The organism is Phyllobacterium calauticae, from assembly GCF_019991125.1.
Classification (GTDB): Bacteria; Pseudomonadota; Alphaproteobacteria; order Rhizobiales; family Rhizobiaceae; genus Phyllobacterium; species Phyllobacterium calauticae.
This window is the reverse complement of the sequence record NZ_JAGENB010000003.1, coordinates 1-56430: the sequence shown is the minus strand read 5'-3', so window position 1 is coordinate 56430 and position 56430 is coordinate 1. Positions and strand designations below refer to the sequence as shown.

54 protein-coding genes and 1 tRNA gene (1 of these 55 only partly in view) are annotated in these 56430 nt (G+C 60.0%); 30 read left to right on the top strand and 25 right to left on the bottom strand.

Annotation, left to right across the window (positions count from 1 at the left end):
• Positions 1–206, top strand: partial view of a hypoxanthine phosphoribosyltransferase gene (gene hpt, locus J1W56_RS12060; protein WP_223613550.1) — the final stretch only. 331 nt of this gene lie to the left of the window's left edge; 206 of the gene's 537 nt are visible here — the last part of the coding sequence; its start codon lies beyond the left edge, outside the window; the stop codon is at positions 204–206.
• A gap of 82 nt (positions 207–288) precedes the next feature.
• Here the strand turns inward: hpt and J1W56_RS12055 are convergent, their stop codons facing one another.
• The 4 genes from J1W56_RS12055 to argH form a co-directional block, all read right to left on the bottom strand.
• Positions 289–2838, bottom strand: a complete 2550-nt coding sequence (locus J1W56_RS12055) for a TIGR02302 family protein (protein WP_223613549.1) — start codon at positions 2836–2838, stop codon at positions 289–291.
• Between the two features lie 129 nt (positions 2839–2967).
• Positions 2968–4233, bottom strand: coding sequence for a diaminopimelate decarboxylase (gene lysA, locus J1W56_RS12050; protein ID WP_223613548.1), 1266 nt, complete (start codon positions 4231–4233; stop codon positions 2968–2970).
• Between the two features lie 11 nt (positions 4234–4244).
• Positions 4245–4433 (bottom strand): LPS translocon maturation chaperone LptM, encoded by a 189-nt coding sequence (gene lptM, locus J1W56_RS12045; protein ID WP_223613547.1) that lies wholly within the window; start codon positions 4431–4433, stop codon positions 4245–4247.
• 79 nt (positions 4434–4512) lie between these two features.
• A complete protein-coding gene (gene argH / locus J1W56_RS12040; RefSeq protein WP_223613546.1) occupies positions 4513–5913 on the bottom strand; it encodes an argininosuccinate lyase in 1401 nt (466 codons plus the stop codon).
• 46 nt (positions 5914–5959) lie between these two features.
• On the opposite strand from argH, the gene tlpA reads away from it, so the two are divergent.
• Positions 5960–6640, top strand: a complete 681-nt coding sequence (tlpA, locus tag J1W56_RS12035; RefSeq protein WP_223613545.1) for a thiol:disulfide interchange protein TlpA — start codon at positions 5960–5962, stop codon at positions 6638–6640.
• Positions 6641–6874: 234 nt separating this feature from the next.
• Here the strand turns inward: tlpA and J1W56_RS12030 are convergent, their stop codons facing one another.
• From J1W56_RS12030 to J1W56_RS11980, 11 genes are all read right to left on the bottom strand, one after another.
• Entirely contained in the window at positions 6875–8824 is a 1950-nt protein-coding gene (locus J1W56_RS12030) for a DEAD/DEAH box helicase (protein WP_223613544.1), read from the bottom strand.
• A gap of 311 nt (positions 8825–9135) precedes the next feature.
• Positions 9136–9612 (bottom strand): YaiI/YqxD family protein, encoded by a 477-nt coding sequence (locus J1W56_RS12025; protein ID WP_223613543.1) that lies wholly within the window; start codon positions 9610–9612, stop codon positions 9136–9138.
• 2 nt (positions 9613–9614) lie between these two features.
• The gene (locus tag J1W56_RS12020; protein ID WP_223613542.1) at positions 9615–10253 is read right to left on the bottom strand and encodes an exopolysaccharide biosynthesis protein; all 639 of its coding nucleotides are present in this window, start codon (positions 10251–10253) and stop codon (positions 9615–9617) included.
• A 21-nt stretch (positions 10254–10274) separates the two neighbouring features.
• On the bottom strand, positions 10275–11315 hold the full coding sequence (locus tag J1W56_RS12015; protein WP_223613541.1) for a TerC family protein: 1041 nt from the start codon (positions 11313–11315) through the stop codon (positions 10275–10277).
• Between the two features lie 185 nt (positions 11316–11500).
• Complete coding sequence (locus J1W56_RS12010) at positions 11501–12382, bottom strand: 3-hydroxybutyryl-CoA dehydrogenase (protein ID WP_223613540.1); 882 nt, start codon at positions 12380–12382, stop codon at positions 11501–11503.
• Positions 12383–12482: 100 nt separating this feature from the next.
• Positions 12483–13412: an electron transfer flavoprotein subunit alpha/FixB family protein gene (locus J1W56_RS12005; RefSeq protein WP_223613539.1), complete on the bottom strand. Its 930-nt coding sequence runs from the start codon at positions 13410–13412 to the stop codon at positions 12483–12485.
• A 21-nt stretch (positions 13413–13433) separates the two neighbouring features.
• Positions 13434–14183: an electron transfer flavoprotein subunit beta/FixA family protein gene (locus J1W56_RS12000; RefSeq protein WP_223613538.1), complete on the bottom strand. Its 750-nt coding sequence runs from the start codon at positions 14181–14183 to the stop codon at positions 13434–13436.
• Positions 14184–14545: 362 nt separating this feature from the next.
• Positions 14546–15307 carry a rhomboid family intramembrane serine protease gene (locus J1W56_RS11995; protein WP_223613537.1) on the bottom strand — a complete coding sequence of 254 codons (762 nt, stop codon included), beginning with the start codon at positions 15305–15307 and terminating at the stop codon, positions 14546–14548.
• Positions 15308–15324: 17 nt separating this feature from the next.
• A complete protein-coding gene (locus tag J1W56_RS11990) occupies positions 15325–15906 on the bottom strand; it encodes a cob(I)yrinic acid a,c-diamide adenosyltransferase (RefSeq protein WP_223613536.1) in 582 nt (193 codons plus the stop codon).
• A 14-nt stretch (positions 15907–15920) separates the two neighbouring features.
• On the bottom strand, positions 15921–16118 hold the full coding sequence (locus J1W56_RS11985) for a twin transmembrane helix small protein (protein ID WP_105734544.1): 198 nt from the start codon (positions 16116–16118) through the stop codon (positions 15921–15923).
• A 28-nt stretch (positions 16119–16146) separates the two neighbouring features.
• Entirely contained in the window at positions 16147–16980 is an 834-nt protein-coding gene (locus tag J1W56_RS11980) for an SDR family oxidoreductase (RefSeq protein ID WP_223613535.1), read from the bottom strand.
• A 116-nt stretch (positions 16981–17096) separates the two neighbouring features.
• Between J1W56_RS11980 and J1W56_RS11975 the strand changes: the two genes are divergently transcribed.
• Positions 17097–17951, top strand: coding sequence for a YihY/virulence factor BrkB family protein (locus J1W56_RS11975; RefSeq protein ID WP_223613534.1), 855 nt, complete (start codon positions 17097–17099; stop codon positions 17949–17951).
• Here J1W56_RS11975 and J1W56_RS11970 read toward each other — a convergent pair.
• Both J1W56_RS11970 and gluQRS read right to left on the bottom strand, forming a co-directional pair.
• Entirely contained in the window at positions 17918–18802 is an 885-nt protein-coding gene (locus J1W56_RS11970) for a DMT family transporter (RefSeq protein WP_223613533.1), read from the bottom strand. The genes J1W56_RS11975 and J1W56_RS11970 overlap by 34 nt on opposite strands.
• Positions 18803–18889: 87 nt before the next feature.
• Positions 18890–19765 carry a tRNA glutamyl-Q(34) synthetase GluQRS gene (gene gluQRS, locus J1W56_RS11965; RefSeq protein WP_223613532.1) on the bottom strand — a complete coding sequence of 292 codons (876 nt, stop codon included), beginning with the start codon at positions 19763–19765 and terminating at the stop codon, positions 18890–18892.
• Positions 19766–19838: 73 nt separating this feature from the next.
• Between gluQRS and J1W56_RS11960 the strand changes: the two genes are divergently transcribed.
• Both J1W56_RS11960 and J1W56_RS11955 read left to right on the top strand, forming a co-directional pair.
• Positions 19839–20483: a DNA-3-methyladenine glycosylase family protein gene (locus J1W56_RS11960; RefSeq protein ID WP_223613531.1), complete on the top strand. Its 645-nt coding sequence runs from the start codon at positions 19839–19841 to the stop codon at positions 20481–20483.
• A gap of 109 nt (positions 20484–20592) precedes the next feature.
• A complete protein-coding gene (locus tag J1W56_RS11955) occupies positions 20593–21150 on the top strand; it encodes an HNH endonuclease (RefSeq protein WP_223613530.1) in 558 nt (185 codons plus the stop codon).
• A gap of 34 nt (positions 21151–21184) precedes the next feature.
• Here the strand turns inward: J1W56_RS11955 and J1W56_RS11950 are convergent, their stop codons facing one another.
• Complete coding sequence (locus tag J1W56_RS11950; protein WP_223613529.1) at positions 21185–21691, bottom strand: disulfide bond formation protein B; 507 nt, start codon at positions 21689–21691, stop codon at positions 21185–21187.
• 34 nt (positions 21692–21725) lie between these two features.
• Positions 21726–22316: a YqaA family protein gene (locus J1W56_RS11945; RefSeq protein WP_105734551.1), complete on the bottom strand. Its 591-nt coding sequence runs from the start codon at positions 22314–22316 to the stop codon at positions 21726–21728.
• A gap of 281 nt (positions 22317–22597) precedes the next feature.
• On the opposite strand from J1W56_RS11945, the gene J1W56_RS11940 reads away from it, so the two are divergent.
• The 6 genes from J1W56_RS11940 to J1W56_RS11915 all read left to right on the top strand — a co-directional run bounded on the left by J1W56_RS11940 (position 22598) and on the right by J1W56_RS11915 (position 27234).
• Positions 22598–22682, top strand: a tRNA-Leu gene (locus J1W56_RS11940).
• Positions 22683–23777: 1095 nt separating this feature from the next.
• On the top strand, positions 23778–23975 hold the full coding sequence (locus J1W56_RS11935) for a hypothetical protein (protein ID WP_223613528.1): 198 nt from the start codon (positions 23778–23780) through the stop codon (positions 23973–23975).
• 446 nt (positions 23976–24421) lie between these two features.
• The gene (locus J1W56_RS11930) at positions 24422–25111 is read left to right on the top strand and encodes an alpha/beta hydrolase (RefSeq protein ID WP_223613527.1); all 690 of its coding nucleotides are present in this window, start codon (positions 24422–24424) and stop codon (positions 25109–25111) included.
• Positions 25112–25307: 196 nt separating this feature from the next.
• Positions 25308–26561, top strand: coding sequence for an adenylate/guanylate cyclase domain-containing protein (locus J1W56_RS11925; protein WP_223613526.1), 1254 nt, complete (start codon positions 25308–25310; stop codon positions 26559–26561).
• A gap of 31 nt (positions 26562–26592) precedes the next feature.
• Positions 26593–26829 (top strand): BrnA antitoxin family protein, encoded by a 237-nt coding sequence (locus J1W56_RS11920; protein ID WP_223613525.1) that lies wholly within the window; start codon positions 26593–26595, stop codon positions 26827–26829.
• A gap of 51 nt (positions 26830–26880) precedes the next feature.
• The gene (locus tag J1W56_RS11915) at positions 26881–27234 is read left to right on the top strand and encodes a CAP-Gly domain protein (RefSeq protein WP_105734556.1); all 354 of its coding nucleotides are present in this window, start codon (positions 26881–26883) and stop codon (positions 27232–27234) included.
• 18 nt (positions 27235–27252) lie between these two features.
• On the opposite strand, the gene bspF is transcribed toward J1W56_RS11915, so the two are convergent.
• From bspF to secA, 3 genes are all read right to left on the bottom strand, one after another.
• The gene (gene bspF, locus J1W56_RS11910) at positions 27253–28536 is read right to left on the bottom strand and encodes a type IV secretion system effector crotonyl transferase BspF (RefSeq protein ID WP_223613524.1); all 1284 of its coding nucleotides are present in this window, start codon (positions 28534–28536) and stop codon (positions 27253–27255) included.
• Positions 28536–29948, bottom strand: coding sequence for a lipopolysaccharide biosynthesis protein (locus J1W56_RS11905; protein WP_223613523.1), 1413 nt, complete (start codon positions 29946–29948; stop codon positions 28536–28538). Before J1W56_RS11905 ends, bspF begins: the two co-directional genes overlap by 1 nt.
• 136 nt (positions 29949–30084) lie before the next feature.
• Complete coding sequence (secA, locus tag J1W56_RS11900) at positions 30085–32802, bottom strand: preprotein translocase subunit SecA (protein WP_223613522.1); 2718 nt, start codon at positions 32800–32802, stop codon at positions 30085–30087.
• A gap of 267 nt (positions 32803–33069) precedes the next feature.
• Between secA and J1W56_RS11895 the strand changes: the two genes are divergently transcribed.
• The 5 genes from J1W56_RS11895 (at position 33070) to J1W56_RS11875 (ending at position 36943) form a co-directional block, all read left to right on the top strand.
• Positions 33070–33990 carry a peptidylprolyl isomerase gene (locus J1W56_RS11895; protein WP_374042751.1) on the top strand — a complete coding sequence of 307 codons (921 nt, stop codon included), beginning with the start codon at positions 33070–33072 and terminating at the stop codon, positions 33988–33990.
• A 90-nt stretch (positions 33991–34080) separates the two neighbouring features.
• Positions 34081–35322, top strand: a complete 1242-nt coding sequence (gene argJ / locus J1W56_RS11890; protein WP_223613521.1) for a bifunctional glutamate N-acetyltransferase/amino-acid acetyltransferase ArgJ — start codon at positions 34081–34083, stop codon at positions 35320–35322.
• A gap of 20 nt (positions 35323–35342) precedes the next feature.
• Positions 35343–36095 carry a GNAT family N-acetyltransferase gene (locus J1W56_RS11885; protein WP_223613520.1) on the top strand — a complete coding sequence of 251 codons (753 nt, stop codon included), beginning with the start codon at positions 35343–35345 and terminating at the stop codon, positions 36093–36095.
• Complete coding sequence (locus tag J1W56_RS11880) at positions 36092–36508, top strand: (deoxy)nucleoside triphosphate pyrophosphohydrolase (protein WP_223613519.1); 417 nt, start codon at positions 36092–36094, stop codon at positions 36506–36508. Before J1W56_RS11885 ends, J1W56_RS11880 begins: the two co-directional genes overlap by 4 nt.
• Positions 36509–36622: 114 nt before the next feature.
• Complete coding sequence (locus tag J1W56_RS11875) at positions 36623–36943, top strand: hypothetical protein (protein WP_223613518.1); 321 nt, start codon at positions 36623–36625, stop codon at positions 36941–36943.
• A 9-nt stretch (positions 36944–36952) separates the two neighbouring features.
• Here J1W56_RS11875 and J1W56_RS11870 read toward each other — a convergent pair whose 3' ends face one another.
• Positions 36953–37843, bottom strand: coding sequence for a methyltransferase domain-containing protein (locus J1W56_RS11870; RefSeq protein WP_223613517.1), 891 nt, complete (start codon positions 37841–37843; stop codon positions 36953–36955).
• Positions 37844–37907: 64 nt separating this feature from the next.
• Here J1W56_RS11870 and J1W56_RS11865 point away from each other — a divergent pair, with 64 nt between their 5' ends.
• The 5 genes from J1W56_RS11865 (at position 37908) to J1W56_RS11845 (ending at position 41263) form a co-directional block, all read left to right on the top strand.
• Entirely contained in the window at positions 37908–38663 is a 756-nt protein-coding gene (locus J1W56_RS11865; protein ID WP_223613516.1) for a ComF family protein, read from the top strand.
• A gap of 77 nt (positions 38664–38740) precedes the next feature.
• Entirely contained in the window at positions 38741–39010 is a 270-nt protein-coding gene (grxC, locus tag J1W56_RS11860; RefSeq protein WP_223613515.1) for a glutaredoxin 3, read from the top strand.
• Between the two features lie 10 nt (positions 39011–39020).
• A complete protein-coding gene (locus J1W56_RS11855) occupies positions 39021–39890 on the top strand; it encodes a carbon-nitrogen hydrolase family protein (protein ID WP_223613514.1) in 870 nt (289 codons plus the stop codon).
• Positions 39887–40300, top strand: coding sequence for a DUF1178 family protein (locus J1W56_RS11850; RefSeq protein ID WP_223613513.1), 414 nt, complete (start codon positions 39887–39889; stop codon positions 40298–40300). Before J1W56_RS11855 ends, J1W56_RS11850 begins: the two co-directional genes overlap by 4 nt.
• A 63-nt stretch (positions 40301–40363) precedes the next feature.
• Positions 40364–41263: a DMT family transporter gene (locus J1W56_RS11845; RefSeq protein WP_223613512.1), complete on the top strand. Its 900-nt coding sequence runs from the start codon at positions 40364–40366 to the stop codon at positions 41261–41263.
• On the opposite strand, the gene ubiG is transcribed toward J1W56_RS11845, so the two are convergent.
• Positions 41253–41996: a bifunctional 2-polyprenyl-6-hydroxyphenol methylase/3-demethylubiquinol 3-O-methyltransferase UbiG gene (ubiG, locus tag J1W56_RS11840; RefSeq protein WP_223613511.1), complete on the bottom strand. Its 744-nt coding sequence runs from the start codon at positions 41994–41996 to the stop codon at positions 41253–41255. The genes J1W56_RS11845 and ubiG overlap by 11 nt on opposite strands.
• 156 nt (positions 41997–42152) lie before the next feature.
• Here ubiG and J1W56_RS11835 point away from each other — a divergent pair, with 156 nt between their 5' ends.
• The 9 genes from J1W56_RS11835 (at position 42153) to J1W56_RS11795 (ending at position 53994) form a co-directional block, all read left to right on the top strand.
• Entirely contained in the window at positions 42153–42413 is a 261-nt protein-coding gene (locus J1W56_RS11835) for a type II toxin-antitoxin system ParD family antitoxin (RefSeq protein ID WP_223613510.1), read from the top strand.
• A 3-nt stretch (positions 42414–42416) separates the two neighbouring features.
• Positions 42417–42728 (top strand): type II toxin-antitoxin system RelE/ParE family toxin, encoded by a 312-nt coding sequence (locus J1W56_RS11830; protein WP_223613509.1) that lies wholly within the window; start codon positions 42417–42419, stop codon positions 42726–42728.
• 189 nt (positions 42729–42917) lie between these two features.
• Complete coding sequence (locus J1W56_RS11825; RefSeq protein WP_182552176.1) at positions 42918–44171, top strand: aspartate kinase; 1254 nt, start codon at positions 42918–42920, stop codon at positions 44169–44171.
• Positions 44172–44324: 153 nt separating this feature from the next.
• Entirely contained in the window at positions 44325–46565 is a 2241-nt protein-coding gene (ptsP, locus tag J1W56_RS11820; protein WP_223613508.1) for a phosphoenolpyruvate--protein phosphotransferase, read from the top strand.
• A 24-nt stretch (positions 46566–46589) separates the two neighbouring features.
• Positions 46590–47669 carry a peptide chain release factor 1 gene (prfA, locus tag J1W56_RS11815; RefSeq protein WP_223613507.1) on the top strand — a complete coding sequence of 360 codons (1080 nt, stop codon included), beginning with the start codon at positions 46590–46592 and terminating at the stop codon, positions 47667–47669.
• 5 nt (positions 47670–47674) lie between these two features.
• Positions 47675–48544 (top strand): peptide chain release factor N(5)-glutamine methyltransferase, encoded by an 870-nt coding sequence (gene prmC / locus J1W56_RS11810; RefSeq protein WP_223613506.1) that lies wholly within the window; start codon positions 47675–47677, stop codon positions 48542–48544.
• A gap of 295 nt (positions 48545–48839) precedes the next feature.
• Entirely contained in the window at positions 48840–49574 is a 735-nt protein-coding gene (locus tag J1W56_RS11805) for a DUF4167 domain-containing protein (RefSeq protein WP_223613505.1), read from the top strand.
• Between the two features lie 208 nt (positions 49575–49782).
• Positions 49783–52395: an ATP-dependent chaperone ClpB gene (clpB, locus tag J1W56_RS11800; protein WP_223613504.1), complete on the top strand. Its 2613-nt coding sequence runs from the start codon at positions 49783–49785 to the stop codon at positions 52393–52395.
• A 171-nt stretch (positions 52396–52566) separates the two neighbouring features.
• Positions 52567–53994 carry a L,D-transpeptidase family protein gene (locus J1W56_RS11795; protein WP_223613503.1) on the top strand — a complete coding sequence of 476 codons (1428 nt, stop codon included), beginning with the start codon at positions 52567–52569 and terminating at the stop codon, positions 53992–53994.
• 15 nt (positions 53995–54009) lie between these two features.
• Here J1W56_RS11795 and J1W56_RS11790 read toward each other — a convergent pair whose 3' ends face one another.
• Complete coding sequence (locus tag J1W56_RS11790; protein ID WP_223613502.1) at positions 54010–55962, bottom strand: M23 family metallopeptidase; 1953 nt, start codon at positions 55960–55962, stop codon at positions 54010–54012.
• Positions 55963–56430: the final 468 nt, after the last annotated feature.

Sequence of the window (56430 nt, the reverse complement as noted above, 5' to 3'; positions counted from 1 at the left end):
TGAAATTCACCCGCGAACTGATGCTGGAGCGCGGCGCGCGCAGCGTCTCCATCGCCGTATTGCTGGACAAGAGCGTGAAGCGGAAAACCGATATCGAAGCGGATTTCAAAGGCTTCGAATGCCCCGATTATTTCGTCGTCGGCTATGGCATGGATGTCGGGCATTCCTTCCGGCAGCTGCCCTATGTCGGTGTCGTCCGGGACTGAGGCTCTAGTGGAACGAATTTGACATTCGCATCCCATTTCACATCACGCGCAGCATGCAAATGTCAGAATCGGACCACTAGTCTCAGTTGAATTTCAGCAGGCGTTCCAGATAATCCTTTTCCATCTGCGGGCTCAGCGCATTGCCGAGCCGCTCGCGGATGGCATCGAGGATTTGCCGGGCGCGCTGGATATCGGCCTGCCCGGGCAGCATGTTCCGGTCCGGCCCGAAATCGGTGCCGTTGTTGGATTTGGACGGCCGTCCCAAGGGGTCGCGGTCACTCTGCTGCGGACCGCCCGGCTTGCCTGCCCGGCCCATGGCCTGCATCTGCTTCATCATGTCCTGTCCGCCCTTGCGCAGGGAATCCAGCGCATTGCTCTGCTGGTCGAGCGCTTGTCCGCCATCAGCCTCCCCGAGGGATTTCCGGGCATCTCCCATGGATTTTCCGGCGTCGCCGAAATCCTTGTTGGGCGTAACGCCCTGGCCGTTCAGATCGTCCATCAGCTGCTGCAGGTCGGATTGCAGCTTGCCCTGGCCGTCCTGCAGGCCCTTCAGCGCCTTGGCGATATCTTCCTCTGACATCTGGCCCTGCTGGCCGTCCTGTCCCATCTGGCCGCCGAATTGGCCATTGTCCTGCATCATGCCATTCTGGCGCTGCTGTTCCAGCCTGTGGGTCTCGTTCATCATTTTCTGCTGGCGCCGCATCAGGTCGCCGAGCTTGTCCATCTGCTGTTTCATCTGGTCGCCCTGGCCGTTCTTGCCCTGGGCCTGGCGCATCTGCAGATTGTTCAGCATGTCGTTGAGCTGCGAGAGCAACTGCTGGGCCTGCTCCTTCGAGCCCTGCTTGGCCAGTTCCTCGATCTGCTTGAGGATGCGGTCGATATCCTCCTGCCGCAATTCGCGGGCATTGGGATCGGGCGCCTGCGCCATGTTGGGATTGCGCTGGGCCTGCTGGGCAAGCTCGCGCATATATTTATTCATGGCCTTGCGCAGGTCGGCCATGCGCTTGTCGATTTCTTCGGGGCTGGCATTCTGCTCGATCGCCTGGCGCAGCGCCTCCTGGGCTTCGCGCAGGCTGCGCTCGGCGTCGGACAGGGCGCCGTCTTCGATGCCGCGCGCCACCTGCCACATATAGGCGACGACCTCGCGCAACTGATCATCGCTCCTGGCAAGGTTCAGCCGGGAACGGATGCTGCGCAAACCCAGATAATGGGCGGGATTCCGGATGGTCTCCTCCGGCCACAGGGTAATGGCATCCAGCATGTTCAGCACATCCGGCTTGGCATTGGCGTTCAGCGCCAGCATGCGCCGCTGTTCCACCACCGCGCGCGCCAGCGGATTGGCAAAGGGACGTTCCGGCATGACAAGGGTCTTGGTCTCGCTCCGGCCTTCCTGCCCGGCATCGTCAACCGCAATAAGCGTCATGCGGATTTCCGACCCGGCCCAGACATGTTCGGTCAGGTCCCGTGTCGTTTTGGTCTCGCCGCCGTCCGCGCCGCGCTTCGGCAGGCTGAGGGGGATTTCCGGGGCCTCGAACAGCGGCCTTGCATCCTTTGCCGTCGGCTGGACCTGCTCGACCTTCGCCTGCGCGCTGGCCGCACCGTAATCGTCCCTGATTTCATAGGTCAGTTCCATCGTGCCATTGACGGCGCTGGAAGGTTCCCTGGTGAAGCGGATGGTGGGCGGCTGGTCCGGCAACACGGCAAACGCCCATTCGGAATGCACGGTGCCGTTGTTGATCAGTCCGACTGTGGCGTTGGTATCGAGGGTCAGCTCGAAATTGCGCGGCTGGTCTTTTGCCGGGGCGGCGTCGGCCGTCTTCGCGTCCTGCTTGACCGGAATGTCGGCGGGCTTGCCGTCCGGCAGGGTCTGCGTCACCCGTTCGGTTCCGTTGCCGCCGATGATGCGGATGGTCAACGTGCTGTTTTGGGGGACGGTGAACTGTTTTTCCTGGTCATTGGCCGCCGAGGTGAGGAAAACCGGCGGGCGGCCCGTATAGCGCGGCGGGGTGACCCAGGCGTCGATGCGGGGCGGCAGCGCATTGCTGCTGCCGTGACTCTGGAATGCATCGCCGAGACGTCCGCCGAGCGGACTGCCGGAAAAGGCGAAGGCGATGACGAGAAGCAGCCCGACCACGGCCCGCAGGCCCCAGGGGTCGATTTCCGGGATGTTTGTCCGGGGCAGGCCGGTTTTCAGGCCTCTGATGCGTTCGGCCATGCGCTTGCGGTGCTCGTCCCACAGGGCCTGTGCGAAGGGATCGTCCGTGCTGGTCGCCAAGATTTCCGACTGGACGGCAATCGGCTGGTGATCGAGCGTGTTGACGTCTTCGATGCGGCGGCTGACATCGGCATGCTCGGGCAGGCGGAATCTCAAAAGGGTATAGAGGCACACCGGAAGCGACAGGACAAACAGTGTCAGCAGACCGAGACGGACGAGATCCGGCATCATGCGGAACAGGCCGAACCAGGCGACGATCACGAACAGTGCAGCGACAAGCAGCAGCGGCAGGACCCGCGGCCATAACCGCTCGAAGGCCAGGGTCAGCCACGCGGACAAGCGGAGCCGATCGATACTCTTGAAAATATCGAACCTGACCCTTTCAGCGTCCCGCCCATCGGGGTGTTGACCGGTCATCCCTGCTCCATCTCGTCACCCTGCGATTCCATCATGACCGCATTGACGCTGGTCAAGAATACCACTCATCGTGGCAAAGGCGAGGCCTTGGCGCAAAAAGCCGTTCACCGTTCTGTGTGCCGGCTGGTTTCAGAGCCAGTCCGGTATGGAATCGAGACCGATGAGTTCCTCATAGGTCGTCCGCGGGCGCACCACATGGAAGCGGTCGCCGCTGACAAGCACTTCCGGCACCAGCAGGCGGGTATTGTAGGTTCCCGACTGAACCGCGCCATAGGCACCGGCCGTGCCGATGGCGATCAGGTCGCCGGGGGCCGGACGCGGCAGGTCGCGGTCAAGACCGAGATAGTCGCCGGTTTCGCAGACCGGGCCGACGATGTCGCCGCGAATGCGCGGATGCGACGCTGATGGCTCCTTGACCGGACGGATCGTGTGGAACGCGTCATAGAGCGTCGGGCGGATGAGGTCATTCATCGCCGCGTCGACGATGATGAAATTGCGCGCGTCGCCTTCCTTGACGAAGATCACTTCGCTGACCAGGATTCCGGCATTGCCGACGATCAGGCGGCCCGGCTCGAAAATGGTCTTGAGCCCGAGTGGCTTGATATGCCGGGCGACGATGGCCGCATAGGCGTCGGGCAGGGGCGGCGGATTGTTGTCGAAGTGATAGGGAATGCCGAGGCCGCCGCCGAGATCGACATGCTTGATATCGTGGCCGTCGGCCTTGAGGTCGCCGACGAGCTGGGCAAGCAGGGCGAAGGCATCGTCAAACGGCTCCAGATCGGTGATCTGGCTGCCGATATGCATGTCGATGCCGGACACCTTCAGGCCGGGCAGCCGCGCCGCATGGGCGTAGACGGATCGTGCCTTGGCCAGCGGAATGCCGAACTTGTTCTCGGACTTGCCCGTGGAAATCTTCTTGTGGGTCTTGGCATCGACATCGGGATTGATGCGCAAGGACACCGGCGCAATCTTGCCCGCCGCCACGGCGCGGCTGGACAGGAGTTCCAGCTCCGGCTCGGATTCAACGTTGAAGCAATGAATGCCCGCTGCCAGCGCAAAGTCCATTTCGCCCGGCTTCTTGCCCACGCCGGAAAAGACGATCTTGCTTGCGGGAATTCCCGCGGCCAGGGCACGGCGCATCTCACCTTCCGATACCACGTCGGCACCGGAGCCGAGACGCGCCAGGGTCTTCAGGACAGCCTGATTGGAATTGGCTTTCAAGGCGTAGCAGACCAGCGCATCCATTTCGGCAAAGGCCGCGGCAAAGACCTTGTAGTGCCGTTCGATGGTGGCCGTCGAATAGCAGTAGAAGGGGGTGCCGACCGCGCTGGCGATATCGGGAATGCTGACGTCCTCGGCATGGAGAACGCCGTCCTTGTAATCGAAATGATTCACGAAAAATCTGCCTAGATGATGGAGTCGAGGAAAAAGCGCTTGTCTTGAACGGGCGGTCTGGCCGGTTTCGGCTCGCCCGGTGCCGGAGCGGTCACCGATGCGGGCGGCAATTCGAGCGGGCCCTTGCGGCCGCAGGCCGACACCGCGCTGACGATTGCAACCGCCATCAGAATTGTCGTGAGGTAAGAACGGCTTGTCATCGATTTAGATCCTGTCGTCCGAAAGTATGTTGTCCTGTCTAACGCATGGAGGAACGCTTTGCATCCCCCATCGTCGGACTTACGATTTCGTGATGCGTTTTTGCCAGAACCTGATCTGCTTGCGCACCTGTTCCGGCGCCGTGCCGCCATAGGATTTGCGGCTGCGCACGGATTTGTCCACGGTAAGGTAGCCGAACACGGCCTCGGTGATGCCGGGGTGAATACCCTTGAGGTCATCCAGCGTTAGCTTGCCGAGTTCGCTCTTCTTCTCTTCCGCCAGCGCGACGGCGCGGCCGGTGACATGGTGGGCCTCGCGGAAGGGCAGGCCAAGCTCGCGCACCAGCCAGTCCGCCAGATCGGTGGCGGTGGAATAGCCGGAACCGGCGGCCTTCTTCATGGCTGCGGTGTTGATCGTCATGTCGCCGACCATGCCGGTCATGGCGGCCAGAGCGAGCTCAAGGGTTTCGGCCGCATCGAACACGGCTTCCTTGTCTTCCTGCATGTCCTTGGAATAGGTCAGCGGCAGGCCCTTCATGACGGTCAGCAGGCCGACGAGCGAGCCGGTGATGCGGCCGGTCTTGGCGCGCACCAACTCGGCGGCATCGGGGTTCTTCTTCTGCGGCATGATCGACGAGCCGGTGGAGAAGGAATCGGACAGGCGCACGAAGCCGAACTGTGGCGTCGACCAGATGACGATTTCCTCGGCCAGCCGGGAGAGATGCGTGGCGGCAATGGCGGCCATCGACAGGAATTCCAGCGCGTAGTCGCGGTCAGAGACGCTGTCGAGCGAGTTGCGCGTGGGTTCGCGGAAGCCGAGTTCCTTCGCCGTCATGTGCCGGTCGATGGGGAAGCCGGTTCCCGCCAGCGCGGCGGCGCCGAGCGGCGATTCATCCATGCGCTCGATCGCGTCCTTCACCCGGCTGAGATCGCGGCCGAACATTTCCACATAGGCCATGCAGTGATGGCCGAAGGTGACGGGCTGCGCGGTCTGCAGATGGGTAAAGCCGGGCATGAGGGTTGCCGCATGTTCCTCGGCGCGCTTCAGGAAAGCCTCGATCAGCTTTTTCAGTGCGGTTGCCGTGCGCTGGAATTCTTCCTTGACCCACAGGCGGAAATCGACGGCAACCTGATCATTGCGCGACCGCGCCGTGTGCAGGCGGCCGGCCGGTGCGCCGATCAGTTCGGCAAGACGCGACTCGACATTCATGTGAATGTCTTCAAGTTTGCGTGAGAAAACGAACTTTCCGCTTTCGATCTCTGACAATATCGTGTTCAGGCCCTTTGCGATCTTGTCGTGGTCGTCCGCCGCGATTATGCCGGTTTTCGCAAGCATGGCTGCATGGGCAAGTGAACCGCGAATGTCCTGGGCATAGAGTTTCTGGTCAAACCCGATGGAAGCGTTGATTTCTTCCATGATGGCGGCCGGACCTGAGGCGAAACGGCCTCCCCACATTTCGTTGCTGTTTTTCTTGTCGGACATTGTAAGCCTTGGGTAAACCGGGGTGGATAGACGGAAAGTGTAAGATATGGACAACGGCAACGAAACACAGAAAACCACTTCAGGCGGCAGCAGGAAAATTATTGTTCTTGCCGCGCTCGCAGGCATAGTCGCCGGTGCGGTTGGGGTATACGTGATGGAGCGGCCTTCTGGCAATATTGTTGCCGGAACAAACACGACCGATCAATGCACCGCCAAGACCGATACGGCGAGGAAGATCGATGCCGCCGCCACGGGCGCCGTCGCCGCCATGCGCGGGGCCGAGAAGCCGCAGTCCATGTCCGCACTGTCCTTCACCGGACCCGACGGCAAGCCGATGCGGCTGGCGGATTTCAAGGGCAAGACCGTCCTTGTCAATCTCTGGGCCACCTGGTGCGCGCCCTGCCGCGAAGAGATGCCGGCGCTCGATGCGCTGCAGACCAAGAAGGGCGGCGACAATTTTCAGGTCGTGACGATCAATATCGATACGGGCGATGACCAGAAGCCGAAAGGTTTCCTGGCTGATATCGGCGTGAAATCACTGGCGCTCTACCGCGATCCGACCATGGGCGTGTTCAATGAGCTCAAGCGCAAGAACCTGGCGTTCGGCCTGCCGGTGACGATGATCGTCGACAAGGAGGGCTGCCAGATTGCCGCCATGAACGGTCCCGCGCCGTGGGAAAGCGATGACGCCGTGCGTCTGATCGATGCGGCCATAGCGGCGCAGTGATTGCTTGAAATGCGGCGGACCATTGCCACGCCCACTGTCGCGTCTGGCTGTTGAGAAGGTGGGGCAAAGCTGCGGTGCGTGGTTCGACAGGCTCACCATGAGGGTATCCAGTGCTCAGCAGAATGCAGCCTCCTTCATGGTGAGCCTGTCGAACCACGCACAATGTTCCTGCAAAAAAACCGCCGGGATTTTCATCCGCGGCGGGTTCATTGTTCATTCAATCCGAAGATCTGATTATTCCGGCTGACCGGCAGCGGCTTTGCGGGCCTTCTTGGCCTTGTACTTGTCGAAGCCGGAGGGATCGCCGGGCTTGCGCTCCTTGGGCTTCTTCACCTTTTCGGGTTTTTCCGCGGTCCAGCCTTCCGGCTTGGCCTTGGCGGGCTTGGCTGCCCAGTCGGCTTTCGGCTTGTCGTCACGCGGGTGGTCATCGCGGGCGCGGGGCGGCTTGCGGTCATCCCATTCGCGCTTTTCGCCAAAGCTTTTCTTCGGCTTGAAATCGCTGCGCGGGGAAGAGGATCCTGCGCCCTCGCTGCGGGTGATGTTCACACCCTTTTCGCCGGTGCCGTACTGCTTGATGCGGGCAAGAAACGCGTCGGCCTTGCTCGCCGTGATCTCGAAGCGGGTTTCGGTCTCGAGAATCTTGATCGAACCGACGTCGGTCTTGGTGATGTCGCCGGCCTTGCAGATCAGCGGCAGCAGCCAGCGCGGCTCGGCGCGCTGCTTGCGGCCGACGCTGAGCGAGAACCAGGCACCGCTCTCGAACTGTTCGAAACGGTCCGAACGCGGCGCGCGCTCGGCGCGATCATTCCTGTCACTGCGACCGGGCCGGTCATCATAGCTGCCCTTGCGGATCGGCTCGAGAACGTGGGCTGGCGTGTTCGACAGTTCTTCGGGTGCAGGACGCGCGGCCATCTGCTGGCGCAGGTAGGCGGCGGCAATCTGCTCGGCGGAATGCAGGCCGAGAAGCTCGCGGACATATTCGCCTTCCTCGTCGGTCATGACTTCGGTCAGCGACGGATCGTTGAGGATGCGGTCATGATTGCGCTTGTTGATGGCAGCGGCATCCGGCGGCGGCACCATCGTGGTGCTGAGCTTTGCCATCTGCAGCAGCCGTTCGGCCGAACGGCGGCGCGAGGCCGGCACGATCAGCACGCAGATGCCCTTGCGGCCCGCGCGGCCGGTACGGCCACTGCGGTGCAGCAGCGTGTCCGGGTTGGTCGGCAGGTCGGCATGGATGACGAGATCGAGATTGGGCAGGTCGATGCCGCGTGCGGCCACGTCGGTGGCCACGCAAACGCGGGCACGGCCGTCGCGCATGGCCTGCAGCGCATTGGTGCGCTCGGCCTGGCTGAGTTCGCCGGAGAGCGAAACAACGGAAAAGCCGCGATTGGACAGGCGGCTGGTCAGATGCTTGACCGCTTCGCGGGTCGCACCGAACACGATGGTGTTCTGGGCATCGTAAAACAGCAGCGCATTGATGATCGCATTTTCGCGCTCACGCGGTGCCACCGGCATGATGTGATATTCAATATCGCTGTGCTGGGACTTTTCGCTGGTCGCGGTGATGCGCAGTGCATCGTTCTGGAACTGTTTTGCCAGCTGGGCAATCGGTTTCGGCACCGTGGCCGAGAACATCAGCGTGCGGCGTTCCTTCGGCGCTTCGCCGAGGATGAATTCGAGGTCTTCGCGGAAACCGAGGTCGAGCATTTCATCGGCTTCGTCGAGCACCACGGCGCGCAGCTCGGTCATGTCGAGCGAGCCGCGGGTAATGTGGTCGCGCAGACGGCCGGGCGTGCCGACAACGATATGGGCACCGCCCTGCAATGCGCGGCGTTCCTTGGTCATGTCCATGCCGCCGACACAGGATGCGATGCGGGCGCCGGTCTTCTCGTAGAGCCATTCCAGCTCGCGGCGCACCTGCAGGGCAAGCTCGCGGGTCGGGGCAATCACCAGCGCATAGGGTGCGCCGATGGAGGTGAAGCGGTCTTCGCCTTCGAGCAGCGTCGGTGCGATGGCAATGCCGAACGCGACGGTCTTGCCGGAACCGGTCTGGGCGGAGACGAGAAGGTCCGCACCGTCCGCTTCCGGAGCAAGCACAGCTGTCTGCACCGGCGTCAGGGTCTCGTAACCACGGGCTGCCAATGCACCGGACAGCGCCGGGGCGATAGAATCGAAAATAGTCATTAATGAACTTTCAAGTACGTGTTTGGGCTGGTGTTTTCGGCTCGGCATATGTTGGGGCACGAGCGGCACGCATATAGCTTTGTTGCGCTCTCGTAGAGGTTATCGCTCATTTCGTCAATGGCAGGGCATGGAGAGCCGATGCAGGGGAGCCGTGCAAATTCGTTGTGGGTGGTGGTTCGACAGGCTCATCATGAGGGAGGGTGAGGATTGCAGGGAGCCATATTCTGCAACATTTGCAATTGGCCTTGCAGTCAGACCACATCCCTCATGGTGAGCCTGTCGAACCACGCACAATACTGATGCCAGAAACCTCAGACAGCAAATCCGGCCCGTTTCAGGCGGACGATGGCCAGATCCAGCGCGGAGAGAAAGCTGGAGCGGTCCTTGGGCGAAAAGGGCCGCGGGCCGCCGGTGATCTGGCCGGCCGAGCGCAGTTCGTCCATCAAGTTGCGCGTAGCCAGCGTGTTGCCGATGGAGGCCTCGGTGAAAGCGCGGCCGGTCGGCGAGATGGCGTCGGCCCCGGCCTTCACGCAGCGGCTGGCCAGTGGAATGTCGGCGGTCACCACCACATCGCCGCGCGATACCCGTTCGGCGATCCAGTCATCGGCCGCATCGAAACCGTCACTGACGATGACGCGTTCGATCATCGGATCGCGCGGAATGGTCATGAGGGAATTGGAAACAACGTAGACCTTGACGCCGTAGCGCTCGGCAACGCGGTAAATCTCGGCTTTCACCGGACAGGCGTCGGCGTCGACATAGATGGCGATGGTTTTCTGCTCGTTCATGCTCAACCGAAGATGTGGAGGGCGGCCAGGCCGACGGAGGCAGCCAGGCCGATGGCAAAGCCGATGGCGAGCGCCGCCACCAGAAAGCCGGTGCCAAGCCATGCGCCATCCTGTTCACCGAGGCCAATGCTGAGCAGGATGATGCTGAGCGCCGGCAACTGATTGATGAGCGGAACAGGCAGCACAACGATGAGCGCCATGACCAGCGCTGCAAGGCTGACGATCCGCTCCATGACGACCTGCGGCAGCAGCCAGTAGCGCGGGCGGGCCAGCCGTTCGAAACGGATGAGCAGCGGTTCAAGCTTGCCGACAAAGCGGCGATAGGTTTCCGTGCGCAGGGATTTCTTCCGCAGGAAGGCCGGGAACCACGGATTTTCCAGGCCGATCAGCATCTGCAGCGAAAGAAGGATCAGGGGAATGCCGAAGATCGTCGAAGACCCCGGCGGCAGCGGCACCAGATTGAGTGCGGCAAAGAGGATCAGCAGCGCGCCGAAGCTGCGTTCGGAAAGCGCGGACAGGATATCGTCAAACGAAACCCTGTCCGCGTCTGTTTCACCGATCTTGACCAGAATGCTGGACAGACGCCGTTCCGCAGGGTCACCCAAGGGGTCCCAATGATACGGTTTTCCGTCAGCGTTCATTCATCTTCTCCATCGATGCAATTATGCTTTCGTCGTTGTCTCGGCGATAGAGGGTGTCGAGGCAGGTTTTGCATCTATCGTTAATTCGGGTTCCGGCACGTCGTTGCGTGTCTTCCAGAGCGAACTGAAAATGCCGGCGGCAAGGATGCCGAGCGTGATCGAGAGTGACCACATCGGCGGTATCTTTGCCAGCCCCAATGCGTCAGCCACGAAAATCTTTCCGCCAATGAACACCAGCACGAGAGACAGGGCATATTTCAGATAGACGAAGCGATGGATAAGGCTTGCAAGCGCGAAATACAGCGCACGCAGGCCAAGGATCGCAAAGATGTTCGAAGTGAAGACGATATAGGGATCGGTGGTGATGGCAAAAATCGCAGGGATGGAATCCACCGCGAAGATCACATCCGCCAGTTCCACCATGACGAGTGCCAGGAGCAGCGGGGTAATCCATGTCTTCGACTTGCCCGTATGCGGGTCGGTGCGCCGGATCATGAATTTCTGCCCGTGCAGCTCGTCGGTGACGCGGAAACGTTTGCGCATGAACTTGAAGACCGGATTGGCCGAGACGTCGAACTCGTCGTCGCCGGCCATGAGCATGCGGATGCCGGTGATGATCAGGAACGCGGCAAAGAGATAGAGAACCCACTCATATTGTTCGACAATAGCCGCACCCGCCGCGATCATGATGCCGCGAAGGATGACAACACCGAGAATGCCGTAGACGAGCACCCGGTGCTGATATTGCTTGGGAATGGCGAAATAACCGAAAATCATGGCAATGACGAAAATATTGTCCATCGCCAGGCTCTTCTCGACGACGAAGCCGGTGAGGTACTGCATGCCGGACTCGCTGCCCAGCTCCCACCAGATGAAGCCGCCGAAGGCGACGCCAAGACTGATGTAGAACGCCGAGAGCAAAAGGCTCTGGCGCATGCCTATATCGTGATTTTTTCGGTTGAGAACGCCCAGGTCGAGGACGAGAAGCACAAGAACAAGGGCAAAAAAGCCAAGCCACATCCATAGGGGCTTGCCCATGGCATCAACAAACAGAAGCTCCATGTGAAAAATGATCCGCCGGCATCGGTTCCAGATTACAGCTCCGACATCACGAGAGAGCCGGTAACTCTCGCCAGAGGGGCCCGGTGCTGCAATTCTGCCTGAATTGGGGAGCGGCAGGGGTCAATGCAAGGGTTTGAATGAAATAAATAATCTGCGGCCGCCGGATTGAACGGCGCTTGGCGCCCTCAGCGGGTGGGAACGGGGTTCTCGCCGCGATAGTCGTAGAAGCCGCGCCCGGCCTTGCGCCCCAGCCAGCCGGCTTCGACATATTTGACCAGCAGCGGGCAGGGGCGGTATTTCGAATCCGCGAGGCCGTCATGCAGCACCTGCATGATCGACAGGCAGGTGTCGAGGCCGATGAAATCGGCAAGCTGCAACGGGCCCATCGGGTGATTGGCGCCCAGTTTCATCGCCGTATCGATGGCTTCGACCGAGCCCACGCCCTCGTAGAGCACGTAGATGGCTTCGTTGATCATCGGCAGCAGGATGCGGTTGACGATGAAGGCCGGGAAATCTTCGGAGACCGTCAGCGTCTTGTCGAGGCTGGTAACGAATTCGCGCGCGATCTCGAACGTGACGTTTTCCGTGGCAATGCCGCGAATCAGTTCGACCAGCTTCATCACCGGAACCGGATTCATGAAGTGGATGCCGATGAAGCGCTCCGGCCGGTCCGTGGTGGCGGCAAGCCGCGTGATCGAGATGGAGGAGGTGTTGGTTGCGAGGATCGCTTCCGGATTGAGGTTGGGGCAGAGCTGGGCAAAAATCTTGCGCTTGACCGTCTCGTCCTCCGTCGCGGCCTCGATGGCCAGATCGACACCGGCGAGGTCTTCAATGCGCAGGGCCGGACGGATGCGCGACATGCCCTTGACGCGCTCGGCTTCCTCGAGCTTGCCATGGGAAACCTGCCGGGCCATGTTGCCGTTGACGGTGGCGATGGCCTTTTCCAGCTGGTCGGCGGACTGGTCATGGATCAAAACATCATATCCGGCCAGTGCACAGACGTGAGCGATTCCTCCGCCCATTTGTCCCGCGCCAACAATGCCTACAGTTTTGATCGAGCCAGCCATGTTTCCATCCGTTTCTTTTCTTTGTAGCACCAAACTAAATGGCCGGGGTAGCGTTCGTCTACCCCGGCCATGCAGATTCATTTCAATCTTGCGATGAAATTCAAAGCGCTTTTTCGAGTTCCGGCAGAATGACGAAAAGATCGCCGACCAGGCCGTAATCGGCGACCTGGAAAATCGGTGCTTCCTCGTCCTTGTTGATGGCAACGATGACCTTGGAGTCCTTCATGCCGGCCAGATGCTGGATCGCGCCCGAAATGCCGACGGCGATGTAGAGATCAGGCGCAACCACCTTGCCCGTCTGGCCGACCTGCCAGTCGTTCGGGGCGTAACCGGCATCGACGGCGGCGCGCGAGGCACCGACGGCCGCGCCGAGCTTGTCGGCCACGGGCAGGATGACTTCCTTGAACTTCTCGTTGGAGCCGAGGGCACGGCCGCCGGAGATGATGATCCTGGCCGAGGTCAGTTCCGGACGGTCGCCGCCGGAAAGCTTGGCTTCGATGAAGGTGGACAGGCCCGGATTGGCGGCAGCCGCAACAGTCTCGACCGGAGCCGAACCGCCTTCGCCGGCGGCCGCAAAGGTGGCGGTGCGCACGGTGATGACGCGCTTGGCATCGGTCGCCTGGACGGTCTGCAGGGCATTGCCCGCATAGATCGGACGCTTGAACGTATCGGGCGCGATGACCTCGATGATGTCGGAGATCTGCATGACGTCGAGCAGGGCGGCAACGCGCGGCAGGATGTTCTTGCCGTTGGTGGTTGCGGCAGCAATGATCGTGTCATAATTGCCGGCGATCGAAACAATCAGCGCCGCGGTGGCTTCCGCCAGGCGGTTGGCCAGATCGTCGCTGTCGGCCAGCAGGACCTTCTTGACACCGGCAAGCTTGGCGGCCTGATCGGCAACGCCCTTGGCGCCCTTGCCGGCAACCAGAACATGCACATCGGAACCGATGGAGAGCGCTGCGGTCAGTGCCTTGGCGGTCTGGTCGGAAAGGGTCTCGTTATCGTGTTCGGCAAAAAGAAGAATAGCCATGGTAAATTCCTTTCCTGATCCTTAGAGAACGCCGGCTTCGTTCTTCAGCTTGCTGATGAGCTCGGCAACGTCCTTGACCTTGACGCCTGCCTTGCGGCCGCCCGGCTCTTCGGTCTTCAGCACCTTGAGGCGCGGCTTGGTGTCGACGCCGTAATCGGCTGCGGTCTTTTCATCCAGCGGCTTCTTCTTCGCCTTCATGATGTTCGGCAGCGAAGCATAGCGCGGCTGGTTGAGGCGCAGGTCCGTCGTGACGATAGCCGGCAGCTTGATTTCGATGGTCTGCAGGCCGCCGTCGACTTCGCGGGTAACCTTGGCGGTATCGCTGCCGAGTTCGACCTTGGAGGCGAAGGTGCCCTGGCTCCAGCCAAGCAAAGCGGACAGCATCTGGCCGGTCTGGTTGGCATCGTCGTCGATGGCCTGCTTGCCGAGAATGACCAGCTGCGGCTGTTCGGCTTCGACAATGCCCTTGAGGATCTTGGCAACGGCAAGCGGCTCGACGATGTCGTCGACCTTGACCAGAATGCCGCGGTCGGCACCCATGGCAAGCGCGGTGCGGATGGTTTCCTGCGCCTGTGCAGGTCCGATGGAGACAACGACCACTTCCTCGACCTTGCCGGCCTCTTTCAGGCGCAGCGCTTCCTCGACCGCGATTTCGTCGAACGGGTTCATCGACATCTTCACGTTGGCAAGCTCAACGCCCGAACCGTCGCCCTTAACCCTGATCTTCACATTGTAATCGACTACCCGCTTTACCGGTACGAGGACTTTCATGGGGACTCCCTCTCATAAGAACTGCAGACAGATTTAACTGCCGGGCAATGGCACCCGCTTGCCGGATGCCGACATTGAGGTGAAAAAAACGACACATTAGTGGAACGAATTTGACATTCGCATCCCATTGGACATCACGCGAGAGATGCGAATGTCAAATTCACACGTTCCACTACAAGCATACATTTGGCCGTGGTCCTTTGATTCTGACATTTGCTTGAATGGCCTGTATCAAAGGGGTGCAAATGTCAGAATCGGACCGCGGCTGTGTCAGGATCGTGCGGGACCGTAAATATGACTAACGTAAAGGTCAATCATCCAGTTTGCTGTTATTGGGGCTTAAACGATTGAAACTTGCGGGATCAACGGCCCCACCGGGGTGAAGGCGGTTCGGGTGGCGTTTGCGGCGGCTGCTTGTCGACGATAACGGCGCGCGGCGAGACGATCGCCCGGTCAAACAGCGGCACGCTGCGGCGTTTGAACGGGATGAGGAGCAGGGCGCCGGCAATGATGCCGCCGACATGGCCGGACCAGGAAATGCGGTCTTCGCCATGGGTGACGAGCATCACGAACTGGAGCCCGATCCAGAGGACGAGCGGATAGAGCGCGGGGATGCGCAGGGGTATCCGGCCGAAAGCCAGCACCCAGACCCGCACACGCGGATGCAGCATCAGATAGGCGGTGATCACGCCGGCGATGGCGGCCGATGCCCCGATCAGCGGCCCCTCGGAAGACGGGTCGAGCGTACCGTGCAGGAAGGCGCCCGCGGCAGCGCAGAGCAGGTAGAAAATCAGGAACCTGATATGGCCCATGGCATCTTCGACATTGTCGCCGAAGACCCAGAGGAACAGCATGTTGCCGCCCAAGTGGAAGATATCGGCATGGAGGAAGGCATAGGTGACATAGGTGAAAGCGGGCGGCACGAAATCATATCGCGGCGGCAGCACCGTCATATGGTGCGCCACCGACGGGATATAGCCAAAGCCGATGGAGGCGGTCTTTGAATCTGCCCCGGCGAGGCTCGTCAGGCCGAAGATGATGACATTGAGGGCAATCAGCGCCAGGGTGACATATTGCAGCTTGATGTATTTGAGGCTGTTGGCGTCGTAGAGTGGAATGAACATCGGCGCCGTTCCCCCGTTCAGCGGTTCTTACCGGGCACCCATAACACGTCCTTCGCGCCATTGTCATTGACGGCTCGTGCGGCGACGAAGAGAAAATCGGAAACGCGGTTGATGTATTTGAGCGCGGCTGGTGTGACGGCCTCATCAGGCCTTTGCGCCAGCGCCACCATGTGCCGTTCGGCACGCCTTGCCACCGTGCGCGCCAGATGCAGGGCAGTGGAGGCCGCCGATCCGCCCGGCAGGACGAAGGAGCGCAGCGGTGCCAGCTTTTCATTCAACAGATCGATATCCGCTTCGATGCGCGCGACCTGGGTGTCGATAATGCGCAACGGTTCGTATGCAAGCTTTTCCCCGGTATCGGGTGTAGCCAGATCGGCGCCGAGATCGAACAGATCGTTCTGGATGCGGGCGAGCATGGCGTCGATTTCCGGAAACTGCTCCGCCGTATGCAGCCGCGCCAGCCCCACGCAGGCATTGGCTTCATCGACCGTGCCATAGGCTTCGACGCGCAGGTCGTGCTTCAGACGGCGCTCGCCGCTGCCGAGCCCGGTGGTGCCGTCATCGCCGGTCCTGGTGTAGATCCTGTTGAGCTTGACCATGGCCTGTCCCGCGGTCAGCTGGCGGCGCGGTGGAAGTAAATCGCGCCGACGATGAGAATGATCGCCACCAGCTGCAGGAAAATGCGCAGCTGCATCATCTTGTTGGAAAAGTTGGCATCGCCGCCCTTCATCATGTTGCGCAGACCGATCAGAAGCACGACGGTGACGGCGGCAATGGCAACGACTGCCAGAAACTTGAAGATGATATCCATGGTTTTTCCTTTTCAGGCCGGAGCGCTTTCAGGACTGGCCGGCAAGCATGCGGTATAGCGCACGCGACGACAGAAATCTGCGGGCAAGAACCGCAAATTTCGCGGGGCGCGTGACGAGATAATGCGGTTTGGGACGCGGATTTTCCAGCGCGTCCTTCAGCACGGTGTAGACCGCTTCCGGGCCAAGCTTGGAGCGGGACTTGGTGCCGCCCTGCGACAGGCGGGCAATCTGCTTCTGATAATCCGCGCGATGCACCGAGTTCTCGACATCGATGTATTTCTCGATCTGCTGCAGCGCATTGTAGGTGAAGCGCGAGGCAATCGGTCCCGGCTCGATCAGGGAGACATGGATGCCGGAGCCTTCAAGTTCCATGCGCTGGACCAGCATCAGGCCTTCCAGCGCGAATTTCGACGCGACATAGGCCCCGCGCCACTTCATCGGCACGAGCCCGAGAATCGACGAGCAATGCACGATTCGCCCATGGCCCTGACGGCGCATCACCGGGACGATGTGCCGGGTCAGCTCATGCCAGCCGAAGAAATTGGCATCGAACTGTTCGCGTAAGCCTTCGATGGGCAGGTCTTCCACGGCGCCCGGCAACGCATAGGCGCCATTGTTGTAAAGCGCATCGAGTGTGCCGCCGGTCGCGGCGAGCACATCGTCAACGAGCGCCCGGATGGAATCCGGTTCGCGATAATCGAGATAATGGGCTGAAAGGCCGTCGGCTTGAAGCGCTGCGATATCCTCGTTTCGCCGCGCCGTTGCAAAGACCTGCCAGCCATCCGCCTTGAGGGCGCGGGCGCAATGGGCGCCGATGCCGCTGGAACATCCTGTGATCAAAATCGTTCTGGAACTGGTCATTCTTTTCCGATTGCTGCAAACCGAATGGTAAAATCAAAAAAAGACTTCACATATTCGCCCGCGCCTTGCAATGTCACGAGGGGCCGGACCCGCACTAAAGGGACAAACCATTTTCAATGCGTAGAGTATATGTTTTTCTCCGGCGGGTGACCTTCGACACATTGAGGCATTTCAGCACGGATGACGGCTGGGCTCTGGCAAGCCACGTGGCGCTGTCGGGCATCCTGGCGCTGTTTCCGTTTCTGATTTTCGCCACCTCGCTTGCCAGCTTTCTCGGCGCCAGCGCCTTTACCGATACGGCGGTGCATGTGGTGTTCGACACCTGGCCCGAGGTAATCGCCCGGCCGATTGCGCAGGAGGTTCGCAATGTTCTCAACGTCCAGCGCGGCGGGCTTCTGACCATCAGCGTGATCGCAGCCGCCTATTTTGCCTCCAACGGCATCGAAGCGCTGCGCATCGCACTCAACCGCGCCTACCGGGTGGTCGATACACGCTCGATCATCTATTGCCGCCTGCAAAGCTTGGGCTATGTGATCGTGGCCACCGTCGGCATCATGGCCATCAGCTTTCTCCTGGTGCTGGCGCCGCTGGCGGTGCGCATCGCCAGCAAATGGGTTCCCGAGCTTGACGTTCTGTCCGGCACCATCGGCTTCTGGCGTTACTGCATTGCTTCCGCCGTGCTGATCGTCGGGCTGCTGGTGGCGCATCTGTGGCTGCCGGCGGGGCGGCGCAAGCTCATCGATATCCTGCCGGGGATCCTCGTGACCCTGCTGGCGTGGATCGTCGGCGCATCGATTTTCGCGAGCTATCTCGAGACGTTCGCATCCTACGTGTCGACCTATGCGGGCCTTGCCTCGATCATGGCGGCAATCGTCTTCCTCTATATCATCGCCGCGATTTTCATCATCGGCGCCGAGGTCAATGCCGCCATCATCCACTATCGCGAGGGCAGGGTCGCCAAGCGCTTCTGACCCGTCGACAGCGCGACGCCGAGGGTTGCCACCACCATGCCGCACAGCTGGAACAGCGTCAGTGTTTCGCCGAAAAGCACATAGGCCATCAGGGCGGTCACGCCAGGCACCAGATAGAACAGCGAAGCGACCTTCGACACGGCGCCCTGATTGATCAGGACCATCAGCAGCAGCACCGCGCCGATCGACAGCACGAAGACCAGCCAGAACAGCGCGAAGCCGAGAGGCGCGGCCCAGATCACCGCGTGGGTTTCGAACAGCAGCGAAAAGATGCCGGTGAGCACGGCCGCGCCGAGATATTGCAGCGTCGTGCCCGCCTTCAGGTCGATGGTGCCGACAAAGCGTTTCTGCCAAACGGTTCCGGCACTGATGGCCAGCACCGAAAGGATCGACGCGCCGACGGTTGCCGGCGTGATTCCATCGGCGGAAATCGACAGTTTAGGCCAGAGCACCATGGCGACGCCGACAAAGCCGACCGCCAGCCCGGCCCAATGACGCGGCTGGATTTTCTCGCCGAGAACGGCCCCGGCAATCAGTGCCGTGATCAGCGGCTGCAGCCCGACCACCAGCGCCGACATGCCTGCGGGCAGGCCGCGGTGGATCGCCCAGAACACGGCGCCGAGATAGACGCCGTGGATCAGGCAGCCGGCGATGATCGCGTGCATGGCGCCGCGCCCGCTCGGCCAATGGTTGCCGGCCATGACGACCCACGTGCCGAGAATGGCACCGGCAATAACAAACCGGATCGTCAGGAACAGGAACGGCTCCATGTAGGGCATGGCATAGCGGGCGCCGATGAAGCCGGTGGCCCACAGGAGGACGAACAGGGCGGGAAAATAACGGACGGGCATGATGGGGACCGGATCACGGGATGAGTTGTGATGCAGGTTTATACGAACGCCGGTCTTGCAGCCAGATGTTGTTTTACGGCCCAGGTCCTAAGGCTGTGGTGTCAATCCGGCCAGGCCGATGATGTCTTCCCGCGTCACCCCTGCCGCGCGCAAGGAGCGCAGCGAGGTATCCCTGCGGCTCTTGGACAGTTTCTGGCCGTCGTGATCGAGGATCAACCTGTGATGGTGATAGATTGGTGGTTGCAGTCCGAGGATGGTCTGCAGCAGGCGGTGGATGCCGGTGGCCTGGAACAGGTCCCTGCCGCGCACCACATGACTGACGCCCTGCAGCGCATCGTCGATGACGACGGAGAGGTGATAGCTGGTCGGCATGTCCTTGCGGGCGATGATGACGTCGCCCCAATCCTGCGGCCGGGCTGCGATATCGGACCCGCCATCCGCCGTTTCATGCCAGAATAAAGGTTCCCCCACGTGCGCAAGCGCGCGGTCCATGTGGACCCGCCATGAAAACGGCTGCCCGTCATCCATACGCCGCTGGCGCTCCCGTTTGGAAATCGTACGGTCGATTGCGGGATAAAGCGCCGCGCCGTCCGGGTCGTGCGGCCATACCAGCCCCTTGGCCGTGGCTTTCTGCATTTCCCGTTTGATGTCGCCGCGGCTGAGGAAGGCGGGGTATACCAGGTCCATGCGGATGAGGCGGTCAAGCACATCCCGGTAGACGCCGAAATGCTCCGACTGGCGGCGCACTGGCGTTTCCCAGTCAAGTCCCAGCCAGTGCAGATCCTCCTGCATGGCGGCTTCCAGTTCGGGCGTGCAGCGTTCGCGGTCGATATCCTCCATGCGCAGCAGAAGCCGCCCGCCGGCCGCCTGCGCCATCTGCCGGTTGAGCAGGGCGGAATAGGCATGGCCGAGATGCAGGTGGCCATTGGGACTGGGAGCAAAGCGGAAAACCGGGACAGTCATGAACTGGGATTCTTGCGTGAGGACCTTGTCGATTGATACGGTGTTTGTTCCGAGATGAAAAGTGAACGGTTCCATGCGCAGAATAGACACGCTTGACGATGTTGCGGAAGGGCTGACGGCCCTCTTGGCGGCACACCCCGAACTGGCGGCGATTGCCGAGCGGGCAGGGCCGTTGCCGCTGCGGCGGCGGGTGCCGGGTTTCGAGAGCCTTGCCTCGGTCATCGTCTCGCAGCAGGTATCGAAGGCCAGTGCCGATTCGATCTGGAAGCGGCTGATCCAGCATGTCGATCCGCTGACCCCCGAAAACTATGTCAGGGCGGGGGAGGAGGCCTGGCGCCTCGCGGGTCTTTCGCGCGCCAAGCAGGCGACGCTGGCCCGGATCAGCGAGGCGATCATGGCCGGAGAGCTTGATCTGTTCGACCTGTGCGACCGCCCCATCGACGAGGCCATGACCGTCATGACAAATGTGAAGGGCATCGGGCCGTGGACGGCGGAAGTCTATCTCCTGTTTTCGGCCGGACATGCTGATGTTTTCCCGTCCGGCGACGTTGCCCTGCAGCACGCCTATGCCCATGCCTATGCCGAATCAGTGAAACCTGATTCGAAATCCCTGCGTCTTTTGGCGGAGCGCTGGTCGCCGTGGAGGGGTGTCGCGGCCCGGCTTTTCTGGGCTTATTACGCCGCAACCCGTGGCCGGGATGGCACACCGGTTGGATGAAGTTGAAATAACGGGGTTTTTCGCAGCCTGCGATGCAATGGCGCTTCACATTCCTGTCACCTCGAGCTTACAATAATGGGGCCTGATGGTTGGACTGGGAGGTGATTCCTTGACAATAGCCGTCTCGCCGGACGGGTTACCGGCCCTGGTACTCAATGCGGACTACCGTCCGCTCAGTTATTATCCCTTGTCGCTGTGGTCCTGGCAGGACGCGATCAAGGCGGTCTTCCTTGACCGTGTGAATATCGTTGCCGAATACGAGTATGAGGTTTCCTCCCCCTCGTTCGCAATGCGGGTACCGAGCGTCGTTTCCCTCAAGACCTATATCAAGCCGTCGCGCACGCCTGCCTTTACGCGATTCAATGTTTTCCTGCGCGACCGGTTCGAATGCCAGTATTGCGGGTCGGAGGATGATCTGACCTTCGATCACGTGACGCCCCGTTGCGCCGGCGGTGCCACGATCTGGGAAAATGTCGTTGCAGCCTGTTCGCCTTGCAATCTGCGCAAGGGCGGCTTGATGCCGGACAAGGCCAAGATGTGGCCGCGGCAGAAGCCTTTTGCGCCGACTGTGCACGATCTGCACAATAATGGCCGGCTGTTCCCGCCGAACCATCTGCATGAAAGCTGGATGGATTATCTCTACTGGGATGTCGAACTGGAGCCATAGGACCCCAGTTCCATTGTATCCGGCAAAGGCGGCGTCAGGCCGCCTTTTTTGCACCGCGAAAGGCGATGAGCGCGAGGATCAGGCTGGCAATCGCATTCCAGCCGGCAAAGGACAGGCCAAGCACACGCAGGGCCGCCGTATCGCATGCGGGCGGATGGATTGCATTCATGTCATTCAAGAGGTTGCCGGCATTGGTGGTGATCGACATGCTGACCGCCGTGCAATCGGTCGGTCCCGGCCAGAACTTCCATTCGACACCGGAGTGGAACACCGCAAGGCCGAGCCCGATCAGCATCAGGATGCCGCCGAGCGCCAGAAGCGTACGCGTGAGGGCCGCAGGCCAGCGAAAGGCCGCCGCAAGCACGGCGAGTGCCATCAGCGGAATGCCCGCATAGTAGGGAAAGCGCTGCTCAAGGCACAGTTTGCAGGGGAGATAGCCGCCGATATACTGGAAGCCCAGCGCCGAGCCCACGGTGACGATCATGGCAAGGAGCAGGAAAACCGCTGTCTTGAGATGCGGCGAAGAGCGGGTCGTCGTCATGATGGGTCAGACATCCTCATTCAGATTGGATCGTTCAGGAGCTGTAATAGTGCAGTATGGCGTAAAGCAGGATCAGCACGGCCGCCGCCGCCGCCGCGATCAGGCCCAGGCGCTTTTCGATGAAATGGCGGATCGGTTCGCCGTAACGGCGCAAAAGCCAGGCGAGGAAGAAGAAGCGGGCGCCGCGCGTGATCACTGCGGAAACGATGAACAGCCAGATGTTGACGTTGGCTGCACCCGACAGGATCGTCACGATCTTCATCGGCGGCAAATGGGCAAGGCCGGATGTGATCAGCAGCAGGAGGATCATGTCGGCGCTGGTCGAGCCGCGCATCTGCTCGAAGGCGTCGAGCTTGCCGTAGAATTCGAGCACGGGCTTGGCCAGGGCTTCATAGGCATAATGGCCGAGAAACCATCCGGCGATACCGCCCAGCACCGAGAAGATCGTGGCAACAAGCGCGTAGCGGTAGGCCCGTTCAGGCCGTGCCAGCGCCATGGGCAGGTAGAGCACGTCGGCAGGAACGACGAAGACCGAGCTTTCGACAAAGGCAATGAACGCCAGCCAGACCTCAGCCGATTTGCGCGCGGCCAGTGACATTGTCCAATCATAAAGTCTGCGCAGCATGGCGTGATTCCTGTGGGTGTCGGTTCGATAAAGCTGGCGATCCTTACCCCATGCCCGGGAAAAACGGAATCGTTTCTATGGAAATTGTGTGCGGTTGACGATCTGGCATGCTGCGGCTGGGCTTTCCAGGCTGCAAATCGGCTGTAGCGGGCGGTGTCCGCCTTCGCAACACACAGAGATGTTATCCCGCCAGAAAACGTTGGAATGGTGTTGACCGGCGTGGGGTCTGCCTGTATTTGGCTTTGACGGCTGTGGTTCGCCCGCGGCCGGTGCACATTGCGGCCCCCTTGGCGGAATTGGTAGACGCGCCTGACTCAAAATCAGGTTCCGAGAGGAGTGCTGGTTCGATTCCGGCAGGGGGCACCATCCCAAAAATCACGCATGGCTTTTACTGTCTTTTTTAGTGGTTTTTGTCCCACTTTTTTACCGCGTTTTTGAGTTGGACTTCTGGAAGCCTCGTTCTGCTCCGGTATAAGCTGTGCATCTGCTTTCTCACAAGTAAGGGGTGTTTGCCTAAATCCAATGAGGCAGGCAACCGATTTTCGATAACAGGCCGTAAGTAGTCGTACGCATAGAAGGTTTGCGATTTCCGTGGTTATCTTGACTGGCGGCCTCATATTTCTTCATGCGGCTATAGCGATGACAAGGAAGGGTATTCTTATGCGCGTGTTGACCGAAGCTGAAATGGAAATTGTTTATGGTGGCTGTGGCCCCGGAGGATCACCGACAAAAGACACTGCCGCAACCTGCCAAGGTATTTATGGTGCAAGAGGGGGATTCAGTGGTGCTACTAAAGGCGGCCCAAATCCGACCGCATACCCAGGGACATATAGTATCAGCCCACGCGGGGGTGTTGCCACAATAGGAGTAGCTGCGGGAACGGCAGCATCTGTAATGGTTGGTTGGCCAAAAGCTGTGGCAACAGGTATCGCCTTGACAGCAGCGGCTGTTGCAGCGGGGATGGGTAAAGGTGGCTGAATGCCTTTCGGCTTTAGTTGAAAGGTTCAGTTCATTGAAAATTATCGGACTTGATATGAAATTCAACCTCATGAGCATAGCCTGTGAGGCAGCGAGCATTGTTTGTTATATTTTGTTAATATTATTATTTGGTGGAACATGGCAAATAATAATATTCAAGATAATTATGTTGCCTCTATGTGTTATGTCTGGATTATATTTACAGTATTTTAAAAGTTTACCACATTGTTCCAATATTTATTATGCGGTAAAATCGATTTTAAATTCACTTTTAGCTACATGTGTACTTTGTATTTTTATTTTGAATCCAAGTATGTCTGTTATTGATATTCTTATAATAACATCTATGTCACTCGCAATTTGTTTTACATTGTCAATGATATTTCAAATTGACATGATGAAAAAGTGATTAGTCCGGCGATGGTTGTTCTAACGATTATCCATCCGTTGCAAGATGCAGCAAGGACAATGGAAGGATATTGCATGCAGGAACCGCCCGCTGAGAAAAGTGATAACGAGAAACAAAATCGTATAATCAATGGAATTGGTGGGGGCGTAGGTGCACTGGTGGGCAGCCTGAGCGGATCTTTCATTTTTCATAATCTGATGATTGGCATCGCAGCAGGCGTCTTGGTCGGCTGCTCCATCGGCATCGTTTTTAATCGGGTATGGCGTAGATAGATAATGACAATGCACGGGTGGGTGGTGGCTCTTAACGTGTCAACCGAAACAAAAGGATGACTAATAGCTTCTGCAGGGGCAGGTATTGGTGCAGGGGCTGGGAACATCATGGGTAGCGTTGGTTACGGGTATCTCACCATCATGGTGGTCGCCGTCATAACTGCGGCCATTGCCTATTTCCTCCTGTCAGTATTGATCTCTCAAAAATAGCGCATACGGCTGCTCCGGTTTTGTAGATTGACCGGAGCAGACGATAAGTCTCATAGTCGAAATCGCTGACGTGGCATGTCCGCGCCCCGCCGCTTCATCGACATAAATACAAAGTGAAGCGTCCCGGAATTGTTGCACCCGGCGGAATATGGTTAGGTCCGCAGGCGTCGACCAGACGTTGAACTTTGGCTCGGCGTGCCATTTTTGATTGCTTTTTGAATCAAGGGAGAACGCTGATGACACAGACTCCGACAATCATTCTCGTGCATGGATTTTGGGGTGGGGCTGCCCACTGGAGCAAAGTCATTGTAGAACTGAAGCGGCTTGGCCATACATCGCTGAAAGCTGTTGAATTGCCATTGACGTCCCTGGCGGATGATGCCGAGCGCACCCGCAAGATGATCGCGCAGGAAAGCGGCCCGGTGCTGCTGGTGGGCCATTCCTATGGCGGGGCCGTCATCACGGAAGCCGGCAACCATCCGAATGTGGCGGGCCTGGTCTATATCGCCGCCTTTGCGCCGGATGTCGGTGAGAGCCCGGGCGGGATCACCCAGAAGAATCCGCCGCTCGGCGCCGCCAATCTCGCACCCGACAGCGACGGCTATCTCTGGGTAAAGCAGGACAAATTCCACGAAAGCTTCTGCCAGGACCTGACGGCGGATGAGGGCCTCGTCATGGGTGTAACCCAGAAGGCGCCGCTGGCCAGCACCTTCGGCAATGAAATCACCAATCCGGCATGGAAGTCGAAGCACAGCTGGTACCAGATTTCGAGTGACGACCACATGATCCATCCCGCCAATCAGGCGTGGATGTCCGGCCGTCTCGGGGCGAAGAAGGTGATCACGCTGAAGGCAAGCCACGCATCGCTGGCCTCGAAGCCGGTCGAGGTCGCGGCCCTCATCGATGAGGCAGCAACGTATCAATAGCCTGAACTGTCGCGCGTGCCAGCCTCCGCATCCCCGTCGGAATGCGGAGGCTTTTGCATTCTATGCACGGCGCTTGCAACCCCTTATAATCGATGCAAGGACCAACCACATAAGCCTTGGCGTTCCGATCTGGCGGCCGTGCCGTGGCGCCGTCATTCCAGGTCGTGTGCAGACGTGATCATGACGGGGTATTGCAATGCAATCTTTGGTGAATTTGAAGGTGACCTCGCCCGGTACGGGCGGCGGCACCTGGCCGGCTCAACGCAGTGAACTGCTCGACTGGCTGATGATCGAGACGCGCAATCAGCGCTTTATCGACAATATCCTGGTCGAGATGGGCGAACGGCTCGTGGATGCGGGCGTGCCCGTTGCCCGGATGTCGCTGCATCTGAGGATACAGCACCCGCAATGGCGCGGTGCCCGCATTCTGTGGAGGCGCGGTGCCGCCGAGGCGGAAATCCGTACATTCGAATACGGAGCCGAGCAGACTGCCGAATATCTGAACAGCCCGCTCAACGACATTTCCGAGGGGGCCGATGAAGTCCGGCTGCACTTTGACCAGGCCGGTGACACCGGGCAGGAATATTCGGTGGTGGGCGAACTGCGCGCCGAGGGGCTGACGGACTACGTGGCCTGGCCGCTGGAGCACACTCTTGGCAAGCGGCATGTGGTGACCTTCGCCACGGACCGGCCGGGCGGCTTCGGCGATGATCATATGGCTGTTCTGGCGGACCTGCTTCCCGCCCTGGCGCTGGTCAGCGAGATCCGGCTCAAGAACCGCTTCGCCCGCACGCTGCTCGAAACCTATGTCGGGCCGCATGCCAGCGAGCAGATTCTTGCCGGTGCCACCACCCGCGGCAGCGGCGTGACCGTCGGCGCGGCGATCCTGATCTGCGACCTGCGCGATTTCACCGCGATCTCGGACGCCTGGCCCCGCGACAATGTCATCGAATTGCTCAATGGCTATTTCGATGCGATGTCGGAGCCCATCGAAAAATATGGCGGGGAAATCCTCAAATTCATGGGCGATGGCCTGCTGGCCATCTTCCCGCTGAGCAATCCGAAGGCCTGTACTGATCTGCTGCATGCCATCGCCGAGGCGCAGGCGGCCATGACCGCGTTGAATGCCGACCATGTCAGGGAAGGGCGCAAGCCGCTGGGTTACGGCATCGGCGTTCACGTCGGGGATGTCATGTACGGCAATATAGGCTCGCGCAAGCGGCTGGATTTTACCGTTATCGGACCCGCCGTGAACATTGCCTCGCGCCTGGAAAGCCTGACCAAGCAGGTCAAACGCCCGGTTCTGCTGTCGAAAGCCTTTGTCGATTTGGCCGGGGTCGAATGCAACATGGAGAATCTGGGCTCCTATGCGCTCCGCGGGCTTGATGAACCCATTGATGTCTTTGCGTTCTCCGGCGATTGCCTTACTGTGGCAGAGATTCCAGCCTGATGTGGTGATTGGACAAACGAGGAGAATTCACATGGCCAATCCCCCGCGCCGGCCGGTAAACCCGATGGCAGCCGCCGAAGCACTGTTCAAGCCGGTTGCCAAGAAAATTGTTCTCCCTATGCGTGAGACATCGGCGGTGCCCCATGCCAAGGAGCTCGTTTCGATCCGGATCGATCGCGCCGTGCTGGAGCATTTCCAGGCGGATGGGCCCGGATGGCAGGATCGTATCAACGATGTCTTGCGGGCTGCCGTTCAAAAGAAGACCTGAAGCCGGCACGCGGTACGCCCCAAACTGCCAAACCGGATATGCCAAGGTGAGATGATGAATGACTTTTATATTGGCCAGAAGGTCGTTTGCATTGATGACAAGTTCAAGAATGTCAGCATCGATCAGCTGATCCGCAAAGGCCAGATTTACACGGTGCGCTGGGTCGGCATGTACAAGCACTATGTCGATGGCGAGTTTGTCGGCATCAAGGTCGAGGAAATCCATCGCGGCAATGACGATGGCCCGGAGGGCTATGGCGCGGCCGACATGCCCTATCGCGCGACGCGCTTCCGTCCGCTGGTCAAGGACAAGATCGGTTCCCTGCGCAAGCTCCTGGCGCCCAAGCCGGATGCACCGGTCGAGCCGGAAAAGCCTGCGCCCGTGAAAAAGAAGGAAAAAGTGTAGGCCTTATGCAGGCCTGCATCATTTCCGGCCGGTCAGTCCGCGCAACCGTTCGCGGACGATACGGGCAATGTTCTGGGTGCGCCGGTAGAGATGGATCTGCGAGGCGGCCTGGCGGGCCGCGCGATCCGATGCCGGGGTCAGGCCGATCACCAGCGTACCGATGCTTTCGCGCTCCTGAAACAGGCGGGATGCGACGGGATGATCGGGAACGGCGCAGGAATCCGTGCGATCGATATTCGGATCGTCCAGGTGGTTCTTCAGCATCTCGATCATCAGGAGAACGCCGGGCGAATAGGCGGCAAGGTTTTCATCATAGGCCGTTTTCCAGGTCCACGCCTGTCCGGCCTCGACGAAGACCACCAGAACGGCAATCGTCCGACCATCCAGCTCGAGCGTGTGGATGCGGGCGAGATCGCGGCCCGCGAGATTGTTGACGGCTTCGCGGGCGAATGCCGCGCGGAACCGGTCGACCGCCATGGCCGAGCCGCGCTGACCTTTCCAGCCGCTGGCTTCCACCGCGAGGAAATCCTCGAGCCGCGCGCGGATATCGTCTTCCGTGCGGCTGACCGTATAGGTCAGCTTGCCCTGTTCCGCCAGACGCCGCCACAACCGCCTGTATTCCTTGGCGTGCCGTGTTCCCAGCGCTTCGCGCAGATAGGCGTCGCCCTCCTGCGTGCTTTCCAGAAATGGCCGCTCCACGGTGCCAATGGTGGTCGTGGGCAGGTTGCGATCAAGCGCGACCGAACGGAAAAGCTGGGCCACGGGACGGTTGAGGAGAAGATCGGGCAGCACCAGAACTTCCGGAAACTTGAGATGCTTGCGCGCAAGCATATCGAAGAGGTCGTTGAGGACGCCGACGGGATCGTCGCGGTCGATCAGCGGGGTGCCCTGCGGCCCGAACGGCGTGGCCCAGGCCCGCAGGATCGATGCGGAAAAGGTAAAGCCGGGACGCTCGATCGTATAGGGCATCAGGAAGCGCAGGCGGCTCTTCACGTCATTCTCGTCGCGCACGACCATGAACCGCACCTGACGGTCATCGAGGCGGGGCATGGCAGGCGCCAGGAAACGCGGATTGAAGAAGACGTTCGGTTCGATGGTCCGGTAGGCGAGGTGTTCCAGCTCCTCCGAAAGATCGAATCCGGCGGAAGCGGAATAGACGGACAATTTGCGCGGCACGCCGCGGCTTCCCAGGGTTTCCTCAATCTGCTTGGCAGCATCGCGCGATTCGAAGCCGGCCAACTGCGAAATGATCTGCGAGGACGGGCCGCCGGCCAGTTCTTCGAGAAGCGGTATTGCAGCCATCAGATCTCTTCCTTGGCAGGATTCCTGCCGGCGAAAACAAACATTGTGATGTTGAGACGGTTGTAAACGGTCAACGCCAGAACAAGCGCTTCAAACACCATCGAGGCGGCCGTGGCGCAGGCTGCGCCTGCAAGGCCGTATCGTGGTATCATAAAAATGCTGAGACAAATATTAACGACCAGGGTAATCGCGTAAACGATGGCGCAGATTTTCTGCTTTCCCGCCATGTTCAAAAGACTTTCGGCCGGTCCGACCGAAGCGCGCGCCACCACGCCGATCACCATGATGAACAGCAGCGGATAACCTTCGGTGAACTGTGCACCGAAAAGCCACAGCAACGGCTCGCCCAGAACCAGTAGGACAATGGCCATGGCCAGCGACGGCCAGAACGTCCAGCGCGCCGTGTCCCGGGCAAACTGTTCGAGCCGGGTATGGTCGAAATTCTGCATCAACTCCGAGTAGCGCTGGGCCGCGCCCGCCTTCACCGAGAAGTAGACGAAATGCACCAGGGCAAGCAGCTTGACGGTGGCATAGTAGGTGGCGACCTTGTCGGGATCCATGTAGCGCCCGACCATCAGGACGTCGGCATTGGTCAAAAGAAAAAAGAACCCCTCGACCAGAAAGATCGGCAAGGACACGGCGAGCCAGTCGCGGAAATGGATGGCGCGCGGACCGGGCGGCACGACGCCGCCGAAGCGCTTGCGCACGGCGAAGAACTGCAGAACCGATGTCGCATAGGTCGCAACAACGGCGGAGCCGAGAGCCGTCATGGCCGTCGGCGCCAGACCGCTGATATGGGCGATGCTCATGACCACGAGGGTCAGGACGGGACGGATGATATAGGTCGGGGTCAGGGCAACCAGCACCCATGAGCGCGAACGCGCCGTTCCATCAAGCGTATCGCCAAGGGCAATCATGGGCAGGCATATCAGCCCGACGAGGAACGGCGCGATGTAGTAGGTCTCGATCAGGTCACGCAAGGCGTAGATGAGAACGGCACCGGCCAGGGCAACGCCGGTGGTCATACTGACCGCAAATGTCTTGCTGGTGAACAAAATCCCGCGCAAAAGGTCGTATTGCCTGCGCTCCAGATATTCCGGTACGAAGCGGATGACGGTGGTCTGGAAGCCGAGGCAGGACAGGTTTCCGAGGATGACGACCGTCACCCACACGAGAACGAAGATGCCGTATTCGAACGGGCCCATCCAGCGGGCAAAGATCACCTGGGAAATCAGGGCAATGCCCGCGCTGATCACGCGGACGAGGAAGGCAATCAGGGAGACGCGCTGGGCAACGGCGTGTTCGTTCGAGCCGTCAAGCAACTGATCCAGGCGCGATAACCAGGGACGAAGACGCAGTGACAGCTTTTCCGGTAAAAATCGGTCTGCAGTCGTTACCGCAGAAAATCGCACGCGCAGCTCCACCTGTTGGCATTCCAAGGAGATATAGTCCGTAAACGTTTAAAAAACGTTCGGCCAGACCGACAGTCGCAACGGGTTCGAAAAAAGCAGAAGGCCGCGTCGTTGGACGCGGCCTTCTGTGGGTGTGTCAGGCGAACGAGCCGTGACAATGCTTGTATTTTTTACCCGATCCGCAGGGGCAGGCCTCGTTGCGGCCGATCTTGCCCCAGGTCTTCGGATTGTTCGGATCGCGTTCCTCCGGGCTCACGACGCGCAGGTCTTCCAGCACGGCCGTATCGCCGAAATCATCCTCGCCGGTCAGGCCGTCAAAATGATGAACTTCCATGGGAGGCAGTTCCGGCGACGGCGCTTCGGCGGCCTCGCGCACGATCTCGACGCGCATCAGCTGCGTCGTCACGTTCTGGCGAAGATTGGTCAGCATCGTCTGGAAGAGTTCAAAACCTTCGGTCTTGTACTCGTTGAGCGGATCGCGCTGCGCGTAGCCGCGGAAGCCGACGACCGAGCGCAGGTGGTCGAGATTGACCAGATGTTCGCGCCACAGCGCATCCATGGTCTGCAGGATGACCGATTTCTCGACATAGGCCATGATTTCCGGGCCGAAACGCTCGGCACGGTCGCCAGCAGCCTTTTCAACGGCTTCAAACAGCCGTTCGCGCAGGTCTTCCGGGGCAATATTGTCTTCGTTCGCCCAGTCGGTGATCGGCAGGTCGAGATTGAGGATGGTACGGACATCCTCATCCAACTGCTTCACGGTCCACTGTTCGGCATAGGCGCCTTCAGGGGCATGACGCTGGATCAGGTCATCGACCACGTCTTCGCGCATTTCCGCGGTGGTCTGGCTCAGATCCGTCCCGTCCATCAGTTCGAGACGCTGTTCGAAGATCACCTTGCGCTGATCATTCATCACGTCATCATATTTCAGCAGGTTCTTGCGGATGTCAAAGTTGCGGGCTTCGACCTTCTTCTGCGCCTTTTCCAGGGCCTTGTTGATCCAGGGATGGACGATGGCCTCGTCTTCCTTCAGGCCCAGCTTCTGCAGCATGCCGTCCATGCGCTCGGAACCGAAAATGCGCATCAGGTCATCCTGCAGCGACAGGAAGAACTTTGACCGGCCCGGATCGCCCTGACGGCCGGAACGACCGCGCAGCTGATTGTCGATACGGCGGCTTTCATGGCGCTCGGTGGCCAGCACGTAGAGACCGCCGGCGGCAAGAGCCTTCTCCTTCAGACGGGCGATATCATCGCGGATGGCGGCTTCCTTGGACTTGCGCTCTTCGCCCTCGGCCATATCCGCGAGCTCGTGCTTGACGCGCATCTCGAAATTGCCGCCGAGCTGAATGTCGGTACCGCGGCCAGCCATGTTGGTGGCAATGGTGATGGCGCCGGGGACACCGGCCTGGGCGACGATATAGGCTTCCTGCTCGTGATATCGGGCATTGAGGACCTGGAAGTCCTTGAAGCCTTCCTTGCGCAGGCGCTCGGCCAGCTGTTCCGATTTCTCGATCGACGTGGTGCCGACGAGAACCGGCTGGCCCTTGGCGCGCGCTTCGTGGATGTCGCGAACGATCGCCTTGTATTTTTCCTCGACCGTCCGGTAGACCTCGTCATCCTCGTCAATGCGCTTGACCGGATTGTTGGTCGGGATTTCCGTGACTTCCAGGCCGTAAATATTGCCGAATTCTTCCGCTTCCGTCGATGCCGTACCGGTCATGCCGGCCAGCTTGTTGTACATGCGGAAGTAGTTCTGGAAGGTGATCGAGGCTAGGGTCTGGTTTTCCGGCTGGATCGTCACATGTTCCTTGGCTTCCAGTGCCTGGTGCAGGCCTTCCGAGAAACGGCGGCCCGGCATCATGCGGCCGGTGAACTCGTCGATGATGACGATTTCGTCGTTGCGGACGATATAGTCCTTGTCGCGCTGGAACAGCTTGTGGGCGCGCAGGGCATTGTTGACGTGATGGACCACGGCAACGTTCTCGATGTCGTAGAGACCTTCGCCCTTCAGATGGCCGGCGGCCTTCAAAAGGTTTTCCAGCTTTTCCGTGCCTTCTTCGGTGAAGATCGCGGTCTTCTGCTTCTCGTCGATTTCGTAGTCGACCGGCTCAAGCGGCAGAATGAATGTGTCGATGAGATTGTAGAAATCCGAGCGGTCATCGAGCGGACCGGAAATGATCAGCGGCGTGCGGGCTTCGTCGACAAGAATCGAATCCACTTCGTCGACGATCGCGTAGTTGTGACCGCGCTGCACCATCTGCGCGCGCTCATATTTCATGTTGTCGCGCAGATAGTCGAAGCCGAGTTCGTTGTTGGTGGCGTAGGTGATGTCGGCGGCGTAGGCGGTGCTGCGTTCCTCGTCATCGAGGCCATGCACGATGATGCCGTAGCTGAGCCCGAGGAAGTTGTAGAGCTGGCCCATCCACTGTGCGTCGCGGCTGGCGAGATAGTCGTTGACCGTGACGACGTGAACGCCCTTGCCTTCCAGCGCATTGAGGTAGACCGGCAGGGTCGCCACCAGCGTCTTGCCTTCACCGGTGCGCATTTCCGAGATGCCGCCGCCGTGCAGGACCATGCCGCCGATGAGCTGCACGTCGAAGGGGCGCATGCCGAGAACACGCTTGGCCGCTTCACGCACAACGGCGAAGGCCGGCACGAGCAGATCGTCAAGCTTGGTTCCGCTGGCAAGGCTTGCACGGAATTCCACCGTCTTTGCCTTCAATTCCTCGTCAGTGAGTGACGACATTTCAGCTTCGAGCGCATTGATCTGTTCAACGCGCGGCTTGAAGCCTTTGACACGGCGCTCATTGGAAGAGCCGAAAATCTTGCGGGCGAGGCCGCCGAAACTGACCATCCCTGGTCCTCTCTTGTTCGTTTCGCTAGGAAAACCTAGCTTTTAGGGTCCGAAGCCGGGCATGGAGAATGCCTGATACAATACGGACACTGAGTCAAATGTATAAGCCTATCTGTTGCCAAGCTATCTGGACGCAAAGCCGATGGACAGATAAGAGGGGGCTCGAATGATGTCAATGTTGAAGCAGCACGCAGTTGATCGCTTCGTCAAGGCAAAATTCTGCCGTAATCATAGCCCGTACCGGTCCTCCTAAGGAGAAATTGACCTATGAACCAATTGCGTAAAACCCTTTCATTCATGACTGCTGCTGTGTTTTTGACCGGTGTTTCCTCCGTGGCCATGGCCCAGGATGCCGGTAAAGCTGGTGCTGCAAAACCGGATGCCGCCAAGGCGGATGCCGTCAAGGCCGATCCGAACAAGGTGCTGGCCACGATCAATGGCGACAAGATCACCTCCAAGGACGTCGACCAGATTTCCGCCGATCTCGATCCGCAGTTCGCCCGTCTTCCGGACGAGCAGCGTCGTTTGGCCGCTCTGGCCGCCATCATCGACATCAAGGCCCTGGCAGCCAAGGCCGAAGCCGAGAAGCTGGATGCCACGCCGGAATTCAAGGCACGCATGCAGTTCCTGAAGGATCGTGCCCTGCACAATGATTTCTTCAAGCAGCAGGTTGTCGACAAGATCACCGATGCCGATGTGCGTGCCCGCTATGACAAGGAAATGGCAGCAATGCCGCCGCAGAACGAAGTTCGCGCCCGTCATATCCTGGTCAAGACCAAGGAAGAAGCTGAAGCGATCATCAAGCAGCTCGACGGCGGTGCTTCCTTCGAAGACGTTGCCAAGGCAAAGTCGACCGACGGATCGGCAGCACAGGGCGGCGACCTCGGCTATTTCTCCGCCGGACAGATGGTCCCGGAATTTGAAAAGGCGGCAATGGCGCTGGATGTCGGCAAATACACCAAGGAACCGGTCCAGACACAGTTCGGCTTCCATGTCATCAAGCTGGAAGACAAGCGCGTGCAGCAGCCGCCGGCATTCGATCAGGTCAAGGATCAGGTGAAGTCGATCCTCATCCGTGAACGCTATGTCGAGCTGGTCAAGAAGGAACGCGCCGACCTGAAGATCCAGTACACCGACCCGGAAACCGAAAAGGCCATGAAGGCCGCTACGGACGCCCAGGAACAGTAATATCCTGGCCCGGGATTTCGGTCCCGGGCCTTGACCCCTTTGAAAATGCCGCCGCACTGAACCTTGTCAAACACCTTTTCGAGGTAACCGATGTCCACGTCTGTCTCTCCCCTGGCTCCCAAACATGTCCCGGCCATGCCCGAAATTCGCGGCGCCCGGATCGCAACCGCTGAAGCGGGAATCAAATATAAGGGCCGAACGGACGTTCTCCTGATCGTATTCGACAAGCCGGTGGCGGTGGCCGGTGTGTTTACCCGGTCCAAATGCCCGTCAGCGGCGGTGGATTTCTGCCGTGACAGCCTGAGCGGCGGCAAAGCCCGCGCGGTTGTCGTCAATTCCGGCAATGCCAACGCCTTCACCGGCAAGAAGGGCCGTGAGTCGACCAAGGCGACGGCGGCCGCTGCCGCCAAGGCAATCGGCTGCAAGCCCGGCGAAGTGTTTCTCGCCTCCACCGGTGTCATCGGCGAACCGCTGGATGCCGGCAAGTTCAGCCACCTGCTCGAGGATATGGCCAAGAGCGCCACGTCCGAACGCTGGCAGGACGCGGCCAGCGCCATCATGACAACCGATACATTCCCTAAAGTTGCAACCGAAACCGTCCTGCTTGGCGGTGTGCCGGTGACCATCAACGGTATCGCCAAGGGTGCGGGCATGATCGCCCCCGACATGGCAACGATGCTGTCCTTCGTGGCGACTGATGCGCCGATCGCCTCCGATATCCTGCAGAAACTTCTGTCCAAGTCGGTCGGCAAGAGCTTCAACTCCGTGACGGTCGACAGCGACACCTCGACATCCGATACATTGCTGCTGTTCGCAACGGGCACCGCTGCCGAACGCGGGGCGGAACCGGTGACGAAGGAAAAGGACAAGCGCCTGAAAGCCTTTGCCAAGGCACTCGACCGCGTGTTGAAAAACCTGGCCCTGCAGGTCGTGCGCGACGGCGAGGGCGCGCGCAAGATGCTCGAGATCACCGTGACGGGCGCGACGTCCTCGCGTTCGGCCAAGCGTATCGCCCTGTCGATCGCCAATTCACCGCTGGTCAAGACGGCGGCAGCCGGCGAGGACGCCAATTGGGGCCGCATCGTCATGGCGGTCGGCAAGGCCGGCGAGCCGGCGGACCGGGACCGTCTTGCCATCTGGTTCGGCGATATCCGCGTTGCCCGCCATGGCGAGCGCGATCCGGACTATTCGGAAGCCGCGACATCCGACTACATGAAAAACGAGGATATTGCCGTCAAGGTCGATATCGGGCTCGGCAAGGGCAAGGCCACGGTCTGGACCTGCGACCTCACCAAGGAATATGTGACGATCAACGGCGATTACCGCAGCTGATGGACTTGGATCGGAGCACGATGCCGCTGGCCCAGATCCGGCAGATCGAGGCTGTCGGGTTCAGGGCCTGGCCAGCCGCGTCGGTTCACTACGACGGCAGCTGGGCGATCCGCATGACGGCATGCCACCCGTCCAAACGCCTGAACTCGGTCAATCCGCTCGATCCGGGCGACACCGACAATATGGAACAGCGTGTTGCCCGCGCTGTTCAACGTTTGCGCGCCTATGGCCGTCCGCCGGTGTTTCGCCTTTCGCCGCTCGCGCCTGCGGCGCTGGATGCCTATCTCGATGCGTCGGGCTGGTCGCGCTTTGATGAGTCCCTCGTCATGGTGGCGGATCTCGGAAACATCGATCTGTCCGATGCCATCGACCAGATACCCCTGCGCGATACCGGCCGGTACGTCGATGCCGCGGTCGCAGTGCAGCAGGAAAATCCGTCGGCCAAGCCCGGCCTGATCGAGGTAATCAATGCCATTCGTCCGGCCAAGGGTCTGTTTGTCGTCGAAGAGGATGGCGAGCCGGTTTCGACCGCGATCTGCGTGCAGGACGGTCTACTGGCAGGGCTGTTCAACATCGGCACGCTGGCGGCGAGCCGCCGCAGGGGGCACGGGCGGATGATCGTCAAATCGGCCATCAAATGGGCCGCGCAGCATGGCGCCAAGCGGGGCTGGCTGCAGGTGGAAGCCGACAACGCCGGTGCCATTGCGCTCTATGAGAAGATCGGCTTTGCCGAGGCATACCGTTACGCTTACCGGCAGGCGCCAGACGCATGAGCGATGCGCCCAAACACCCCATCCTGCTTGTAACGGCCTGTGCGCTCGTCGATACCGACGGGCGGGTGTTGCTGACCCAGCGGCCGGAAGGCAAGTCGCTGGCCGGCCTGTGGGAGTTTCCCGGCGGCAAGGTGGAGCCCGGCGAAACGCCGGAGGAAAGCCTGATCCGCGAACTGCATGAGGAACTGGGGATCATCGTCAAGCCGGCATGCCTGGCGCCGCTGACCTTTGCCAGTTTCACCTATGAGACATTTCATCTGCTGATGCCGCTGTTCATCTGCCGCCGCTATGAGGGTATTCCGCGCTCCATGGAAGGCCAGGCGTTGAAATGGGTGCGGCCGAAAGACATGCGCGACTACCCGATGCCACCAGCCGATATCCCGCTGATCCCGTTCCTGATCGACCTTCTCTGACAGCAAATCGTGGTTAAGATTTCATCACCGTCAAATTAACCCAAATCGTTAATCGATCCTTCACGCGAATGGGCGACTTTTAATCAAGGACGGATCAATTTTTCCAGGTGGTGCATGGGGTATAAATTCGACAATCTCGACGAGGCTGCAGCGCAGACCAGGACATTCCTGGGTGCGGGAACTGGCATCTTGCGCATAACCCTTTTGTTCGGTTCTGCTGCAATCGCACTCGCACTGGTTGTTGCACCGCTTGCCGACCGCAAGTCGAAATCCGTTGTGGACTACGCATCGAGCCGATCCATCGACACGATGTCGACTGGCTCGATCAAGAAGGCGGCGCCGTCCGAATACACGATCCGCCGCAGCATTTTGCAGAAATCTCCCGATTCCGTCTGCATCCTCAACAGCAACGGCAGCAAAAGCGGCGACTGCTGAGTCTGCCGGCTATTTCTTTTCCAGGGCTTCGACGTCTTTGAGGAAATCGGCGAGCGACGCCTTGGCGGAGCCGGGTTTCAATGGCTTCTGCTGCGATTCATGCGCCGCCCAGCCGGACATCCAGATAAATGAGAAGGTTGCCCGGATCCGCCCATCCGGATCGCTGAAGCGTTCCGCATAGATTTCAGCCGCCCGCAGGAAGAAGCGGCGGGTCAGCGGCTTGCGCGACCGCCCGAAGAGAATGTTCTGCATGCCCATGGCGCGCAGATCGCGCATCAGTGCGAACAGGGAATCATAGCGCACGGTGTAGGTTTCGATATCGGTCACCGGCAGGGTGAAGCCCGCGCGCTGCAACAGGCCGCCGACATCGCGCACGTCGGCAAAGGGCGCAACGCGCGGCGACGCCCCGCCGCTGATTTCGCTTTCGGCCGCCAGCAGAACCTCACGCAGCTCCGACAGGGTGGCCTCGCCGGCCATGGCGCCGAGGAACAGGCCGTCCGGCTTGAGCGCGCGCCTGATCTGCAGCAGCGTGCCGGGTGTATCGTTGGTCAGGTGCAGTGACAGCAGCGAAACGATCAGTCCGGCACCCGCTGGTTTCAGGGGCAGCATTTCCTCATCGGCAACGACGGAGGGAAACGCCGCATCGAGAAAACGGGCGTCCTGTTCGATGCGGATGATGCTGGCGGCCTTGCCGGAACGTTCGATCGCCTTGGCTGCCAGTCCGGTGTGGCTGGCAAGATCGATGGCGACGTCGAAACTGCGTTCGACGGCGGACAGGCGCTCTTCCAGATCATCGGCAGCACGGGCAAGCAGGAAATCGCCCGCCATCCCGTGCTGGCGAAGCGCGCGCAGGCGCCTTTGCCGAAGCAAATTCCGATCGAAGATCCTGTGCTGATCCATTCCGAATTTCTCTGATCAATGTATAGTTCTTCCCGCTAAATGCGTCGCCCCGGATGGAATTGCAATGGAAACCGCCCGCGCTTTTGCGCGCATCGTGACAAATCGCCTGTTCATGCTGCTGTTTCCGCCGGTTTGTGCGGAATGCCAGAGCCTTGTCTGCGAGCCGGGCAGCCTTTGCGCGGCCTGTTGGTCAAAAGTCCGCTTTATCGAAAAGCCCTATTGTCCGGTGCTCGGCATTCCCTTCAGCCATGATCTCGGCGCGGAAATTCTCTCGGCCGAGGCAATCGCCGATCCGCCGCCGTTCCGCCGTGCGCGGTCGGTTGCCGTCCATGAGAGGGCGATCAGCACCATGGTGCGCCGGCTGAAATACAGCGACCGGACCGACCTTGGCCCCTGGATGGCCCGGTGGATGGCGCGTGCCGGCAGCGAACTGCTGGCCGAATGCGATGTCATCGTCCCGGTGCCCCTGCATGCGCGGCGGTTCTGGCTGCGCCGGTTCAACCAGTCCGCCGAACTTGCCCGCCATCTCAGCGGGATCAGCGGCAAGCCGTTCGAGCCCGGTGCCCTGAAACGGGTCAAGCCGACCCGGCAGCAGGTCGGACTTGGCGCCGCGGAACGCGCGCTGAACGTCAGGGGCGCGTTCAAGGTGCCGGACAACCAGGATATCAGGGTGCGCGGACGCAGGGTTCTCCTGATCGATGATGTCTATACGACCGGCGCAACGGTGAAGGCTGCAACCCGCGCTTTGCTGCGCGGCGGCGCTTCCAGCGTCGATGTCTTGACCTTTGCACGGGTTCTGTCGAAAGAATTATCTGTCTAACAGTTGTTTTGCGGAAAAAACGGGTCTTTGCGCTTTGATTGCGGACGCCTATATAGACTTTACAGTGGAGTATGATGATGGTTGATGTCACAATCTATACGCGCGATGGCTGTGGCTATTGCACGGCTGCCAAGGGCCTTCTGGACAAGAAGGGCGTGGCTTTTGTCGAACACAATGCTACGGCGCGACCCGATGCGCGGCAAGCCATGCTGGCGCGCGCCAATGGGCGCACGACCTTTCCGCAGATTTTCATTGGCGCCGTGCATGTCGGCGGTTGCGATGACCTTTATGCGCTTGAACAGCAGGGGCGTCTTGACCCGCTGCTGAAGACCGGCGCACTGGCGTAAGGAACGGACAATGAGCTCATTTCGTGCAGCGGCCATCCAGATGCGCTCCGGCGTCGATCCCCAGCGCAATGCGAACGATCTTGCCGGTTATGTGGCCGACGCGGTCGGCCAAGGCGCCGTCTACGTGCAGACGCCCGAAATGACGGGCGCGCTGCAGCGCGACCGCAAGGCGCTCGCCGATGTGCTGCGCGCGGAAGAGGACGACGTCATCGTGCGCACCGCGTCGGAACTGGCGGCAGAACACGGCATTCACCTGCATATCGGCTCGACGGCCATTGCCCGCGAAGACGGCAAGATCGCCAACCGCGCCTTTCTGTTCGGACCGGATGGCAAAATCATCACCCGCTATGACAAGATCCACATGTTCGACGTCGATCTCGACAATGGCGAGAGCTGGCGCGAGTCGGCCGTCTACGCACCGGGCGCGGATTCCGTCGTCGCCACGCTGCCCTTTGCGCGGCTGGGCTTTGCCATCTGCTATGATGTGCGCTTCCCGCAGCTGTTCCGCGCACAGGCCCTGGCCGGTGCCTCCGTTCTGACAGCTCCGGCGGCATTCACACGCCAGACGGGCGAGGCGCACTGGCATGTCCTGCAGCGCGCCCGCGCCATCGAGAACGGTGCCTTTGTCATTTCGGCGGCGCAGGGCGGCGTGCATGAGGATGGCCGTGAAACCTTCGGTCATTCGATCATCGTTGCGCCGTGGGGCGAGGTTCTGGCGGAAGCCAGCCACGCGGACCCGGCCGTGATCGTCGCCGATATCGATCCCTCCCTGAGTGCGGCGGCCCGGTCGAAGGTCCCCAATCTCAAAAATGCCCGCCCGTTTGGTCTGGTCATTCAGTCGGATGACGGCCAGAGCGAGAGGCAATCGGCCGCGTCATGATCCGCTTTTCCCTTCACTGCGCGCAGGACCACGAATTCGAAGGGTGGTTCCGCAGCAATGATGATTTCGACGACCAGTCGAAGAAGCGGCTGGTCACGTGTCCGGTCTGCGGTTCGCACAAAGTCGAAAAAGCATTGATGGCTCCTTCCGTGACCACGGCACGGCAGAAGGAGAAGATGGCTTTTGCCATGAGCAAAATGGTCAGCGAGCTGAAGGAAGTTGCGCGGAAGGTGCGGGAGAATGCCGATTATGTCGGCGCTGATTTTGCCGAGGAAGCGCGAAAGATCCATTTCGGCGAAGCGGAGCAGCGCGGGATTTATGGCGAAGCCTCGGGCCAGGAGGTGCAGTCGCTGCTGGAAGACGGCGTCGATATCATGCCATTGCCGACCTTCCCTGAAGACCACAATTGACCTTGCCACTTTAACGCGAACGTCTAAGCTGCCGCAGTCTTCACAGTCCTGCCGGATGCATCCATGCCATTTCTGAATTCCGCTCCCGCGCTGCTCGTCCTGACCGGCGCCTTTCTCGGATTGACGCTGCCGTTCGGCAAGCTGGCCTTTGGCGCCGGAATAACCCCGGCAGTCTGGGCCTTCGTGATCTCGACCGGTGCTGGCGTCGTGCTCCTGCTGGCGCTTCTGGCCATGGGGAAGCGGCCGCTGCTCAACGGGCGCATGGCCCGGTATTATCTCGTGACGGCGCTGATTTCCTATGCCATCCCCAATCTGATGACGCTGTCGGCCATTCCGCATCTCGGGTCAGGCTTTACCGGCATCATGTATACGCTCTCGCCCGTCTTCACCCTGTTGCTGTCGATGCTTTTCAAGATCAAGCGGCCGAATATGCTGGGATTGCTCGGCATTCTCACGGGATTTGCCGGGGCGGTGCTCGTCGGCTTCACCAGAGGGCAGGTGGGACAGCCGGCCGAACCGTTCTGGGTTGTCGTCGGCCTGCTCATTCCGGTCCTGCTGGCGCTCGGCAATGTCTACCGTACCGTCGACTGGCCGCAAGGTGCCGATCCGACCGAGCTTGCGGCGGGCAGCCACCTGACGACAGCCCTGTTGCTCATTCCGGTTATTTTCTACGCCAGCGGCAGTTTTGCCGTCGGGCCGCTTGGCAATGTGCCGTGGCTGGTGGTGGCGCAGGTTCTCGCTTCCACCTGCATGTTTGCGCTGTATTTCCGTCTGCAGGCCGTCGGCGGCCCGGTTTACCTCAGCCAGATCGGCTATGTCGGCGCTGCGGTGGCGCTGATCGCCGGAACGCTGTTCCTCGGCGAAAGCTACCAGCTGGCGACGTGGGCCGGGGCGGTCATCATCACCATCGGCGTGCTGATGACGACCAAGGCGCAGCGGATGATGACGAAGGCTACGGCCTGACTGCCAGCACCATGTAGTTGACGTCGGTATCGGTCGAACGGTTCCAGCTGTCGGCGAGCGGATTGTAGGTGACGCCGACCTTCTCCGTGATTTCGAGCCCGGCCTGTGTCAGCGGCCCCTCAAGCTCTTCCGGACGCACCAGCTTTTCGTACTGATGGGTGCCGCGCGGCAACCAGCGCAAGACATATTCGGCGCCGAAAATGGCAAGGCCGAGCGCTTTCAACGTGCGGTTGATGGTGGCGACGAAGGTCACGCCGCCCGGCTTGACCATCTGTGCACAGGCGGTGAGGTAAAGCTCCACATCGGCGACATGCTCGACCACTTCCATGTTCAGGACGATATCGAACTGCTCCCCGGCCTCTGCCAGCGCTTCGGCTGTCGTGGCACGGTAATCGATATCGAGGCCGCTCTGGGCAGCATGAATTTTGGCCACTTCGATATTGGTCTCGCTGGCATCGGCGCCGACAACGGTAGCGCCCAGCCGGGCCATCGGCTCACACAGCAGGCCGCCGCCGCAGCCGATGTCGAGCAGGCGCAGGCCGGCAAACGGCCGTGGGCTGTTCGGATCGATGCCGTAATGGGCGCAGACCTTTTCCTTGATGTAGGCGAGGCGCGTTGGATTGAACTTGTGCAGGGGGCGGAACTTGCCTTGCGGATTCCACCATTCGGCCGCCATGCGCGAAAAGCGGTCTACTTCGGCGGCATCGATCGTGCTGCGTTGGGCTTCGGTCATGGCAACGTCCTTTTTGCTGCCTCTGGAGTGGCCCCTTCCGGCAAAAAATGTCAAGACGCAAATTCCGCTTCCCGGGCATGCGTGTTATCCATTAGTATCTATTGTTATCAAATGATGCGCCAATTATGGTCGCAACAGCGTTGAGGAATGGATGCCATGACAAGCATTGCACTTGGGGACCATTATGAGCGTTTCATCAAGAAACAGCTCGAAACCGGTCGCTATAACAATGCCAGTGAGGTTGTGCGGGCAGGTCTGCGTATGCTGGAAGATTTTGAAGAGGCGCGGGAAAACTGGCTGCGCAAAGAAATTCCCAATCGTCTGGAGGAACTGCAGAAGGATCCGGCCATGGGTATTCCTGCCGAGAAAGTGTTCGCTGCTCTCGAGGCACGGGGCCGTGGCATGAAAGCCAGATAGCCCATGGATTACAAGATCGTATTTCATCCACGGGCCGAGCAGGAACTGGTTGAACTTTACGACTATATCCGTGCCAATGCCAATCCGGAGCGTGCGCAAGCGTTTCTGGCCGGCATTCGGGACTGTTGTCTTGGGCTCGCGACCTTTCCCAAACGCTGTAGCATTCGGGACGATATCATGGCGGGCGTGCGCATCATCGGGTACAGGCGCAGCGTCAGTATCGCGTTTGCGGTGACATCGGACAGTGTGGTGATTTTGGGCGTTTTCTATGGTGGCCGCGACATCACCGCCGATCTCTTGCAGAATCGCGATTGAATTTCACGTTTCTTTTGTCCGAGAACCAAGATTGACCTTCAACGACAGGCTGCCTCCAAAAACCTGACGGGCTTGATCTCGCGTTCTTGCAGTTGCGTCATAATTTCGTTATGGGAAACCGCGCTCCGCTTTCGACAGGGCGGATCGTTTTCGATCCCATTTTCAAGCCTTTCCAGAACGGTATTTCCCATGGCACGCATTGTGATGAAATTCGGCGGCACTTCGGTGGCCGATATCGACCGCATCCGTAATGTGGCCCGGCATGTCAAACGTGAAGTTGATGCAGGGCACGAAGTCGCGGTCGTCGTTTCCGCAATGGCAGGGAAAACCAACGAGCTCGTCGCCTGGACCCGCCAGACCTCGCCGATGCACGATGCCCGCGAATACGACGCTATCGTGGCTTCCGGCGAGCAGGTGACGGCGGGATTGCTTGCGGTTGCCCTGCAGCACATGGGCGTGCACGCGCGGTCCTGGCAGGGCTGGCAGATTCCGATCAAGACGGACAATGCCCATGGCGCAGCGCGCATCATCGATATAGATGGTTCGTTCCTGATCGAACGTTTCAAGGAAGGCCAGGTTGCCGTTATCGCCGGTTTCCAGGGCATTGGCCCGGACAACCGCATTTCGACGCTCGGCCGTGGCGGCTCGGATACGAGCGCCGTGGCGATTGCCGCCTCGGTCAAGGCGGACCGTTGCGACATCTACACCGATGTCGATGGCGTCTACACCACCGATCCGCGTGTCGAACCGAAGGCCCGCCGGCTGTCACGCATTTCGTTTGAAGAAATGCTCGAGATGGCGTCCCTTGGGGCGAAAGTTCTGCAGGTGCGGTCCGTCGAGCTTGCGATGGTGCACAAAGTGCGCACATTTGTGCGATCCAGTTTCGAAGACCCCGATGCGCCGGGCATGGGTGATCTGATCAATCCGCCCGGTACACTTATTTGCGACGAGGAAGAAATCGTGGAACAGCAGGTTGTAACAGGAATTGCCTACGCCAAGGACGAAGCTCAGATTTCCTTGCGCCGTGTTGCAGACCGTCCCGGTATTTCCGCCGGCATTTTCGGCCCGCTGGCCGAAGCGCACATCAATGTCGACATGATCGTGCAGAACATCTCCGAGGACGGATCGAAAACCGACATGACCTTTACGGTTCCCTCGGGCGATCTCGACAAGGCGCTGGCTGTTCTGGAAAAGGTCAAGGCAGAGATCGGTTGTGACATCATCCAGTCGGAAGCCGGCATGGTGAAGGTCTCGGTGATCGGCATCGGTATGCGAAGCCACGCGGGCGTTGCGGCAACGGCATTCCGCGCATTGGCGGACAAGGGCATCAACATTCGCGCCATCACCACCTCGGAAATCAAGATTTCCATTCTGATCGACGGTCCCTATGCGGAACTTGCGGTTCGGACTTTGCATTCTGTCTACGGTCTGGATAAGCATTAATTTACCGTCTAAGACAGAGATTCTGTTTGTCGGTGAACGTCTCGACTGACATGATGAATCAAAGAGTTGATTGGCAAGACCATTCCGGTCTTGCCAATAATAATATGGAGCAGATGGGTGCCCACGCGCGAGCAGATATCAGGTCCTCGTGTCATGCTGAAGCGTCTCCGCGAATTGATGGCGGAGGCTCTTGAGCCGCAGGAGAGGCTTGACCGGATCGTTCGCGAAATCGCGCAGAACATGGTTGCGGAAGTGTGCTCGTTCTACGTCCTGCGCTCGGACGGTGTTCTCGAACTCTATGCAACCGAAGGTTTGAATCCGTCCGCGGTTCACTTGGCGCAGTTGCGGCTTGGCCAGGGTCTTGTCGGTACGATCGCCTCGAGCGCCCGGCCGCTCAACCTGACGGATGCCCAGACGCATCCGGCCTTCGCCTACCTGCCGGAAACGGGTGAAGAAATCTACAACTCCTTCCTCGGTGTGCCGATCCTGCGGGCCGGGCGGACGCTCGGCGTTCTCGTCGTGCAGAACCGGACCAAGCGCGTCTACCGCGAGGACGAAGTCGAAGCACTCGAAACCACGGCGATGGTCCTGGCGGAAATGGTCGCCGCGGGCAGCCTGACCCGACTGGCGCGGCCAGGTGTCGAGCTGGATCTCGGCAAGCCCATGAGCTTTTCCGGCAGTGCCTTCAATGACGGTGTCGGTCTTGGCCATGTCGTGCTGCACGAGCCGCGCATCGTGGTGACCAATCTGTTCAACGAAAACATCGATACGGAAATCGACCGGCTTGAAACGTCGCTGGGTTCGCTGCGCATTTCCATCGATGACATGCTGTCGCGCCGCGATGTGGCGTTCGAGGGCGAACACCGCGAAGTGCTGGAAGCCTATCGCATGTTCGCGCATGACACCGGCTGGGTGCGGCGTCTCGAAGAGGCAATCCGCAATGGCCTGACGGCAGAAGCAGCCGTGGAGAAGGTCCAGAGCGACACGCGTGCGCGGATGATGCATCTGACCGACCCCTACATGCGCGAACGGCTCAGCGATTTCGATGATCTTGCCAACCGGTTGTTGCGCCAGCTGATGGGCCGCGACGTGAAGACCATGGCCGGTTCGCTGGCCAAGGATGCCATCATCATTGCCCGGTCGATGGGCGCTGCCGAACTTCTTGATTATCCGCGTGAACGCCTGCGCGGCCTGGTTCTGGAAGACGGTGCGGCGACCAGCCATGTGGTGATCGTGGCCCGCGCCATGGGTATTCCCGTGGCCGGTCAGGTCAAGGGTGTCGTCTCCATGGCTGAAAACAACGATGCGGTCATCGTCGATGGCGATGACGGCAGGGTGCATTTGCGCCCGCAGGCGGATGTTGAGGCGGCCTATTCGGAGAAGGTCAAGTTCCGCGCCAAGCGCCAGGCGCTTTATCGCGAACTGCGTGACAAGCCATCTGTAACCAAGGACGGTGTGCCCATCACATTGCTGATGAATGCGGGACTTCTCGTCGATCTGCCGCAACTGGCGGAAGCCGGCGCTGCAGGTATCGGCTTGTTCCGCACGGAACTGCAATTCATGGTGGCGTCGACCTTCCCGCGGGCCGAGCAGCAGGAGCGGCTTTACCGTTCGGTGCTGGATGCGGCCGGTGACCGGCCGGTGACATTCCGCACGCTGGATATCGGCGGCGACAAGGTGCTTCCCTATTTCCGCAGCAATGTGAACGAGGAAAACCCGGCCATGGGGTGGCGGGCGATCCGCCTGACGCTCGACCGTCCAGGCCTGCTGCGCACACAGGTGCGTGCGCTGCTGAAGGCGGCCGGCGGGCGTGAATTGCGCCTGATGATTCCGATGGTCACGGAAGTGGCGGAAGTGCGCAAGGCGAGCGAACTGATCAACCGCGAAGTGCAGCACCTCTCGCGCTTTGCCCACAACCTGCCGACGCGGGTGAAGATCGGTGCAATGGTCGAGGTGCCGTCGCTGCTCTGGCAGCTCGATGAACTGATGTCGGTTGTGGATTTCGTTTCGGTCGGCTCCAACGACCTCTTCCAGTTCGTCATGGCGGTTGATCGCGGCAACTCGATGATCACCGACCGGTTTGACAATCTGTCGGTGCCGTTCCTGCGGGTGCTGCGCCAGATCGCGCAGGCTGGCGTCCGCAACAATACGGACGTGACGCTGTGCGGGGAAATGGCAGGCAAGCCGCTTTCGGCCATGGCCCTGATCGCGCTGGGTTTCCGCTCCATTTCCATGTCGCCGGCGTCCATCGGTCCGATCAAGGCGATGCTGGGTACACTCGATGTCGGTGAATTGCATGCGCAGCTCACCGATGCCATCGACAATCACGGCGACACCGGTTCGCTGCGGCATGTCCTGAACAAATTCGCAGAGCGAACAGGCGTTGCGCTGTGAAATCTGCAGAGGTAATGAACTAAAATGATGTCCATTCCGCAGGATCGTATGGATCAGCTGCTGAAGCGGTTTTCCATGATTGAAACGCAAATGGCGAGCAATCCGGATTCCGACACCTATGTGAAGCTTGCATCGGAATATTCCGAGCTGGAGCCGGTGGTTGCCAGGATTCGCGATCTGCTGGCATCGCGCAGCGAAGCCGACGATCTGAAATCCATGCTCAACGATGCGGCGACCGACAAGGAGATGCGCGATCTCGCCGAGGCGGAACTGCCTGATATCAACGAACGTATCGAAGCGCTGGAACAGGACATTCAGGTTCTGCTCCTGCCGAAGGACGTCGCCGACGAGCGCAATGCCATTCTGGAAATCCGCGCGGGAACGGGCGGCTCGGAAGCCGCGCTGTTCGGCGGCGACCTCTTCCGCATGTATGAACGCTATGCGTCGGCCAATGGCTGGCGGGTCGAGCTGATTTCGGCCAGCGACGGTGAAGCCGGCGGCTACAAGGAAGTGATCGCCATGGTTTCGGGCAGGGGGGTTTTTGCCAAGCTGAAATTCGAGTCGGGCGTGCACCGGGTGCAGCGCGTGCCGGATACGGAAGCAAGCGGCCGCATCCACACCTCCGCCGCCACCGTTGCCGTTCTGCCGGAAGCCGAGGAAATCGATATCGATATTCGCGCCGAAGATATCCGCATCGACACGATGCGTGCATCGGGTTCGGGCGGCCAGCACGTCAACACGACGGACTCGGCAGTGCGCATCACGCATATCCCCTCGGGCATCGTCGTGGTGCAGGCGGAAAAATCCCAGCACCAGAACCGCGCCCGCGCCATGCAGGTGCTGCGGTCCAGGCTGTTTGACATGCAGCGGCAGAAGGCCGACAGCGAGCGTTCTGAAGCGCGGCGCAGCCAGGTTGGCTCCGGCGACCGTTCGGAGCGCATCCGCACCTATAATTTTCCGCAGGGCCGCGTCACCGACCATCGCATCAACCTGACGCTGTACAAGCTCGACCGCATCATGGAAGGCGATCTGGACGAACTGATCGGGGCGCTGATTTCCGACCATCAGACAGCTCTTCTCGCCCAGATGAATGACGGGTACTGACGGGCATGGTTGAAGGTGGTTCGCGCCTTGCTGATGTCCACATTCAGGCCCGTTCTGTCCTAATCAAAGCTGGCATTGAAAATGCGGAGCTTGATGCGCGCCTTCTGGTTGAATGGATCACCGGCTTTGACCGGCTTGAAACGATCCGCAATCCGCACAATGAGGTGGCGGTGGACGTCCTGGCCCGGCTCGACGTGGTGCTTAACCGGCGAATCAACGGCGAATCAGTGCACCGGATCATTGGTCGGCGCGCCTTTTTCGGGCTGGAATTTTCACTGTCCGCCGATACGCTGGAGCCCCGGCCTGACACGGAAGCGCTGGTCGAACTTGCCCTGCCATTCCTGCAGCAACGTGTGGCGGAGAATGGCGTTGCCGATCTCATCGACCTTGGAACGGGCACAGGCGCCATCGCCATTGCCTTGCTGGGTCAGGTCCCGCATCTGCGGGCCATCGGCGTGGATATTGCGCCGGGCGCTCTTGTAACGGCGCGCGACAATGCCCATCTCAATGGTGTGTCCAATCGGTTCGCCGTGCTGCATTCCAACTGGTTTGCTGAGGTAACTGGCGGATTTGACATGATAATTTCCAATCCGCCCTATATCCGGTCGAAAGACATAGTGGATTTGCAGCCCGAAGTGGCAATGCACGATCCGGTTCTGGCGCTGGATGGCGGCGCGGATGGCCTTAAGCCCTATCGCATCATTGCGGAACAGGCGGACAGGCATCTGCGCGTGAACGGCGCAATTGCCGTGGAAATCGGCTATGATCAGCGGATGGATGTCGAGGCGATTTTTGCAAGATCAGGCTTCGCCTTGAAGGGTCTGCAGACGGATATCGCCGGGCACGAAAGAGCAATGTTGTTCATGAAGCTGTAAAATTATTGAAAAAAGGCTTGGAATTTGTCGCGAAGGCGGCTAGTTTCCAGTCACCGCTCTAAACCGAACAAGTCTGGTTTTGCCTATCAAGAGATTGATACGGAATTTTCCGGGTGTTTGATTTCTCCTCGGAATTGTTCTTGGAGGGATGGTTTTAGCGGAAGCACAAAAGTTTTATGAACTTTGGATGCGATTGAAGCGCGGGGCGCGCTTCAGGTCGGCACTTGAGAAGCGAAGCTTTTTGACTCAAATGGTGAGCAAATGAGCGCCCCTGATTTTCTGAAAAGAGATAAGTATGAGGCCAGTACAGCAGAATAGGCGCATGCGCGGACGCGGTAACAACAACCGCAAAGGTCCCAACCCACTTTCCCGTAACTACGAGAGCAACGGTCCCGACGTTAAAATCCGGGGAAATGCTCAGCACGTCGCCGAAAAGTACACCACTCTGGCGCGTGACGCACAGAGCAGTGGTGATCGCGTGATGGCAGAAAACTATCTCCAGCACGCCGAACATTACAATCGAATCATTCTTGCTGCTCAGGCTCAGGCACCCGTTCAGTATCAGCGCGATGACCGCGATGACCAGGACGACGATGGCGTCTACGATGATGACGGCAACGAACAGCAGCAGGACCGTCCGGTCCAGCACCAGCAGATCAATGGCAGCGGACCGCAGCCGGTGATCGAAGGAACGCCTGCGGAAGTTGCCTATGGCGAAGAGCCGGTCAGCCAGCGGCAGCCGCATCAGCAGCGCCGGCAGTATAACCAGGCTCCGGTTGCCGAAGAGAACGCCTCCAGCGATGAAGGCGAAACGGAAGCGGAATCCGGCGAATCCCAGGACGCGGCCGAAGCAAAGCCGGCACGCCGGGCACCGCGTGGCCGCAGGCCAGCGCGTCCGCGTGAGCCGCGCGTAACCGAAGAAAATGCAGCACCTGCTGCTGCAGCTGCGGATACCGCCAATGATCTTTCCCCGGCCAGCATCGTGGCCGAAGTGAAGAAACGCCGGGCAGCTGTCGAATCCGACGTCTGACCCACGTAAAACACCTGATTTTGCAAACGGCGCGGAATAATTTCCGCGCCGTTTTCTTTTTTCAAATTCCTGCTTTGGGAGTATCTTGCGGGCGCAGGAATGCAATCCCATATGAGCCTTGATCGTATGGATCTGCCTCTTGCAGGGGATCCGTCACCAGAAGACTCCAGGATGCCGCTTCAGGGTTCTGGGGAAAAGGAGACAAAGAATGAATCTTGAAAAATACACTGAGCGCGTTCGCGGCTTCATCCAGTCTGCACAGACCTTCGCACTTTCTTCCAGCAATCAGCAGTTTGCACCGGAGCATTTGCTCAAGGTTCTCGTCGATGACGAGGAAGGCCTTGCCGCATCGCTGATTGAGCGGGCGGGCGGGCGTATAGCCGATGTGCGCCTGGGGTTGCAGGCCGCGCTCAATGCGCTGCCGAAAGTCACCGGCGGCAACGAACAGCTGTATCTTGCACAGCCGCTGGCCAAGGTTTTCGCCACGGCGGAAGAGCTTGCCAAGAAGGCCGGCGACAGTTTTGTCACGGTTGAACGGCTGCTGACGGCGCTTGCCATCGAGAAGTCGGCAAAGACATCGGAAATCCTGAGCCGCGCGGGCGTGACCGCCACGGGCCTCAATGCGGTTATCAACGATATCCGCAAGGGCCGGACCGCCGATTCGGCTTCCGCTGAAAACACCTATGACGCGTTGAAGAAATATGCGCGCGACCTGACCGCCGATGCGCGGTCGGGCAAGCTCGACCCGGTTATCGGCCGCGACGACGAAATCCGCCGGACGATCCAGGTCCTGTCGCGCCGTACCAAGAACAATCCGGTTCTCATCGGTGAACCCGGCGTCGGCAAGACGGCGATCGCCGAAGGGCTGGCGCTGCGCATCGTCAATGGCGACGTGCCGGAGTCCCTGAAGGACAAGCAGCTGATGGCGCTCGACATGGGTGCGCTGATCGCCGGTGCGAAATATCGCGGCGAGTTTGAAGAGCGCCTGAAGGGTGTGCTTTCCGAAGTGCAGTCGGCCAATGGCAACATCATCCTGTTCATCGATGAAATGCACACGCTGGTCGGCGCCGGCAAGGGCGAGGGGTCAATGGACGCTTCGAACCTGTTGAAGCCTGCCCTGGCACGCGGCGAACTGCATTGCGTTGGCGCAACGACACTCGACGAGTATCGCAAACACGTGGAAAAGGACCCGGCGCTGGCCCGGCGGTTCCAGCCGGTGTTTGTCGACGAGCCGTCGGTCGAGGATACGATTTCGATCCTGCGCGGATTGAAGGAGAAGTATGAACAGCACCACAAGGTTCGCATTTCCGATTCGGCCCTGGTTGCTGCCGCAACGCTGTCGAACCGCTATATCACCGACCGCTTCCTGCCGGACAAGGCGATCGACCTGATTGACGAAGGCGCGGCGCGCCTGCGGATGCAGGTGGATTCCAAGCCGGAAGAACTCGACGAAATCGATCGCCGCATCATGCAGCTGAAGATCGAACGCGAGGCCCTGAAGGTCGAGAAGGACGATGCGTCGAAAGACCGTCTGGAGCGGCTGGAAAAGGAATTGGTCGAACTTGAGGAGCAGTCCACGGCGCTGACCAACACCTGGCAGTCGGAAAAGCAGAAGCTCGGGCATGCGGCCGACCTGAAAGGTCAGCTGGATGAAGCGCGCAATGCCCTGGCAGCCGCGCAGCGCAACGGTGAATTCCAGAAGGCGGGCGAGCTTGCCTATGGCACGATCCCGCAGCTGGAAAAGCAGCTGGCGCAGGCCGAGCAGCAGGATGGATCGACATCGATGGTCGAGGAAATCGTCACGCCCGATCATATCGCGCAGGTTGTGTCCCGCTGGACCGGCATCCCGGTTGACCGGATGCTGGAAGGTGAGCGTGAAAAGCTGTTGCGCATGGAAGACGAACTGGCCAAGCGGGTTATCGGACAGGGTGAAGCGGTTCAGGCCGTTTCCAAAGCCGTGCGCCGTGCGCGTGCGGGTCTGCAGGATCCGAACCGGCCGATTGGCTCGTTCATTTTCCTCGGACCGACCGGTGTCGGCAAGACGGAGCTCACCAAGGCTCTGGCCGCGTTCCTGTTCAGCGACGAAACCGCCATGGTTCGCATCGACATGTCCGAATATATGGAGAAGCATTCGGTCGCGCGTCTGATCGGTGCTCCTCCCGGTTATGTCGGCTATGAGGAAGGTGGAGCGCTGACGGAAGCGGTCCGGCGCAGGCCTTATCAGGTTGTCCTGTTCGACGAGATCGAAAAGGCGCATCCGGATGTGTTCAACGTGCTGTTGCAGGTGCTCGATGACGGACGTCTGACGGATGGCCAAGGCCGGACGGTGGATTTCCGCAATACGCTGATCATCATGACGTCCAACCTCGGTGCGGAATATCTGACCGCGCTGCGCGAAGACCAGGATGTGGAAAGCGCCCGCGAGGACGTGATGAACGTGGTCAAGGCCTCGTTCAGGCCGGAATTCCTCAACCGCGTGGATGAGATCATCCTGTTCCACCGCCTGAAGCGGAACGAAATGGGGGCGATCGTGGCGATTCAGATGGAGCGTCTGCAGTCCTTGCTGGCGGATCGCAAGATCATCATCAAGATCGACGAGGATGCAACCCACTGGCTGGCGGACAAGGGCTATGATCCTGCCTATGGTGCACGGCCATTGAAGCGCGTGATCCAGAAGCAGGTGCAGGATCCGCTGGCGGAAAAGATCCTGCTCGGTGAGATTCTCGATGGTTCGACCGTCAAGATCACCGCGGGTTCCGACCGGCTCAATTTCAGGTCGGTCAAATCCGCGCCCGATCGGGACAAGAGCGAAGCCGCCTGAGCACTGTTCCGGCAAAGAAGCGAAGAATCGGAATGGCCGCCGCATGGCGGCCATTTTCATGTCTGCTTCATGCTGTAGATGCGACGATAAAAGCGCCGCATTAACCATAAAGACAGGAAAGTCGGTCATTTATGCTTAAGAGTGCGTTAGCGGAAACCGGAAGTTGAAAATATGGCGTTTCGTCATTTGATTGTGTTTGCATTGTTTTTTGCCGCCATTCTGGCGGTATCGGCGCCCATATCCCCCGTGCAGGCGGCAAGCCTCGCGGCAAGCGCCCAGGCGAATCAGGCGCCCTTTGCCGTTGCGCAATTGTTCGAATCGGACCGGCGGCCGCGCCGCGGCGAATACCGCGTTTATTTCGATGAATATAACCGCCGGGTGACGGTGGACCGCCGTGGCCGGGTTGTTTCGGTCGAAGAGCCGCGCAATGATGCCAATGACGGCCGCGGCATCGACTATTTTCCCGATGCACCGCAGGATCCCTACGATACCGGATCAATTCCCGAAGATCCCTATGCGAATCGCCCGAACGACCCGTATCGGGGGCAACCATCGCAACCGTCCGAGCGCGACTATCGCACGGTCGAGCGTGCGCCGCTGCCGCCGGCCAACAATCAGCCGGATATGGCGCCGGCGTCTCCCGGTCTGATCGATCCGGAAATGCCGGGCGAAAATCTGGCATCGCCACCATCGCAGGAAGCCATCCCGGCGCATCCCAATCCGGCGCCCGCCGTGCAATTGCCGAAGGGGCAGGGCGCCAAGAGCAAGATCGCTGCCATCCAGGTGCTCCTCGACCGGGTCGGCGTTTCGCCCGGCGTCATCGACGGTCGCAAGGGCGGCAATGTCGACAAGGCCGTGGCGGCTTTCGAGGAAATGACCGGCCAGAAATTCGACCCGCTCAACGAAGCGGGAATCAATGCCTCGCTCGAACAGACGGGCGGTCCTGCCTTCGTTGCCTATACAATCACATCGGAAGATGCGGCCTATCCCTTCGTCGCCTCGATCCCCGAGGATTACAGCCACAAGGCTCAGCTCGAGCGGATGGCCTTTACTTCCGTTCCCGAAATGCTGGGCGAGCGCTTTCACATGGACGAGGCTTACCTGAAGGAAATCAATCCGGGTGCGGATTTCAATCGTCCCGGCACGGTGATCCAGGTTGCCAATCCCGGCCAGAATGTCGGCGGTTCGGTGACCAAGATCATCGCCGACAAGGGCCGCAAGCAGGTGCGCGGCTATAATGCCGAGGGGCGGCTCATCGTGGCCTATCCCGCAACCATCGGCTCGACCGATACGCCGTCGCCGTCAGGGATCGTGCAGGTGGAGCGCATCGCGATCAATCCCAACTACACCTACAATCCCAAGCTGAACTTCAAGCAGGGCGAAAACAACAAGGTGCTGACCATCCCGCCCGGTCCCAACGGGCCGGTGGGAACGGTCTGGATCGCGCTGTCGAAGCCGACCTATGGCATCCACGGCACGCCGGAACCGTCAAAGATCGGCAAGACCAACAGCCATGGCTGCGTCCGCCTGACCAATTGGGATGCGACGGAATTGTCGAAGCTGGTGCAGAAAGGTGTGACCGTGGAGTTCCAGGAGTAAAACCTGGAGCAGCGGTCAGCCGCTGGCGGCAACCTTGGGTGCGTTGCCGTTATCGTCCTTCAGCAGTTGATCGATGCGCTCGCGCTCGCGCTTGAAGGCGGTGAGATCATCGCCGCCAAGCGCCCGCCCGCCGGGCAGGCGGATGCGCATAGGGTCCACTTTCGACCCGTTGACGATGACTTCATAGTGCAGATGCGGACCGGTCGACAGACCGGTCGAGCCGAGATAGCCGATCACCTGGCCCTGCCGGACCTTGGCACCCGGTGTCACACCGGCCGCAATGGCGTTCTGGTGCGAATAGCTGCTTTCATAACCGTTGGAATGCCGCAGGACCGTCTGGTTGCCATAGCCGTTGGTCCAGCCGGCGCGTTCGACCACGCCGTTGCCGGCCGCGATGATCGGCGTGCCGCGCGGCGCGGACCAGTCGACGCCCGTATGCATGCGGGAATAACCGAGAATGGGGTGGCGGCGCATGCCGAACGGCGAGCGGAACACACCATTGGGCACGGGATTGCGCAGCAGGAACTGTTTTGAGCTGCGGCCGTTCTCGTCATAATAATCGGTCGAGCCGTCGGCGGAATGGAATCGGTAGAATTTGCGCAGATTGCCGCCGAAATTGGCGGCGACATAGAGTATTTCCGATTCGTCGCCCGCCCTTTCCGAATCGGCCGGCAGCGAGAAGAACGCTTCCAGCTGGTCGGTCGGGGCAAGCTGCGCCTGGAAATCCACATCCGACGCCAGCATGCGGATTAGCTGCTGGATCATCGTGTCGGTCATGCCATAGGCGATGCCCGCACGATAAATGCCGTCATAGACCGTGGGAAGATCGCCGGGCTGGCGCGAGGCGGGCGGGTTGTCGTCAAAGGCAAGCTGCAGTCCCGGTGTCATCTCCGGTTCGTCGGCCGGCACATACTGGTCCTTGTCGTTGAGGGCGATGGTCAGAATGTGTGTGGTGCCGTTGTAGACGCTCGACCGCATGATCCGGTCGACACCGTCGTGCGACTCAATCCCCAGGCGCAGGACACTGCCGCCCTTGAGGCGCGGCGAGTTGAGAAGTTTCGCGATCGCTTCGGACATGCCGGTGGCATCTTCGTCCTCGTAGCCCGCTTCATTGAAGGCGCCGAGGATGTCCTTGTCGTTGCGGAACGGTATCAGCTCTTCCGAGTAGCCATGGCTTTCGGCATCTTCGCCCATCCGGGGCGAGACGCTGACATTTTCCTGGATGATCTTGACCGCAAGCGGATTGCGCAGATTGAAAGGGTCCTCGTCGGCGCCGAAGCGCAAGGGATCCACGTAGTGCAGCGAGGCTACCTGAACCGCGCCGTCGGTGAGCAGCGCGCCGGTGTTGCGGACAACGTCTTCCACCTCGTCGGCGCTCAAATCGTCGGACGGATCGAATTGTGCGGTGGCGAGGGGAAAGTCCACGGTGCGCAGGCTGACTTCACTTTCCACCTTGGCGCCGTAGATCATGCCGGTCTTGGGGGTGGGGTCGGTTCCTTCGTTGGCCTCGGCAAACACGTCCAGCGGATTGAAGCCGGGATATTTGCGGTTGCTGTTGTGGACAAAGGCAAGCGCTATGCGGACATATTCGAATGGTGTGGAGCGGATGACGTCGCGTTCGCCTTCCTTGAAGACCGTGGAGACATCAAGACGGCGGCGGTCACGGTTGCGGCGGACGGGCGTGGTCGCGGCAACGCGCGTGCCCTTGGCCACGCTGCTGTTGTCCCTGGCGGCGGGGACGAGGGTGCGGGCCATCAGTTCCGGCGGCGTCGCCAGCTGTTCGCGGCCATCGAGCGCGGCAAACAGGGCCACGCCCATCAATACACTGGAGGTAATGCCGGTCAGAAAGGTCCCGGCCAGCCATCGTGCCGATATTTCACGGCGATCGGGCGGGCCGCGACGCCCGTCTGTAATCAACGGCGGTTCGTTGCCCGGATCGATGGATGAGTGCCCCTCGTACTCTTTCATGCTTCTCAGTGTCGATCCTGTCGCCGTTATTGATGCAGGCTTATTTGATTTTTCGGCGCGTGCCGACCAGCCATTTACTGGTACGAAGTCAACAAGGCCGCAGTTTTGCCCTCGCAGCTTCCATCTGTCAACGCGCCGATCGTGAAGAGTGCCTATATAGAGAGATACCCGTCATGATCCCCGGAAATGAACCCGCGCATGCGAGCCAGCGCTAGGGTTTGAATCCGGCATGTTTGTGGCCGCGGCCATCACAATACGCTTCGGCGGCTTATTTGCCGGCGTTTCGTCCAGCAAATACGGGGCTGTGGATAAATCGTGTCACATTTTTGATAAAAAACGCAAAAGGCGTGTTGACAGTTTTGGTGGGTGGGGTCTATATACCGACACAACGAGGGCGGGGCGCCGCTGGCGGTTGCTGAATGCGCCCTAAAGGAAGCTCTCAAGTGGTTTTCGGATTGTTACGCAAGT

Bases quoted from the DNA above. Each gene is read 5' to 3' on its own strand.
- prfA (WP_223613507.1), top strand. From the start codon at position 46,590: ATGATGTCCATTCCGCAGGATCGTATGGATCAGCTGCTGAAGCGGTTT.
- J1W56_RS11985 (WP_105734544.1), bottom strand. From the start codon at position 16,118: ATGGATATCATCTTCAAGTTTCTGGCAGTCGTTGCCATTGCCGCCGTC.
- secA (WP_223613522.1), bottom strand. From the start codon at position 32,802: ATGGTCAGTTTCGGCGGCCTCGCCCGCAAGATTTTCGGCTCTTCCAAT.
- J1W56_RS11875 (WP_223613518.1), top strand. From the start codon at position 36,623: ATGGGGTATAAATTCGACAATCTCGACGAGGCTGCAGCGCAGACCAGG.
- J1W56_RS11980 (WP_223613535.1), bottom strand. From the start codon at position 16,980: ATGACCAGTTCCAGAACGATTTTGATCACAGGATGTTCCAGCGGCATC.
- J1W56_RS11885 (WP_223613520.1), top strand. From the start codon at position 35,343: ATGCCGCTGGCCCAGATCCGGCAGATCGAGGCTGTCGGGTTCAGGGCC.
- J1W56_RS12025 (WP_223613543.1), bottom strand. From the start codon at position 9,612: ATGAACGAGCAGAAAACCATCGCCATCTATGTCGACGCCGACGCCTGT.
- J1W56_RS11950 (WP_223613529.1), bottom strand. From the start codon at position 21,691: ATGACGACGACCCGCTCTTCGCCGCATCTCAAGACAGCGGTTTTCCTG.
- J1W56_RS11970 (WP_223613533.1), bottom strand. From the start codon at position 18,802: ATGCCCGTCCGTTATTTTCCCGCCCTGTTCGTCCTCCTGTGGGCCACC.
- J1W56_RS11825 (WP_182552176.1), top strand. From the start codon at position 42,918: ATGGCACGCATTGTGATGAAATTCGGCGGCACTTCGGTGGCCGATATC.
- J1W56_RS11805 (WP_223613505.1), top strand. From the start codon at position 48,840: ATGAGGCCAGTACAGCAGAATAGGCGCATGCGCGGACGCGGTAACAAC.
- J1W56_RS11925 (WP_223613526.1), top strand. From the start codon at position 25,308: ATGCAATCTTTGGTGAATTTGAAGGTGACCTCGCCCGGTACGGGCGGC.
- J1W56_RS11870 (WP_223613517.1), bottom strand. From the start codon at position 37,843: ATGGATCAGCACAGGATCTTCGATCGGAATTTGCTTCGGCAAAGGCGC.
- J1W56_RS11990 (WP_223613536.1), bottom strand. From the start codon at position 15,906: ATGGTCAAGCTCAACAGGATCTACACCAGGACCGGCGATGACGGCACC.
- J1W56_RS12020 (WP_223613542.1), bottom strand. From the start codon at position 10,253: ATGAACGCTGACGGAAAACCGTATCATTGGGACCCCTTGGGTGACCCT.
- J1W56_RS11830 (WP_223613509.1), top strand. From the start codon at position 42,417: ATGGATTACAAGATCGTATTTCATCCACGGGCCGAGCAGGAACTGGTT.
- J1W56_RS12015 (WP_223613541.1), bottom strand. From the start codon at position 11,315: ATGGAGCTTCTGTTTGTTGATGCCATGGGCAAGCCCCTATGGATGTGG.
- J1W56_RS11880 (WP_223613519.1), top strand. From the start codon at position 36,092: ATGAGCGATGCGCCCAAACACCCCATCCTGCTTGTAACGGCCTGTGCG.
- J1W56_RS11945 (WP_105734551.1), bottom strand. From the start codon at position 22,316: ATGCTGCGCAGACTTTATGATTGGACAATGTCACTGGCCGCGCGCAAA.
- J1W56_RS11845 (WP_223613512.1), top strand. From the start codon at position 40,364: ATGCCATTTCTGAATTCCGCTCCCGCGCTGCTCGTCCTGACCGGCGCC.
- J1W56_RS11915 (WP_105734556.1), top strand. From the start codon at position 26,881: ATGATGAATGACTTTTATATTGGCCAGAAGGTCGTTTGCATTGATGAC.
- J1W56_RS11835 (WP_223613510.1), top strand. From the start codon at position 42,153: ATGACAAGCATTGCACTTGGGGACCATTATGAGCGTTTCATCAAGAAA.
- J1W56_RS11865 (WP_223613516.1), top strand. From the start codon at position 37,908: ATGGAAACCGCCCGCGCTTTTGCGCGCATCGTGACAAATCGCCTGTTC.
- J1W56_RS11935 (WP_223613528.1), top strand. From the start codon at position 23,778: ATGCAGGAACCGCCCGCTGAGAAAAGTGATAACGAGAAACAAAATCGT.
- J1W56_RS11795 (WP_223613503.1), top strand. From the start codon at position 52,567: ATGGCGTTTCGTCATTTGATTGTGTTTGCATTGTTTTTTGCCGCCATT.
- argH (WP_223613546.1), bottom strand. From the start codon at position 5,913: ATGTCCGACAAGAAAAACAGCAACGAAATGTGGGGAGGCCGTTTCGCC.
- lptM (WP_223613547.1), bottom strand. From the start codon at position 4,433: ATGACAAGCCGTTCTTACCTCACGACAATTCTGATGGCGGTTGCAATC.
- grxC (WP_223613515.1), top strand. From the start codon at position 38,741: ATGGTTGATGTCACAATCTATACGCGCGATGGCTGTGGCTATTGCACG.
- prmC (WP_223613506.1), top strand. From the start codon at position 47,675: ATGGTTGAAGGTGGTTCGCGCCTTGCTGATGTCCACATTCAGGCCCGT.
- J1W56_RS11975 (WP_223613534.1), top strand. From the start codon at position 17,097: ATGCGTAGAGTATATGTTTTTCTCCGGCGGGTGACCTTCGACACATTG.
- gluQRS (WP_223613532.1), bottom strand. From the start codon at position 19,765: ATGACTGTCCCGGTTTTCCGCTTTGCTCCCAGTCCCAATGGCCACCTG.
- J1W56_RS11960 (WP_223613531.1), top strand. From the start codon at position 19,839: ATGCGCAGAATAGACACGCTTGACGATGTTGCGGAAGGGCTGACGGCC.
- clpB (WP_223613504.1), top strand. From the start codon at position 49,783: ATGAATCTTGAAAAATACACTGAGCGCGTTCGCGGCTTCATCCAGTCT.
- J1W56_RS11790 (WP_223613502.1), bottom strand. From the start codon at position 55,962: ATGAAAGAGTACGAGGGGCACTCATCCATCGATCCGGGCAACGAACCG.
- tlpA (WP_223613545.1), top strand. From the start codon at position 5,960: ATGGACAACGGCAACGAAACACAGAAAACCACTTCAGGCGGCAGCAGG.
- J1W56_RS12030 (WP_223613544.1), bottom strand. From the start codon at position 8,824: ATGACTATTTTCGATTCTATCGCCCCGGCGCTGTCCGGTGCATTGGCA.
- J1W56_RS11850 (WP_223613513.1), top strand. From the start codon at position 39,887: ATGATCCGCTTTTCCCTTCACTGCGCGCAGGACCACGAATTCGAAGGG.
- J1W56_RS11895 (WP_374042751.1), top strand. From the start codon at position 33,070: ATGAACCAATTGCGTAAAACCCTTTCATTCATGACTGCTGCTGTGTTT.
- J1W56_RS11855 (WP_223613514.1), top strand. From the start codon at position 39,021: ATGAGCTCATTTCGTGCAGCGGCCATCCAGATGCGCTCCGGCGTCGAT.
- J1W56_RS11920 (WP_223613525.1), top strand. From the start codon at position 26,593: ATGGCCAATCCCCCGCGCCGGCCGGTAAACCCGATGGCAGCCGCCGAA.
- ubiG (WP_223613511.1), bottom strand. From the start codon at position 41,996: ATGACCGAAGCCCAACGCAGCACGATCGATGCCGCCGAAGTAGACCGC.
- J1W56_RS12005 (WP_223613539.1), bottom strand. From the start codon at position 13,412: ATGGCTATTCTTCTTTTTGCCGAACACGATAACGAGACCCTTTCCGAC.
- bspF (WP_223613524.1), bottom strand. From the start codon at position 28,536: ATGGCTGCAATACCGCTTCTCGAAGAACTGGCCGGCGGCCCGTCCTCG.
- J1W56_RS11995 (WP_223613537.1), bottom strand. From the start codon at position 15,307: ATGTTCATTCCACTCTACGACGCCAACAGCCTCAAATACATCAAGCTG.
- ptsP (WP_223613508.1), top strand. From the start codon at position 44,325: ATGCTGAAGCGTCTCCGCGAATTGATGGCGGAGGCTCTTGAGCCGCAG.
- J1W56_RS11930 (WP_223613527.1), top strand. From the start codon at position 24,422: ATGACACAGACTCCGACAATCATTCTCGTGCATGGATTTTGGGGTGGG.
- argJ (WP_223613521.1), top strand. From the start codon at position 34,081: ATGTCCACGTCTGTCTCTCCCCTGGCTCCCAAACATGTCCCGGCCATG.
- J1W56_RS12010 (WP_223613540.1), bottom strand. From the start codon at position 12,382: ATGGCTGGCTCGATCAAAACTGTAGGCATTGTTGGCGCGGGACAAATG.
- J1W56_RS12055 (WP_223613549.1), bottom strand. From the start codon at position 2,838: ATGACCGGTCAACACCCCGATGGGCGGGACGCTGAAAGGGTCAGGTTC.
- J1W56_RS12000 (WP_223613538.1), bottom strand. From the start codon at position 14,183: ATGAAAGTCCTCGTACCGGTAAAGCGGGTAGTCGATTACAATGTGAAG.